Source organism: Pseudomonas palmensis (assembly GCF_049942755.1).
In the GTDB taxonomy this organism is placed as follows: Bacteria; Pseudomonadota; Gammaproteobacteria; order Pseudomonadales; family Pseudomonadaceae; genus Aquipseudomonas; species Aquipseudomonas palmensis.
On sequence record NZ_CP187958.1, the window covers coordinates 640743 to 694950 of the forward strand.

The window sequence follows — 54208 nt, forward strand, 5'->3', positions numbered from 1 at the left end:
GCCAGCTGATCGAAACGGCCGAGGTCGAGCCCAGCCTCAAGCAAGTGGCCGCCCATGTCGGCATGAGCCCGTATCACTTCCACCGGGTGTTCAAGGCCGCGACCGGCCTCACCCCCAAGGCCTACGCCAATGCCAGACGCGCGCACAAGGTACGCCGGCAGCTTGAGCAGCCGGGCTCGATCACCGACGCCCTGTACAAGGCTGGCTACAACTCCAACAGCCGTTTCTACGAAGACAGCAACGCCCGGCTGGGCATGACCCCGGCCGCCTATCGCGCGGGCGGCGCCAATGCCTCGATCCGCTTTGCCATTGCCCAGTGCTCACTCGGCGCGCTGTTGGTGGCCCAAAGCGAGCGCGGGGTGTGCGCCATCCTGCTGGGCGACGACCCCGAGGCGTTGCTGCACGACCTGCAGGACAAGTTTCCCAAAGCCGAACTGATTGGCGCCGACGCCGAATTCGAGCAGTGGGTGGCCAAGGTGGTGGGGTTCATAGAAGCGCCCGCCCTGGGCCTGGACCTGCCACTGGACCTGCGCGGCACGGCCTTCCAGGAGCGGGTGTGGCAGGCGTTGCGCAGCATCCCGGCAGGCAGCACCGCCAGCTACGCCGAGATCGCCCAGCGCATTGGCGCGCCTAGGGCAGTCAGGGCGGTGGCCCAGGCGTGCGCCGCCAACAGCCTGGCGGTGGCAGTGCCCTGTCATCGGGTGGTACGCAGTGATGGCAACCTGTCCGGCTACCGCTGGGGCGTGGAGCGCAAGCAGGCGCTCCTGGCCCGAGAACAACAGCCCAGTGACCTGTGATGATCAGCCCTGGCTGCAGCCATCGCCCATGGCGCGGTATTCGATGGTGTGGCGCTGGCCCTGATGGTCTTCATAGGTCATGGTGGCCGGCACCACTTCGCAGACATTGGGCAGGGTCGAGAGGCTGATCACCCGGGCGATGTCCAGGTTGGTCGAATAGTCATATTGCTCGACCACCGGCTGCGCAGCAGCGGTCTTGACCTCGTCCGCCAAGGCGAACGAAGAGACACCCACCAATACAAGTGCAAGTAAGGTTTTCATGGTATTAGGCCTGCAAAGCAATCAAACGAAGTGTTTGACTTCATCAGCCGAGTTGGCGCGGAGAAGTTGTCATATCAACGAATGGACATAACACGAAGTACCGATCCCGTTACGCTTCTAGTTGCTGGGATGGGTCAAGTTTATAAGGTTGCGAAGGTGGTTGAAGCCCGAAGCCGGACATTCACTGTTACCGCCTCGGTAACAATAACCGCACGGCAAGCCCTCGACAGCCTACCCAAGCCCGTGTAAAAGCCCGTGCCAGAGCCCTTGCTGGAAACCGCCGTGAGTGAAATACGCTACAGCCTGCTAAGCGCTGCCGAGCGCCCTTTGCTGAACAAATTCTATCGCGCCGAAGGTACGGCCATGCGTGCCAGTGCCAAGGGCGAGGCCTGGGTGGCGCGTGCGGGTGAGCTTGTCGCCGCAGTGAACATGAGCGCGGTACCCGAGGGGTTCTGGCTGACCGGCTTGCTGGTGGCACCCGCCTGGCGCGGCCGGCGCATTGCACGACAACTGATCGAGCATGCCTGCGCCGGCAAGCCGGGCACGGTGTGGCTGTTCTGCCACCCGGACCTGCTGGCCTTCTACCAGCCACTGGGGTTCAGCCCTGCCGGCGCACTGCCGCTGCAGCTCAATGAGCGTCTGGCGCGCTATCAGCGCAGCAAATCGTTGATCGCGTTGGCGCGGGATCAGTCGTCGCTGGCCGGGTCCAGCCCCGGGAACAGCACCTCGGTATAACCGAACTTGCTGAAGTCATGAATGCGCGAGGGGTACAGGCGACCGATCAGGTGATCGCATTCGTGCTGCACCACCCGCGCATGAAAACCCTCTGCCGAGCGCTCGATGGGCTGGCCCTGCGGGTCGACCCCGCTGTAGCGAATGTGCCGGTAGCGGCTGACCACGCCGCGCAGGCCGGGCACCGACAGGCAGCCCTCCCAGCCATCCTCGACCTCGGTGCCCACCGGGGTGATCACCGGGTTGAGCAGAATGGTCTGCGGCACGGGCTCGGCATCCGGGTAGCGCTCGCTACGCTCGAAGCCGAAGATCACCAGTTGCAGGTCGACCCCGATCTGCGGCGCCGCCAGCCCCACGCCGCCCACGTGCTGCATGGTGTCGAACATGTCGGCAATCAGCTGCTCCAGCTCGGCAGTGCCGAACAGGCGGGCCGGTACGGGCGGTGCAACACGCAACAGGCGCTCGTCGCCCATCTTCAGGATGTCACGAATCATGCGGGGCTCGGCTCACGGGTTCAGGCGCGGAATCGGACGGGATGGAGTGATCGCGCCCCAGCCCGGAAACATGCTTTTTATCATGTTCCGGCGCATCGTCGTCGGGCATTTCCTTCTCGCCAGGGTCCTTGCCTTCGGCCGACATGTGCTCGATCACCGCGTTCATCTCCGCCCCCAGCAGCAATACTGCGGCAGAAATATAGAAGTACAGCAACAGCACGATGATCGCACCGATGCTGCCGTACATCGCGTTGTAGTCGGCAAACGTCTTGACGTAGTAGCCAAACCCCAGCGACGCGATGATCCACACCACCACCGCCAGTACCGAGCCGGGGGTGATGAAGCGAAACTCCTGCTCCACATCGGGCATCACGTAATAGATCAATGCCACCGCCACCATCATCAGGATGATGATGGCCGGCCAGCGCAGAATGGTCCACAGCGTGACGATGAACTCCTGCATGCCTACCTGCGAGGCGATCCATTCCATCACCTGCGGGCCGAGCACCATCAAGGCGGCGGCGGCCAGCAGCATGCCGGCGATTCCGACGGTATACAGCACCGAGAGCGGGATGCGCTTCCACACCGGGCGCCCTTCCACCACGTCATAGGCGGCGTTCATCGCGCTCATCATCAGGCGCACGCCCGCCGACGCGGTCCACAGGGCGATCACGATACCTACCGAGAGCAGCCCGCCCTTGGATTGCTGCAACTGGTCGATCACCGGGTTGACCTGCTCCAGCGCCTGGGGCGGCAACACCAGTTCCGACTGCAGGCGCAGCCAGGTGAAGAAGTCGGGCAGATGCAGAAACCCGATCAGGGCGATCAGGAACAGCAGGAAGGGGAACAGCGAAAACAGCATCTGGTAGGCCAGGGCCGACGCATAGGTGGACATCTCGTCATCGAGAAACTCGCTTACCGTGCGCACCAGAACACGATGCAACGGCAGGCCGTGCAAGTTGGGGAAAATCATAGCGTCTCCTTTCGCCGCTCCACTGTCATAGGCAGTAATCCAAGCGTTGGGGGGGTGTTTTACCTGACGGTAGTCTAGTAGACCACGTCTGTGAGGTTACGATTGATTGCCACAGACAGCAGAACGGCCACCCGAAGATGGCCGTTATCGGCTACACGCGCAGCCGGTCAGGGCTTTTTCACAGCATCCTTGACCGCATCCTTGGCCTTGCCCACTGCCTGCTGGGTTTCGCCCTTGACTTCCTGGGCCTTGCCCTCGGCGCGCAGTTTATCGTTATCGGTCACCTTGCCCACGCCTTGCTTGATGTTGCCTACCGCTTCGTTGGCCAAGCCTTTTGCTTTGTCCGAAGTGCTGCTCATGGCATTTCTCCTGAAGGGGAACAGATAGCTGTCAGTGTCGACAGTCAGTGGACCCGCCCGCTTCTGCGAGAGTTTCAAATATTTTTGGGCGGTGTGTATTCCCACAATGGATAAACAGCGGGCGAATATCGCACCCAATCGTGCCTGGCCTGCGCCAGGGGCTGTCGGCTTTGCCTAGAATCGGGCACCAGCGCCCTGCAGCCCGGGCGCGATAAAAACAACAGACACAGCGATCACTACCCATGCGTATCTCCCCCTTGCTGACAGCCCTGCTGCTGGCCGTACCTGCCCATGCCCTGCACGCAGCACCTGCCGTACAGCCCGCCGCCCTGACCACCCTGGTGGTCGATCGCTATGCCGACGACGAACAGCCCGGCAGCCTGCGCTGGGCCATCGAGCGCAACAACCAGGCGCCCGGCACCTACCGGATCGAGATCCGCCCGGTCGGCCAGCCGCCCTACGTGATCAAGCCCGCTTCGGCCCTGCCGCCGATTCTCGGCCCGGTCAGCCTCGAAGGTGCGGCCTGGAAGCGCAGCGGCGAGTACATCGCCATCGACGGTTCGGCCTATATCGTCGGCAACGGCACGCGCGCATGCCCTGGCGCCGTGCCCGGACAGTTCGGCACCAATGTGCGCACCACCACCGGCCCGGGGCTGGTGATACGCGATACCCAGGGCGTGGAGATTTCCGGCCTGGATGTGCGTAATTTCTGCATCGGCATCCTGGTCAACCGCGCCAGCCACACCATCATCCAGGACAACCGCATCACCGCCAACAAGGGTGGCGCCGGCATCATGCTGACCGGCGACGACGGCCAGGGCAATTCGACCGCCACCACCACGGTGAACAACAAGGTGCTGCGCAACCAGCTGGTGGACAACGGCGACGGCCTGGAGCTGACCCGCGGCGCGGCGTTCAACCTGGTGGCCGACAACCTGTTTCGCTCCACCCCGGCCAACGCGGAGCCCTCCCAGGGCATCGAGATCCTGTGGGGCAATGACAACACGGTGGTGCGCAACCGCTTCGAGGACTATTCCGACGGCCTGCAGATCAACTGGGGCCAACACCTTTACCGGCAACTCCATCGGCGTGAGCGTCAGCGGTGCGGGCAACATCCTCGATGGCAACCTGATCCACGGCAACCGCATCGGCGTGGCGCTGCGCCCGGAGCCGACCTCCACCAGCAACCGCCTGACCGCCAACCGCATCTGGAACAACAGCCAGGATATCCGGCGCTGCGAAGCGGGCGGTTCGTGCGTGCCCGATCAGCGCACCGGTGCCATCGTGTTTTCGGTGCCGGCGCTGGAGCATGCGATCTATGTGGGTTCGCGCGGCATCGGTGTCGACCCGTCGGGCACCAACCGGGCGATCATCTGCACCGACAAGGCCGCACCGCAGGGTTGCCAGCCGGTACCCAATCACGATCAGGCGGCCCCGCTGCTCAAGGCAGTCAAAGGTGATCGCTTGCTGGGCCAGGTGAGTGGCGAGCCCGACAGCCTGTTGCGGGTGGAGGTGTTCGGCAATGCTGACTCAAAGGCCGGTGAAGCGGAGCAGTATCTGGGCGAAGTGATGGTGGCGACGGATGCCAAGGGTCAGGCGCAGTTCGAGTATGTATTGCCGCAAGCAGATGGGCTGCAGGCGTTCACCGCGACGGTCACCCGGTCCGACGGGGCCACCTCGGAGTTGAGCAAGGCGCTGGCGCGCTGAGGACCGCGGGGCGGCCATTCGTCGGCAGGGATTGTCTGCAAATGGTCGGCCCTGTCAGCAGGCCCCGCTTTAGTTTTCAGCGCAATCCCAGCACAATGGCCGACCTTTCAAGCGTCACCCGTAGGAACCTGCATGAAACTCGACAAACCCACCGCCATCGCCCGTCGCAACCAGGCGCTGGAACGCCCTGTGCTCAACAGCGACAACACCCTGTTTGCCGTGCTCGATACCAAGCGCAGCCTGTGGTGGTTCGATGTGCCGGTGAAGCTGGTGCTGCCCAAGAGCGTGGCCGACTGGGTCAACCTGCTGCTCTACACCCCGGAGACCGACCAGTTGCAGCACCTCAAGGTGCCGGTCAACTTCCTGCGTGCGCACCTGGAGAAGATGGAAGTACGCAAGCCGGGCAAGCGTCGCTCGACCATCAGCCTGGCGCTGAGCGCCGACCGCGACTCGCTGCTGCAGGACTTGCGTCCGGGCGGCGAAAACCTGAGTTTTGCCGCCTTCGTGCAGGTCTGATCAGACCAGTTCGATGCGGTCGGCGTGAATCACGATGCGCCCGTCCTTGTACAGGGCGCCGATCGCTTTCTTGAAGTTGCCCTTGCTCACCCCGAACAGGTCGCTGATCACCTGCGGGTCGCTCTTGTCGCTGACCGGCAGCACGCCGTTGGCGGCCTTGAGCTTGTCGAGGATCTTGTCGTTCAGCGTGCTGGCCAGGGCCTGGCCGACCGGCTGCAGGCTCAGGGCGATCTTGCCGTCGCTGCGCAGCTCCTTGATGTAGCCCTTCTCCTGCTTGCCCGAACGCAAGAACTTGAACACTTCGTTCTTGTGGATCAGGCCCCAGTGCTTGTTGTTGATGATGGCCTTGAACCCCATCGGGGTTTCCTCGACCACCAGCAGGTCGACTTCCTGGCCCACGCTGTAGTTGGCCGGCAGCTTGTCGAGGTAGCGGTCCAGGCGCGCGGTGGCGGTGATGCGCCGGGTGCGCTTGTCGAGGTAAGCATGCACCACGCAGTACTCGCCCGCCTTCATCTGGCGTTTTTCTTCGGAGTACGGCATCAACAGGTCCTTGGGCAGGCCCCAGTCGAGGAAGATGCCGATGCTGTTGATTTCCACCACCTTGAGGCTGGCGAACTCGCCCACCTGCAGTTTGGTCTTCTCGGTAGTGGCGATCAGCTTGTCTTCGCTGTCGAGGTAGACGAAGACGTTGAGCCAGTCCTCGACCTCGGTGGGCGTGTCCTTGGGGATGTAACGGTTGGGCAGCAGGATCTCGCCGTCCGCCCCGCCGTCCAGGTACAGACCGAAATCCGTGTGCTTGACCACTTGCAAAGTGTTGTAACGCCCAACTAAAGCCATTTGCTGAAATCCTCGTTGCGAGGCTGGCATTCTACACGCTACGGGAACCGCCAGGCGCGCCGTTGTTCTATAAACACAAGCACGCCCCTGCAAGGATATGCACCCATGGATGCCTGCCTGTCCACGTTGTTTCGCTGCCTTTCGCTGCTGGTGCTGTCGACGCTGCTGCTGGTCGGCTGCAACCGCATGGACCTCGCCTACCGCAACCTCGATGTACTGGTGCCCTGGTCGCTGAGCGACTACCTGAGCATGAATCGCCAGCAGAAAGGCTGGCTGGACGAACGACTCAAGGCGCACCTGGCATGGCATTGTCGTACACAGCTGCCGGGCTATCTGACATGGCTGGGCGATATTCGACAGATGGTCGCGCACAACGAGGTCACCGACGCGCAGCTAAGGCTGCGCACCGAGCAGGCCAAGCAGGCCATCGCCGAGGTGGCCGACCAGATCATGCCGTCGGCCACGCAGCTGCTGCGCGGCATGGACGACGAACAGGTCAGCGATATGCGCGAGGCGTTTGCCGAAGACATTCGCGAGCGCGAGGCCAAGTACGTGAAGACGCCGCTGGCCAGGCAGATCGAGCAGCGCCAGCAGCGCATGGAAAAACGCCTGACGCCATGGCTGGGCGAACTGAACCCGCAGCAGCGCCTGCGCGTGGCGCAGTGGTCACAGGCGTTGGGCGAACAGAACCGTCAGTGGATCGCCAACCGCGCACACTGGCAGGCGCAGTTCAGCGCGGCGATGGAGCAACGGCGCAGCGAGGCATTCGAACCAAGGCTGGAACAACTGCTCAAGCAGCGCGAAAGCCTGTGGACGCCGGAGTACCGCATGGCCTACCAGCGTACCGAACAGGAGGCGCGCAGCCTGCTGGTGGACCTGATGGCGCAGAGCAGCGAGCAGCAACGTCAGCACCTGCAGGGCAGGCTGGCCAAGGTGCAGCAGGACTTCAGCAAGCTCAAGTGCCTGCAATCCTGAACCGATTCGCCGGCAAGGCCGGCTCCTACAGGCGCGACGCGCTTCCCCTTGGCGCCGGCAAGGCCGGCGAAGCTGCTCAGTTCTCCCGGCACTTGCGCCGGTACGGGAACACATCGATCACCTTCCCCTCCCGTATCGCCGCCTGCAGCCCCTTCCAGTAATCGGCGTCATACAACTCGCCATGCAACTGGCTGAACAGCCGCCGCTGACCGATGTCGGCAAACAGGAACGGCGGGAACTCCTCGGGGAACACGTCCAGCGGCCCGATCGAGTACCACGGCTCGCTGGCCATCTCGTCCTCGGGGAACCGCGGCGGCGGGATATAGCGGAAGTTGGCTTCGGTCAGAAAGCAGATCTCGTCGTAGTCATAGAACACCACCCGCCCATGCCGGGTAACGCCAAAGTTCTTCAGCAGCATGTCGCCGGGGAAGATGTTCGCCGCCGCCAATTGCTTGATCGCCAGCCCGTAGTCCTCCAGCGCCTCGCGCACCTGGGCCTCGTTGGCGTTTTCCAGGTACAGGTTCAGCGGGGTCATGCGCCGCTCGGTCCAGCAGTGGCGGATAAGCACCGTGTCGCCCTCCACCACCACGGTCGACGGCGCCACTTCCAGCAACTCGGCCAGGCACTCGGGCTCGAACTTGCCCAGCGGGAAGCGAAAGTCGGCGAACTCCTGGGTATCGGCCATGCGCCCCACGCGGTCGACGCTCTTTACCAGGCGATACTTCTCGATGACCGTGGCGCGGTCGACACTCTTGGACGGCGAGAAGCGGTCCTTGATGATCTTGAACACGGTGTTGAAGCCCGGCAGGGTGAACACGCTCATGACCATGCCGCGCACGCCGGGGGCCATGATGAAGCGGTCATCGGTACTGGCCAGATGATTGATCAGCGCCCGGTAGAACTCGGACTTGCCGTGCTTGTAGAAACCGATGGAGGTGTACAGCTCGGCGATGTGCTTGCCCGGCAGGATGCGCTTGAGAAAGCCCACGAACTCGGCCGGCACCGGCACATCGACCATGAAGTACGAGCGAGTGAACGAGAAGATGATCGACACATCGGCTTCATCGGTGATCAGCGCATCGATTTCGATGCCGTGGCCTTCGTGGTGCAGCAGCGGAATCACCAGCGGCCACTGTTCATCGTGGGTGAACAGCCGGCCCACCAGGTAGGCCCCCTTGTTGCGATAGAGCACCGAGGAAAACAGCTCCACCTGCAGTTGCGGGTCCTTGCACACCCAATCGGGCAGGTTCTCGCGCAACTGCGCCTCCAGGCGCGCCAGATCACCAGGCAGGTCGGCGAAGGGCACCGCGAAGGCGTAGTCGGCGAAGACCTGCGCGAGCATCTCGCCCAGCCCGCCCTGGGGGCGGTAGGTGCGGGTCTGCGCGGCGCGCTCATAGGCGCGCAGTGCCGGGCGCGTGGTATGGATGAACATGCAGCCGTCGCTGATCAGGTCATGGCTGAACAGGCTGCAGAAAATCGAGTTGTACCAGGTTTCGGAAAGCTCATCGTCCAGCCGCGGGTCGATCAGGCTGATGTAGGCGCTCTTGACCAGCGGCCAGAACGTCGCATCCAGCAGAACCTCGGGCTCGAAAGCGCCGGCCAGCCAGCCGCTGACCTCGCTGACCTTTTCCTCGTAGAGATTGATACGTGCCGCCGAGGCCGTCTGGATCTGCTGCCATTGCGCGAGCTCGAAGCGTTGGCGTGCCCCGTCGGTGATCTGGCGAAAGTGCTCACGGTAGCTGTCGAAGCCATCGAGAATCATCCGGGCGATGGCGGCGGCCGGCCATTGTTGGGGCATGGGTAAGACCTCTGCGGGAATTTCAAAGACCTGAGCTTAGCCAGTCACGCAAGGCTGCGATAGCCTACTTAGGAACCGTTTCGCGCCCTTCGCCGGCAAGGCCGGCTCCTACAGATACCGCCCCCACAGCATGAGCCAGCGGTGCTGGCGAAAGCGCCCGAATTGACACCGCAAGAAAGCGAGAGAGCCCACCCTGGCTTTTACCGTAAACTCCCGCCCCTGCCCCTGTTACCCGGAGAACCCCCGTGAGCCCCATCGCCATCACCCGACTGTTGATTCTCGCTGCCGTGTGGGGGGCCAGTTTTCTGTTCATGCGCATCATTGCGCCGGTGCTGGGCACCCTGCCCACCGCCTTCTTTCGCGTCTCAATCGCCTGCGCCGGGTTGCTGGTGATTCTCGCCCTGCTGCGCGTGCGCTGGGACTTCCAGGGCAAACTCAAGGCCTGCCTGTTTCTGGGCATGATCAACTCGGGAATACCCGCAACGCTCTACTCGGTGGCCGCACAGGTGCTGCCCGCCGGCTACTCGGCGATCTTCAACGCCACCACGCCGCTGATGGGCGTGCTGATCGGCGCGCTGTTCTTTCGCGAGGCCATGACCCTGCCCAAGCTGGGCGGCATATTCCTGGGCCTGTTCGGGGTCGGGATTCTCAGTGGTGCGGGGCCGGTGGCCTTCGACGCCAGGCTCATGCAGGGCGCCCTCTCGTGTCTGGCGGCCACCACCTGCTATGGCTTCTCGGGGTATCTGGCGCGGCGCTGGCTCGACCAGCAGGGCGGCCTGGACAGTCGCCTGTCGGCGCTGGGCAGCATGATGGGCGCCACCTTGCTGTTGCTGCCGCTGTTCAGCTTCAGCGTGATCACCCAGCCACCTGCCAGCTGGGGCGGCTGGCAGGTGTGGTTGTCGCTGCTGGGGCTGGGCCTGTTGTGCACCGCCTTCGCCTACATCCTGTACTTTCGCCTGATCAGCGAAATCGGCCCGGTAAAATCCACCACCGTGACCTTCATGATCCCGGCCTTCGGCGTGCTGTGGGGCGCGTGGCTGCTGGACGAGCCCCTGTCGATGGCGCACCTGTATGGCGGGCTGCTGATTGCCGTGGCCTTGTGGCTGGTGCTCAAGCCGGCCCGCCAGGCCCGTCAGCTGGCCAGCGACTGATCCACCGTGTCAGGCTTGGTCGCGGGCTTGCGGAACACGAACAGCAGGCCCACCACGATCAAGCCCATGCCCAGCAGGCTCAAGGCCGCCAGGCGATTGCCGAAGATCAGGTAGTCCATCACCGCCGTCACCGCCGGCACCAGGTAGAACAGGCTGGTGACATTGACCAGGTTGCCCTTGGCGATCAGCCGGTACAGCAGCAAGGTCGCCAGCAACGACACCACCAGGCCCATCCATAGCACCGAGAACACAAAGCTGGCATTGGGGTTGACCGCCAGCGGCTGGAACGGTGCAAACAGCGCGCACATCAGCAGCCCCGCCAGGTACTGCAAGGGCAGCGTGCCCACCGGGTTGCTGGTGATGCGCTTCTGCATGATCGAGCCGAACGTCATGCTGGCCAGCGCCAGCAGCGCGAACAGCATGCCCGCCAGCGAGATGCCGCCCAGGCCGATGCCCTGGTACACCACCATCACCAGCCCGATCAGCCCCAGGCTCAGGCCGAACAACCGGCTGAACGAACGCTTGCGCTCCATCAGCACCACCGTGAGGATCGGCTGCACGCCCATCACGGTGGCCATGATGCCGGGCGTCACCTTCAGGTCCAGCGCCAGCAGGTAGAAGATCTGGTAGGCACCGAGCAGCACGCAGCCGGTGGCGATGGCTTGCAGCAACGGGCCGCGACCGCGTGGCCAGTGCAGGCGCAGCAACGGGCCGAGCAGCAGCAGGCCGACAAAGGCAATCGCAAAGCGGATCAGCAGAAAGGCAAAGGGCGAGGCCTGCGCCAGGCCGAGCTTGGAGACGATGGCGCCGCTGCTCCAGAGCAGGACGAACAGGCTGGTGGTGGCCGCCGAGGCCACGGATTGTTTCGAGATAACTGACATGAAATGCCACCTGTATTCGGGCAAGTAAGCCGAACGGTCGAGCTGCGCGGTGCAGCCGGCCGTATTCAGTAGGGTTCAGGTGTGGTGGGGGCGCAGCCAGTGGCCGCTCAGCCCAGCACTACAACCACGCCGGGTGGTGCGACAACGCACGCCACGGGGCTACTGACAGGTGGTGGGTAGTGACTGATCATGACCGGCTGCTGGGACCCACGCACGACCACGACCGCGTCGGGCGCGGTAGCGAATACGGTGGCGGGGCGGGAAGCTGGCATGTGCAGGTCTTCGGTGAGGTGAACTGTGGGTGAATATAGCCACACTCGCGACACGGTGCAAGGCCCGCCCCGGCAGGGGCCAACCTTGCACCGAGTGTGGTCAGAACAGCCAGCGGTACAGCAGGTAAGCAACCAGCACCGCCAGCACCGGGCGCAGCACGCGGTAGGCCTTGGGGTTGGCGCGCTTGAAGGTCTTGACCCGGCTGCTGATCACGGTACTGAAGCGTTTGCTCCAGGCATACGCCTGGTTGATGCCGCCCACGCGCTCGTCGTCGGTGTTCTGCGGCGCGGTGGCCCGGCCCAGGAAGGCACTGACCTTGCGGTTGATGCGGGTCATCAGCGGGCTGGTCAGCGGTCGCTCGATATCGCAGAACAGGATCACCCGGGTGGTCTCGGTTTCGTTCTTCACCCAGTGCACGTAGGTTTCATCGAACATCACGTCTTCGCCATCGCGCCAGGCGTACACCTGGCCGTCGACATAGATGCGGCAGTCGTCCGAGTTCGGCGTGGACAGCCCCAGGTGATAGCGCAGCGAGCCGCCGAACGGGTCGCGGTGCGGGTTCAGGTGGCTGCCGCCCGGCAGCAGGGCGAACATCGCGCCCTTGACGTTGGGGATGCTGTTGACCAGCTCGACGGTGCGGGGGCACAGCGCCTCGGCCGATGGCAGCGCCTTGTCGTACCACTTCAGGTAGAAGCGCTTCCAACCCTTCTTGAAGAACGAACCGAAGCCGGCATCGTTGTCTTTTTCGGCGGCGCGGATGTAGCCCTCGTCGAACAGGTGCATGGCCTCCTCGCGGATCACCTGCCAGTTGTCCTTGAGCACGTCCAGCTCGGGGAAGCGACTACGGTCCAGGTAGGGCTTGGAAGGCACCCCGGAAAACAGGTACATAAGGGCGTTATAGGGGGCGAACAGCGCCGAATGGTTGACGAACTGGCGCAACACGGGCAAACGCGCCTTGCCGCGCAGGTGCACGTACAGGGTGCTGCCGAAGAACAGCAGCAGTACACCTGCCTTGGCGACAAAGGAAAAGGTCATGCAACACTCCTTGAATTTCGATCAGGCCATCGCTGCCGGATAATCGGACATGATAAACCGATCCGGCCCCGGTAAAAACAACCGGGGCCGGACATTCAGTGTTGGCAATTGTGCAACAACGCAGTGCGCCGAACATTGAGGCGGATCAGCCTCGGTGGAGCCTGGCGGTGGTTACTGCTGGTTTTCCTGCTCGGTGAACAGGTCGCTGAAGAGCATGCTCGACAGGTAGCGCTCGCCCGAGTCGGGCAGGATCACCACGATGGTCTTGCCCTGCATTTCCGGCTTTTCGGCCAGGCGTACCGCCACGGCCATCGCCGCGCCACAGGAGATACCGCACAGGATGCCTTCCTCCTGCATCAGGCGAAGGGCCATGGCCTTGGACTCCTCGTCGCTGGCCAGCTCGACCTGGTCGACCATCGACAGGTCCAGGTTGTTGGGTACGAAACCTGCGCCGATGCCCTGGATCTTGTGCGGGTTGGGCTTGATTTCCTGGCCGGCCAGGGCCTGGGTGATCACCGGAGACACCAGCGGCTCGACCGCCACCGAAAGAATCGGCTTGCCCTGGGTGTTCTTGATGTAGCGCGACACACCGGTGATGGTGCCGCCGGTGCCCACGCCGGCAACCAGCACGTCGACCCCGCCGTCGGTGTCGTTCCAGATTTCCGGACCGGTGGTCTTCTCGTGAATGGCCGGGTTGGCCGGGTTGTCGAACTGCGCCGGCATGAAGTAGGTGGCCGGGTCGCTGGCTACGATTTCGGCGGCTTTCTCGATCGCGCCCTTCATGCCCTTGGCAGGCTCGGTCAGCACCAGCTCGGCGCCCAGCGCCTTGAGTACCTTGCGCCGCTCGATGCTCATCGAGGCCGGCATGGTCAGCATCAGCTTGTAGCCGCGCGCAGCGGCCACGAAGGCCAGGCCGATACCGGTGTTGCCCGAGGTCGGCTCGACGATGGTCATGCCCGGCTTGAGCCGGCCGCTGCTTTCGGCGTCCCAGATCATGTTCGCGCCGATCCGGCACTTGACCGAATAGCCGGGGTTGCGCCCCTCGATCTTGGCCAGGATGGTCACGCCCCGCGGGGCGATGCGGTTGATCTGCACCAGCGGCGTGTTGCCGATGGAGTGCGCGTTGTCAGCGAAGATACGGCTCATGGCTTGGGTCCTTTTGGCACCGTGCGAAAACTTCAAGGGTATGCCTGCCCCTGCGGTGCGTCCACCCCGAACGAACCGATGCGCCCGTGCGGCGGTCAACCGATCATCCTCAATCACGGAACCCACGCCGATGAAACGCCGCTACCGCTGGCCCCTGTGGGGGCTGCTGGGCATTGCACTGTTGCTGCTGGCCCTGCACCTGACGCTGCCGATCCTGGTACGCAACTACTTGAACGAAAAGCTCGCCGACATGGGCGACTACCGCGGCCAGGTCACCGATGTCGACCTGGCATTGTGGCGGGGTGCCTACAAGATCAACGGTCTGACCATCGTCAAGACCACGGGCAAGGTGCCGGTGCCGTTTCTGGAGGCGCCGCTGATCGACCTGTCGGTGAGCTGGCATTCACTGTGGTACGACCATGCCGTGGTGGCCGAAGTGACCTTCCTGCGCCCGAAACTGAACTTCGTCGATGGCGGCAACACCCAGGCGTCGCAGACCGGTAAGGGCACCGACTGGCGCGCGCAGCTGAGCAAGCTGCTGCCGATCACCCTCAACGAGCTGCGCATAGACGACGGCACCCTGACCTTTCGCAACTTCAATTCCAAACCGCCGGTCAGCCTTGAAGCGACCCAGCTCAACGCCAGCGTCTACAACCTGACCAACGTGGTGGACGTCGAAGGCAAGCGCGACGCCCGCTTCGAGGGCAAGGCCCGGCTGCTGGGCGACGCGCGGGTGGAAAGCACGGCCACCTTCGACCCGCTGAGCAACTTCGAGGACTTCCAGTTCCGCCTGCGCGCCACCGGCATCCAGCTGCGCCAGATGAACGACTTTGCCAGCGCCTACGGCAAGTTCGACTTCAATGCCGGGCACGGCGACGTGGTGATCGAGGCCGAGGCGAACAAGGGCCAGCTCAAGGGCTACATCAAGCCGTTGTTGCGCGATGTCGAAGTGTTCAACTGGCAGCAGGACGTGGACAACAAGGACAAGGGGTTTCTGCGCTCGATCTGGGAAGCCCTGGTGGGCGGTACCGAAACGGTGCTCAAGAACCAGCGCAAGAACCAGTTCGCCACGCGCGTGGAGCTCAGCGGCAGCGTGCATCACAGCGATATCAGCGCGTTCGAGGCGTTTTTGCAGATTCTGCGCAACGGCTTCGTGCAGGCATTCAATGCGCGGTATGAACAGGGGCCGCCGAAAGCTGACTGATCCATCGCGGTACTGGCCCTTTCGCTGGCAAGCCAGCGACGAGGCCAGGCCTGCCACCCCGGTTCCATGACCAATCATCCACAGACTGAATACCCCGTCCGCGTTCACAGCCACGCAAGCCCCGCGTTATAGTCGTCGCATGATAGTCACCGCATGACCATTTTTTGAGGATCGGTACATGAAGTTCGAAGGCACCAGCGCATACGTCGCCACAGATGACCTGAAACTGGCCGTCAACGCGGCGATCACCCTGGAGCGCCCGCTGCTGGTCAAGGGCGAACCCGGCACCGGCAAGACCATGCTCGCCGAGCAACTGGCCGAAGCCTTCGGTGCCAAGCTGATCACCTGGCACATCAAGTCCACCACCAAGGCCCACCAGGGCCTCTACGAGTACGATGCGGTCAGCCGCCTGCGCGACTCGCAGCTGGGCGTGGACAAGGTGCACGACGTGCGCAACTACCTGAAAAAGGGCAAGTTGTGGGAGGCCTTCGAAGCCGAGGAGCGGGTCATCCTGCTGATCGACGAAATCGACAAGGCCGACATCGAGTTCCCCAACGACCTGCTGCAGGAACTCGACAAGATGGAGTTCTACGTCTACGAGATCGACGAGACCATCAAGGCCAAACAGCGTCCGATCATCATCATTACCTCCAACAACGAGAAGGAACTGCCCGACGCCTTCCTGCGTCGCTGCTTCTTCCACTACATCGCCTTCCCCGATCGCGCCACGCTGCAGCAGATCGTCGACGTGCACTACCCCAACATCAAGCAGGACCTGGTCAGCGAGGCGCTGGACGTGTTCTTCGACGTGCGCAAGGTGCCGGGCCTGAAGAAAAAACCCTCCACCTCCGAGCTGGTCGACTGGCTCAAGCTGCTGATGGCCGACAACATCGGCGAAGCGGTATTGCGCGAGCGCGACCCGACCAAGGCCATCCCGCCGCTGGCCGGTGCGCTGGTCAAGAACGAGCAGGACGTGCAGTTGCTGGAGCGCCTGGCGTTCATGAGCCGGCGCGGCAACCGCTGAGCCAACGGGGTCATTGCCATGCTGCTGAACCTGTTCAATGAAATGCGCGCGGCCAAGGTGCCGGTGTCGGTACGCGAGTTACTCGACCTGCTCAATGCCTTGAAGCAGCGGGTGATCTTCGCCGACATGGACGAGTTCTACTATTTGGCGCGCGCCATCCTGGTCAAGGACGAGCGCCACTTCGACAAGTTCGACCGGGCCTTCTCGGCCTACTTCAAGGGCCTTGAAAACCTCGACCACCACCTGGAGGCGCTGATCCCCGAAGACTGGCTGCGCAAGGAATTCGAGCGTTCCCTGACGGATGAAGAGCGTGCGCAGATCCAGTCCCTGGGCGGTCTGGACAAGCTGATCGAAGCGTTCAAGAAACGCCTGGAAGAACAGAAGGAACGCCATGCCGGCGGCAACAAGTGGATCGGTACCGGCGGTACCAGCCCGTTCGGCTCGGGCGGCTTCAACCCCGAGGGCATTCGCGTGGGCGATGCCGGCAAGCGCCAGGGCAAGGCGGTCAAGGTATGGGACCAGCGCGAGTACAAGAACCTTGACGACGGGGTGGAACTGGGTACGCGCAACATCAAGCTGGCCTTGCGCCGGCTGCGCAAGTTCGCCCGTCAGGGCGCGGCCGAAGAGCTGGATATCGACGGCACCATCGACCACACCGCGCGCGATGCCGGGCTGCTCAATATCCAGATGCGTCCGGAGCGGCGCAACAGCGTGAAGTTGCTGCTGCTGTTCGACATCGGCGGTTCGATGGACGCCCACGTGAAGATCTGCGAAGAGCTGTTTTCGGCCTGCAAGACCGAGTTCAAGCACCTGGAGTACTACTACTTCCACAACTTCGTGTACGAGTCGGTGTGGAAGAACAACCTGCGCCGCACCTCCGAGCGCACCTCGACCATGGACCTGCTGCACAAGTACGGCGCCGACTACAAGGTGGTGTTCGTTGGCGATGCGGCCATGGCGCCCTACGAGATCACCCAGCCCGGTGGCAGCGTGGAGCACTGGAACGAGGAAGCCGGGTATGTGTGGATGCGCCGCTTCATGGAGAAGTACAAGAAGCTGATCTGGATAAACCCCTACCCCAAGGACACCTGGGGCTATACCGCTTCGACCAACATCGTGCGCGAGCTGGTCGAGGACCGGATGTTCCCGCTGACCTTGCGCGGGCTGGAGGAAGGGATGCGGTTTCTGTCCAAGTAGCGGTGAGCCCTTCGCCGGCCTTGCCGGCGAAGAGGCCCTGTCAGTCGGCAAACCTCTGCAGATAAACCTGCTGCTCTCGCCATGCCATCTCCTGCACCACGGCCCGCAACCGCACCACACGCCCCGGCAGCAACTGCGCCAGGCCAGCCAGCGCCAGCGGGGTCAGCGCCCCCAGTCGCGGATAGCCGCCAATCGTCTGCCGATCATTGAGCAACACGATCGGCTGCCCATCCGGCGGTACCTGCACCGCGCCCAGCGGTATCCCCTCCGAGATCATCGGCTGCCCCTGATACTGCAACGCCGGGCCCAGCAGGCGCATGCCCATGCGGTCGGCGCGGGTGTCCAGGGTCCAGTCGCGGTTGAAGGCATCGAACAGACTCTGCCCGGCAAACTCGCCGATCTGCGCCCCCATCACCAGGTCCAGCACGGTGCAGGTACCAGGCACGGGTCGAAGCCCTTCGGGCACCTCACGCACACCCGGCGCGTTGCCGGCGTAGCCCAGGCACTCGCCTCGGGCCAATGCCCTGCCCAGTCCCGTCAGCCCGCCCAGCTCCTCGCGCACCACCGTAGCGCAACTGCCCAGCACCTGCGGCGCAGCGAATCCCCCTGGCGCCGCCAGGTAGGCCCGCACACCCTGCAGCGGCTGGGTGAACTGCAGGCGCTGCCCCTTGGCCATCACGAAACTGCGCCACGGCGCCAGCGGCTGGTCGTCGAGCCGTGCGCCCAGGTCAGCACCGGCCAGTGCCAGGCAGCACGCCTGCTCGGCCACCAGCGTCAGCCCGCCCAGGGTGATCTCCACCACCGCCGCCTGCGGTGCATTGCCCAGCAGCCAGTTGGCCCAGCGCATCGATACCCAGTCCAGACCACCGCCCTGGGTCACGCCCAGGTGGCGCACGCCAAAGCGCCCGGCATCCTGCAACAGGCACAGCGGCGTGCTGGCCTCGATCAGCAAGCGGCTCACGGCGACACCTGCAGGGGCGTGTCGTCGCCGCCGAGTGCAAGGAATTCGGCATGCTCCACCGCCACGAAGCGCACCCGGTCGCCCGGCTGCAGCAGGCTGTAGCCCTCGCGCTGGCGATCGAACAGGCGGCTGGGGGTACGCCCGATCAGGTTCCAGCCCCCGGGCGACACCGCCGGGTAGGCCGCCGTCTGGCGCTCGGCGATGCCCACACTGCCGGCTGCCACGCGCTTGCGCGGGGTGGCCAGGCGCGGCGCGGCCAGCGCCTCCTCGACCAGCCCCATGAACGCGAAACCCGGGGCGAAGCCCAGGGCGAACACCTGGTACTCGCGCGCGCTGTGGCGGCGGATCACCCCCGCCACGGAGTCGCCGCTGCGCTGCGCCAGCAAGGCCAGCTCGGGCCCGACGCTGGGGTCGTACCACACCGGAATGTCGTGGCGCTGCCCTGCCCCGCCCTCGTCGGGGCGAAGACCTTCGAGCGCCTGCGCGATACGCTCGCGGGCCTGGGTGGGCGACAGGTCGAAATGCACCATCACGGTGGTGTACGACGGCACCAGATCGATCAGCTGCGCCGCAAAGGCTGCACGCAGACGCTGAGTGGCAGCGAGCATCCAGGGCATGTTGGACTCGTCGATCGCATCGAACAGGCGCACCATCAGGCAATCGACAGCAACCACCTCGACGCGCCACTTCATGGCGCCGCCTGCGCATCGAGAGCCTGACGAATCTGCCGCACCGCAGCCACCGAGCTGGCATTGTCGCCATGCACACACAGCGTATGGGCCTGCAGGCGCAGTGCGCTGCCATCACTGGCAACCAGCGGTTCGCCCCGTGCCAGGCGCAGGGCCTGCTCGACGATCAGGGCCGGGTCGTGGTGCACGGCACCGGGCAGGCGCCGCGACAGCAGGCGTCCGGCGGGGTCGTAGGCACGGTCGGCAAAGGCCTCGAACCACAACGTGACGCCATATTCGTCACCCAGTGCCTGGGCCGCGCGATTGTCGGCCGTGGCCATCAGCATCAGCGGCAGGCTGCGGTCGTAGGCGGCCACCGCCTCGATCACCGCACGCAGCTTGCCCGGCTCGGCCATCATGTCGTTGTACAGCGCGCCGTGGGGTTTGACGTAGGCCACCTGGGTCTTCTGGGTACGGCAGATACCGTCCAGCGCGCCGATCTGGTAATGCAGCAGGTCGCGAATCTCTTCATTGCTGCAGGCCATCGAGCGGCGCCCGAAACCGGCCAGGTCCTGGTACGCCGGGTGCGCCCCCACCAGCACGCCCCCGGCCACGGCCAGCGCCACGGTGGCGCGCATGATGCCCGGGTCGCCAGCATGAAAACCGCAGGCGATGTTGGCGCAATCGATAAAGGGCATCACTTCGGCATCCAGCCCCATGCTCCAGCTGCCGAAACTTTCACCCATGTCGCAATTGAGTAGCAGGCGGCTCACGCGCGTTGCTCCTGTGTCGGGTGGGGGGGCGGCCCGGAGGCCGTCTAGCGCCAGCTCGGCTCCACCGGCTTGCGCCGACCGCCGAGGATCGCCCAGCCGATCAGCATCAGCAGGCTCTCGATCACCAGTGCCAGCAGCATGGCGCTGGCCAGGCCCCAGGCCATCGCCTCGGGCGCCAGCAGGATCTGGTAGCTGTAGCCCTTGAGGGTTTCCTCGCGCAAGGCCGGGTCGGCCGCCACCAGTACGTGCCAGGTGCGTACCAGCCACGGGCGCTGCAGGGTCTGCCACTCTTCTTCGAGCAGGCGATTGCGCGCCACCAGGCTGTCGATGCTGTCGGCATCGCTGTTGAACACCGGGTCGTCGCTGGCACGGTAGTGACGTACCAGCGCCTGCAGGTCGCCATTGAAAAAGCGCTGCGCGGTCTGATTGAAGCCCTTGAGGCCCTCGCGCGATTCGAGCAGGTGCGCCTCGACCCGCTGGGTGTAATCGTTGATCAGCCCGGGGATCTGCACACCGACCAGCAGGCCGAAGGTAAACAACAGCAAACGCAGGTAACTTCTGAACATGAAGGCTGATCCTTAGCTGGCCTGACCCTGGGCAATGCATTCACCGCGCCGCCACAGGCCCCACTGGCCAGGCTCGTAGCGGTGCCAGATCTCGTCCTCGGTCAAGGCCTCGGTGGCAATGACGGTGACCACGTCGTTGGGCGTGGTCTCGGCCTGGAAGTCGACGATCATGTCCACGTCCTTGAGCCGCGCCGGGCCGAACGGTGCGCGCCGGGTGATGTGTACCAGCTTGGTCGAACAGAAGCAGAACAGCCAGTCGCCATCGCTGAGCAGGCAGTTGAACACGCCCTTGCCACGGAACTCGGCGCAGGCCTGCACCAGCACCGGGATCAGCTCTTCGACCTCGACCGGTTCGGGGAATGCCTCGCGGATGCGGTTGAGCAGGTCGCAGAAGGCGGCCTCGCTGTCGGTATCGCCCACCGGGCGGTAGAAGGTGCGTTGCCCCTGGAAGTCGCCCAGCTGGCCGTTGTGTGCGAAGCACCAGTTGCGCCCCCACAGTTCGCGCACGAACGGGTGGGTGTTGGACAGGCACACCTTGCCCACGTTGGCCTGGCGAATGTGGCCGATGACCACCTCGCTCTTGATCGGATAACGCTGCACCAGGTTGGCGACTTCCGACTCGCAGCTGGCCGCCGGGTCCTGGAACAGGCGCAGGCCACGGCCTTCATAGAAGCCGATGCCCCAGCCGTCACGGTGCGGCCCGGTACGTCCGCCACGCTGCATCAGCCCGGTGAAGCTGAACACGATATCGGTAGGGACATTGGCGCTCATGCCCAGTAATTCACACATGCAGGGGTCGCTCCAGGGCGGATCTTACAAACGCGGTTCGAGGCGCTCGCGGCTGCCGCCGGCGGGTGCTTCAGGGGGTTCGCTGCGGTAGCGGTCACGGCTGTCGGCGGCGAACGGCTGGTCGTCCAGCGGCTCGTCGGCATCGCGCCTGGCGGCGGCTTCGGCAGCGGCGCGGCGGGCCTTGGCACGGCGCTCCAGCGGCCAGCGCAGCAGCACGAACACGCCATACAGGATGAACGCGATCATGCCGTACATGGCCAGGTCGGACGCGGCGCGCAGCACGTTGTTGCCGACCTTGAAGGCCAGGTCCAGGGCAGTGATGGCAATGGCCGGGGCGAACTTCTCCTTCACCGGGTCGATGATGGTCGGGGTCAGCAGCAGCACTGCCATGATCACCCGCAGCGGCTCGCGCAACCAGCGCCACATCCACGCGGTCAGGCGAAAGCCCACCAGCAGGCAACCCAGGGCGGCCAGGGCATAGAGTCCCCAGGCGAGCAGATAATCGTTCTCGGTCATGGCGTCCGTGGCAAGCTAGGCAAATAGATGCTTATGATAACGACTTTTCAGCGCGCAGGCGCGCCCCAGCAAAGAGAACCCCGCATGTCCGCAGCTGCCAACGCCCCCCAAGCCCCGATCGCCCGCCAGGATGCCGGCACCGATCCCTATGCCTGGTTGCAGGCCCGGAACACTCCCGAGGTGCTGGCCTACCTGAACGCGGAAAACGCCTATCAGGAGGCGCAACTGGCCGACCAGGCCGGGTTGCGCGAGCAGCTGTTCGAAGAGATCCGTGGCCGCATTCTCGAAACCGACCTGTCGCTGGCCTCGCCCTGGGGCCCCTACCTTTACTACACCCGCACCACCGCCGGCGACGAGTACCCGCGTCATTACCGCTGCCCACGCCCGGCCGACGATTCGCCGACGGTCGATGAAAGCCGCGAAGAGCTGCTGCTGGACCCCAACCTGCTGGCCGCCGGCGGCTTCCTCAGCCTGGGCGCCTTCAACATCAGCCCCGACCACCAGCGCCTGGCCTACAGCCTGGATACCAGCGGCGACGAGGTCTACACCCTGTACGTCAAGGACCTGGCCAGCGGCGCGGTCGAACAGCTGCCGTTCGAAGACTGCGACGGCAGCATGACCTGGGCCAACGACAGCCAGACGCTGTTCTTCGCCGAACTGGACGACACCCACCGCCCGCACCGGCTGATGCGTCATCGCCTGGGCACCCAAGGGGCGGTGCAGGTGTTCGAGGAGGCCGACGGTCGCTTCTTCCTGCACTGCTACCGCGCCAGCTCCGAGCGCCAGCTGATCCTGCTGCTCAACAGCAAGACCACCAGCGAGGCCTGGGTACTGGATGCGCACACCCCGGAACAGGCGTTCACCTGCCTGGCACCACGGGTCGAAGGCCATGAGTACTACCCTGACCATGGCCAGTTGAACGGCCACTGGCACTGGTTCATCCGCAGCAACCAGCAAGGCATCAATTTCGCCCTGTTCCACGGCCCGGCCGACACCCTGCCAACCCACGAGCAGTGGCAGGTACTGGTGCCGCACCGCGACACCGTGATGCTCGAGGGGCTGACCCTGAACGCCAGCGCCCTGACCCTGAGCCTGCGCGAGGGCGGCCTGCCGATCATCGAGGTGCGCCCCCACGGCCTGCCCGCCTACCGCGTCGAGCTGCCGGATGCAGCCTACAGCCTGTACGTGCAGGACAGCCTGGAGTTCGACAGCCCACGCATCCGCCTGCGCTACGAGGCGCTGAACCGCCCTGCGCAGGTACGCCAGCTGACGCTTGCCGATGGTCAGCAGCAGGTGCTCAAGCAGACCCCGGTGCTCGGCCCGTTCGACCCCGACGCCTACGTCAGCCAGCGCCTGTGGGCCACCGCCGGCGACGGCACGCAGGTACCGATCAGCCTGGTTCAGCGCCGTGAGGACCTCGGCAAGCCGGTGCCGCTGTACCTGTACGGCTACGGTGCCTACGGCGAAAGCCTGGACCCGTGGTTTTCCCATGCGCGCCTGAGCCTGCTGGAGCGCGGCGTGGCCTTCGCCATTGCCCACGTGCGCGGCGGCGGCGAACTGGGCGAGGCCTGGTACCGGGCCGGCAAGCAGGAGCACAAGCCCAACACCTTCAGCGACTTCATCGCCTGCGCCGAACACCTGATCGCCACCGGCGTGACCGATGCCGAGCACCTGGCGATCAGTGGCGGCAGTGCCGGCGGGCTGCTGATCGGCGCGGTGCTCAACCAGCGTCCCGAGCTGTTCAAGGCGGCGATTGCCGAGGTGCCGTTCGTCGACGTGCTCAACACCATGCTCGACCCCGATCTGCCGCTGACCGTCACCGAGTATGACGAGTGGGGCAACCCGCAGGAGCCCGAGGTGCACGCGCGCATCAAGGCGTATGCGCCCTACGAGAACGTGAAGGCCCAGGCCTACCCTGCCCTGCTGGTGGTGGCCGGTTACAACGACAGCCGCGTGCAGTACTGGGAGGCGGCCAAGTGGGTGGCCAAGCTGCGCGTGCACAAGACCGATGACAACCTGCTGCTGCTCAAGACCGAGCTGGGCGCCGGGCATGGCGGCATGAGCGGGCGCTACCAGGGGCTCAAGGACGTGGCACTGGAGTACGCGTTCGTATTTAAAGTGCTGGGCCTGGTGTAATTCAGGATTTCTGTTGTCTGAATCAGCAATTCGCCGGCAAGGCCGGCTCCTGCAAGCTATGCACTGGACATTGCAGGAGCCGGCCTCGACGGCGAAAACCAGACACCACAAACCTCCAAGAAAAAGACCAACCGCGATGCCCGACCCGACCTCCCTGAACAACGAAATTCGCGACATGCTCATGGACTGCGGCCTGTTCGACCAACTGCTGCCGCCTGACTTTCAGACCGCTGCCGGCTACTTCAGCATCAGCACCATCGCCCAGGGCGAGGAAATCTTCCACGAAGGCGATGCCGGCACCTTCATGTGCATCATCCACTCGGGCCAGGTATCGGTACGCAAGACCGACCCCGACGAGCATCAGGTGGAGATCGCCACCCTGCGCAAGGGCCGCGCCTTTGGCGAGATGGCCGTGCTGGACGGCGAACGCCGATCGGCCAGCTGCGTGGCCGCCAGCGACTGTCAACTGCTCAACCTGGGCAAGGACTCACTGGAAAAAATGCTCAACGAAACGCCCAAGGTGGCCGCCAAGATCATCCGCGCCCTGGCCGTGGCACTGTCGCGTCGCCTGCGCATGCTCGACGGCCAGCGTCTCTCGCAGCAGGTCTAGCCCTCGCGCGGTTTGTCCTTGCCGGCATCCGGCGCAAGCCCTGGCAGCGGCTGGTCCTTCGGCGGGCTGGGCAAGGGAATCGGCGGCAACAGCGGCGCACCCGACGAGCCCTGCCCTGCACGGGGGATGGTCGACGGGGCCACCTGCGGGTAAGGGGTGGGCGTGGGCGTACCCGGTGCACCCGGTACCGGTGCGAGGGTGCGTGGCTGCAGGTCCGCAGCCTGGGCCTGGCCGAGCCAGGCAATCAACAGCAGGGCAATGCTCGCATGGCGCATGGGGCGGGCTCCTGGAGAGTGCTGCCTACAGGCTACGCGCAAGCGCTGCGGTTTGCCTGTCCGAAATGCCCGTCATGGCGCTAAACTTCACGGCATAACCGTAACAAGCCCGAGAAAGGTACAACCATGAGTTCGGCAACCTCTTCCGCCGCCGCCACCGCGCGGCTGGACCGCATCCTCGCCGATGCCAAGCGCGACAAGGAAATGGGCTACCGCGACAAGGCCCTGCGCATGTACCCCCACGTGTGCGGCCGCTGCGCCCGCGAATTCGCCGGCAAGCGCCTGAGCGAACTGACCGTGCACCACCGCGACCACAACCACGACAACAACCCCCAGGACGGTTCGAACTGGGAACTGCTGTGCCTGTACTGCCACGACAACGAGCACTCGCGCTACACCGACCAGCAGTACTTCAGCGAAGGCTCCACCGCCAGCCCAAGCATCGCCAAGGCCACCCATAACCCGTTCGCCGGGCTGGCCGGGCTGCTCAAGAAAGACTGACCCTGCGCCCCACCCGTGCCGGCAAGCCCGTATAATCGCGTCTTTTTTCTCAAGGGCCCCGGCACGTGGCGAACAAACGGTACAGCTGCATTGGTCTGTTCAACCCCAAATCAGCGGAGAACGTCGGTTCGGTGATGCGTGCGGCGGGTTGCTATGGCGTGAACTCGGTGTTCTACACCGGCAAGCGCTACGAGCGCGCCCGCGACTTCGTCACCGACACCAAGCGGGTGCACTATGACATCCCGCTGATCGGCATCGACGACCTGCAGAAGATCATCCCGCTGGGCTGCACACCGGTTGCCGTCGAACTGGTCGAGGGCGCCCGCCCGCTGCCCGAATACACTCACCCCGACCGCGCGATCTACATCTTCGGCCCTGAAGACGGCTCGCTGGATGCCGACGTGCGCGCCTGGTGCGAAGAGACCATCTACATCCCGACCAATGGCTGCATGAACCTCGCTGCCACCGTCAACGTGGTGCTCTACGACCGCATGGCCAAGGGCCTGAACACCCGCTCCGGGCCCAAATTCAAGTAATCCGCGGGAACGTCCTGGCGGCCCTGGCGGTCTGCTGACTATCCATGCCCCCACAGGAGTACGACCATGTCCCAGAACAAGACCCTGACCCTGGCCACACCGTTTCAGAGCAAGACCGAACACAACGTGCAAGGCTGGGAGCGCGCTGGCTCCCTGGCCACGGGTGTGGTGATGGTCGGCAAGGGACTGCGTCGCGGCGGTTTCTTCGGCCTGATCCAGATCGCCATCGGCGGCGTGGCGCTGGCCCGGGGCATCACCGGACACAGTTCGGCCAAGAGCCTGATCGAGCGCGGGCGCCGCGACCTGGATCAGATCCGCAGCAAGATCGAACGCACCGGTGAAGAGCTCAGCGTGCTGAAGGCCAATGCGCAAGCGGCCACCCACAGCGCCACGGTCACCGGCAACGACTCGCTCAAAAGCCCCAAGGCCTAACGCAACAGCTTGGTGTCCAGCACCTCGGAGCCACGTCCCAGCACGTTTTCACTGAGCTGGATGAACTCCGCGGTGCTGACGCTGTTGAGGCGCATCAGGCCCTGGGTCACGTCGTCCAGCGAACGCTGGTTATGCGTGTGCAGGCGGATCTCGCGGTCCAGCGCCTGCAGCAGCAACACCGCACGGGCCACCCCCGCATCGGTGATCTGCTCGCCGCGCAGCGTGGTGACCTTTTCACCTTGCCTGGCCAGCCGGGCCTGAACCGCCTGGTAGCGGTCCTCGGTGATGCCGCCGGCACGGCGCAGCAGTTCGATGCCGTAGTACTCGGCCAGCCCCTCGCCAATCCAGTCACTGCGCTCCTGGTCGTTGACCTGGGCGAACACCCGCACCAGTTCGCGCAACAACGGGCTGCTGCCGTTCTCGTTGACCAACGGGCGATTGCTGTTGAGGTAGATCGAGTGGTAGCCGGCCCGGGTGCCGCGCCACAACTGGTCGCGGGCGCCCACCAGCAGCAGCTTGGGCGGGTTGCGCGGAAACACGCTCTGCAGCTGTGGCCACACGAAGGTCAGCAGGGTCAGGGTGTCCATGCGCCGCAGGCCCTGGCCCTGGGGCCCGGCGACGGTGACCTCGGTCTCGCCCAGACGGGTGCGCCGGCTGCCCAGGTTGCCGGCGAGCATCCAGCCGGTAGGTCGGTCGAACAACCGCGAAGGGTTGTCGATGCGGAAACGCTGCTTGCCAATCCGCGGCCAGGGCGTTTCGACACTCTTCCAGTCGCCCGGCAACTCGAACACCAGGCGCGCGATCAGCTCGGTGCCGTCCTGCTGGTCGAGGCGCGCGGCAGGCACCAGGTCATCGCCCCGGAACAAGGCCCATTGCGCAGTGATGCGGCTGTCGTAGCCGGCGTTCTTCAGGGCATGGTTAAGCTGTACCCGGTAGCTCAGGCTGGACACTCCCGCCTCCGGCTGCCACAGGCCACGGCGCGCTCCGGCCTGCAACTGCCAGGCGCCATCGGCCTTGAAATCGCTGTAGACGGCTTCCTTGCCCAGGTCGAAATCCAGGCTGCGCACCGCTGCGCCGTCGGCCAGGGTCAGGCGCACCTCGGCCTGCCCGCTCTGGGGCAACAGGCGCACGTGGTAATCCAGGTCGACCTTCTTCGCCCAGGCGCCATGGCTCGCCAGCAACAGCGCAGCCCCCAGCAAACAGCGACGTATCTCCATTCACATCCCCTTGCGCCGCAGCCTCAGCCGGCGCGGAAAATCAGATAGTCTTCCCAATCGTCTTCGGCCACGCTGTCTTCACTGAGCATGCGGCCAGACCACGAAATCCGTTGCTTGTGCACCTGCTCGCGATCGCCACTGACCAGGTGATGCCAGCTGGGCAGGTCCTTGCCCTCGCTGACCAACCGATAGCCACAGGTGGGCGGCAGCCACTTGAACTGGTCGGCCTTGCCCGGGGTGAGCTGGATGCAGTCGGGTACCGAGGCAAAGCGGTTGGGGTAATCGCTGCACTGGCAGGTCTTGAGGTCGAGCAGCTTGCAGGCAATGCTGGTGTAGTAGACGCTGTTGTCGTCTTCGTCCTCGAGCTTTTGCAGGCAGCACAGGCCGCACCCATCGCACAGCGACTCCCACTCCTGGCGATCGAGCTGATCGAGGGGCTTGCTGATCCAGAAGGGTTGGGTGGCAGGCATGGTGCGTTTTGTCCTGTTTCAATTCAAGTGCGCGCGCGTGGCGGCGCCAGTCTAGGGCGTGTGGCCGGGCTTTGCCAGACCGCTTGTCAGGGCTGGCGCCACGCAGTAGTTTGACAGGCTGTGTGTTTTCCCACCCCGTCAGGAACCCCTCCATGAGTGCCAACCCTCGCGTTGCCGACTATGCCATTGCCGAGCAGTTCATCCAGCGCTGGTCGCCCCGGGCGTTTACCGCCGAACCGATTGCCGAAGACACCCTGCTGAGCTTCTTCGAAGCGGCGCGCTGGGCCCCCTCGGCCTACAACTCGCAACCGTGGCGCTTTCTGTTCGCGCGCCGTGACACGCCGAACTGGGAGCGCTTCCTGGGCCTGCTCAACGAATTCAACCGCAGCTGGGCCCAGCACGCCTCGGCGCTGGTGCTGGTGATTTCCAAGACCACCTTTACCGCCCCTGGCGCCAGCGAAGAAACCCCGGCGCTGTGGCACACCTTCGACACCGGCTCGGCCTGGGGCCACCTGGCGTTGCAGGCCAGCATCAGTGGCTGGCATACCCACGGCATGGCCGGGTTCGACCAAGTGCTGGCGCGCAAGGAGCTGAAGATTCCGGACGGCTATGAACTGCATGCGATGGTCGCCATCGGCAAGCTGGGCGACAAGGCCAGCCTGGCCGAGTACCTGCAGGCCCGTGAAGTGCCAAGCCCGCGCAAGCCGTTGAGCGAGCTGGCGGCCGAGGGTGATTTCAGCCTGTAGGGCTGAAGTTCGCGGCTCCCCTTTCGCCGGCAAGGCCGGCTCCTGCAGGCATCTCCTGTAGGCGCCGGCCTTGCCAACGAAGGCTGCGACGCGGTTTCAGTCAGTAGCCCCGCTCGAAATCCACCTCGCCACGCAACGCCTGCCCCGTCTCGTATGCCCGCAGATTCTCCACGAACAAACGCACCATCGCCGTCGGCGAGGTCGGCGCCGAGCTGTGCCCGGTCAGCAGCAGGCCCCAGGCGGTCCAGAACGGATGACGCTGCGGCAGCGGCTCCTGGCGGCATACATCGATCACCGCGCCCGCCAGGTGCCCCAGCTTCAGCGCCTCGACCAGATCGGCATCGACCACCGACACCCCACGCCCGGCATTGATGAACAGCGCCTGGGGGTTGAACCTGGCGAACAGCGCGGCGTTGTACAGGTCGTGGGTGGCAGGCGTGTCGGGCAGCAGGTTGACCACATAATCCACCTCGCCCACCAACCGCCCCAGCTCATCCAGGCCGGCCACCTCGACAAACGGCGCCTGTACGCGGGCCTGGCTGGCCACGCCATACAAGGTGACACCGAAGGGCAGCAGGAACTCGGCAACCTGCTGGCCGATGTCACCGGTGCCCACGATCAGCACGCGCCGCCCTTCCAGGCTGCGCCCCAGGCGCCCGTCCCACTTGCGTTCCACCTGGCTGAGCACGCGCGCGAGCACCTCGCGCTCATGGCCGAGCATGTAGGTGAGCACGTACTCGGCCATCACCTGGCCAAAGATGCCCACCGCCCGCGTCAGGCGATAGCCACGCGGCAAGCCGTCGACCAGCAGCGGGGTGATGCCGGCCCAGGTCGACTGCACCCAGGCAGGGCCGTGGCCCTGACGCAGCAGGGTGGCCAGCAGATCGGGCTGGCCGAGCCACACCGGGCATTCTGCTGCCAGCTTCGACAGTTCGGCAGAGTCGCCGCTGGTCACTACCTCGAGGTCCGGTGCCATCTCGCGCAGCAGGCGAGCGTAAAGGGCATGATCCTGTTCAACGATCAGAACGCGCATGTTTTGGATAACCTTGGCATAAACCACGGCGCTGGCCCGCTCACTGCGCGGGCCGCGCCATGCAAGACAGAAAAAAGCTCAGACCGGGTCGTTGCGCCGCAACAGCTCTTCGGGAAGATGCTCGATGTACTCGTCTTCAAGTGGCGGCATCTGCAGGTGGTAGCCCTGCTTCTCCAGATTGGCCAGCACCTGGGTGATGTCTTCGCGGGCCAGTTGGCGTTCGGGGGTCAACACCAGGTCGAAGGCATGCACCGGCTTGCCAAAGGCCGGCAGCAGCCCCTCGGGCACGCGCTCCAGGCCATCGGCCTTGAGCACGTAGAGGTACATTTCATTCTTGCGCGGGCTCTTGTAGATCGAGCAGATACGTTTCATGGCTGGTCTCCGGTGCCGGCCAGGCAATCGAGCAGCGCCTGGCCCATCCGCTCGCGGCGCCAGCCGCGCAACGAATCAGGCAGTTGATAGGGCCCGTTGGGGTAGCCGCTCTTGAGCAGCGCCTCGAGGGTTTTCTTGCGCAGCATCAGTTCGGGCGCGATGCCCAGGCGCTCGCCTTCGGCCTGGCCGATGGCACGCAGCTGCTTGAGCAGCGCCGAAGCCTCGATCGGCAAGGGCTCGGGCAGGGCCGGCGGCCACTCGCTGGGCGGCACGCTGGCGGCCTTCTTTATCAGCTCGAGCAGGAACTCGCCATCCTGGCGAATGGTGCGCGGGTGCATGTCTTCGATCTTGGCCAGGGCCGACAGATTGTCGGGCTGGGTACGGGCCAGAGGCCACAGCGATTGCTCGCGCAGCACCCGGTTGCGCGGCAGGTTGCGCGCACGCGCCTCGCGTTCGCGCCAGGCGCACAGCTCGCGCAGTACCGCCAGTTGCGCACGCGACAGCTTCCAGGCCAGCTTGGCATCACGGTACAGCTCGTAGGGGTCGGTTTCGCGGCGCAGTTGGGCCACCAGCTCGGCGCCGTCTTCCAGCACCCAGGCATTCTTGTCTTCGGACAACTGCGGGCGCAGGCGCTCGTAGACTTCGGCCAGGTGCACGGCATCTTCGGCGGCGTAGCTGACCTGGGTTTCCGACAGCGGGCGCTGCAGCCAGTCCGAACGGGTCTCGCCCTTGGGCAGCTCGATGCCGAGTACTTCCTGCACCAGTCGCGAGTAGCCCATGGAGAACCCGAGATTCAGGTAGCCGGCGGCCAGTTGGGTGTCGAACAGCGGCGCCGGCAGGCTGCCGGTCAGGCGCATCAGCACCTCGAGATCTTCGCTGCAGGCATGCAGCACCTTGGTCACGGCGCTGTCTTCGAGCAGCTCGGCCAGCGGCTGCCAGTCGCCGATCAGCAACGGATCGATCAGAAAGGCACGCTGCCCGTCGCCGACCTGGATCAAACCGGCGATGGGGTAAAACGTGTCAACCCGCATGAATTCGGTATCAAGCGCTACATAAGGCAACTGCCGCCACTGTCGGCAGTGCTCGGCCAGGCTGCGGTCGTCGCAAATCCAGTGAATATCGATGGCCACAAGGCTCTCCCACGAACAATGGCGCGCAGTATATACGGCGCAGGCCACCGCCGGGAAACCGCTCGACCGCCGTTCCCTCGCCAGCCTGCGCACGCGGTCAGTGTGTAGCGACCACCGGACGGCAACTGGCGAACATGTCCAGTTGCGGGTCGTACACCGAGGTGTGCACCCGCAGCAGGCCGAGCATCGAATGGAACAGGTTGTCCTGGCTCAGCGGCTGGTTGCGCGAGCGCTGCAGGCAGTCGGTATCGACGGCGTAGTCCTTGCGATAGCCATCGGAAAACCACGCCAGCATCGGTATGTGCTTCTGCTGCTCGGGAGCGAGCATGTAGGGCGTGCCGTGCAGGAACAGGTTGTACTCACCCAGCGACTCGCCATGGTCGGACAGGTACAGCATGGCGGTGTCGACCTTGTCCTGGCGACTGCGCAAGACGTCGATCAGCGTGGCCAGCACGTGGTCGGTGTACACCAGGGTGTTGTCGTAGCCATTGATGATGCTCTGGCGGTCGCACTTGTCCAGGGCATTGCTGCGGCACACCGGGGTGAAACGCTCGTAGGCCTTGGGGTAGCGCTTGAAGTACTCCGGCCCGTGGCTGCCCATCTGGTGCAGTACCAGCACGGTGTCCTGCTGCAGGTTGTCGAGCATCGCCTCCAGCCCCTTCAACAGGATTTCGTCGTGGCATTCGCTGTCGGCGCACAGGGCCGGGTCCTTGAGGTTGCTGACATCCTCGAACGCCACGCGATCGCAGGTGCCCTTGCAGCCGGACTGGTTGTCGCGCCAGTGCACTGCGATGCCGGCACGCTGCAGCACGTCGAGCAGGCCCTCCTGGTTCCTGGCCTTGCTGGCGTCATACTGCTTGCGGGTGAAGGTGGAGAACATGCAGGGTACCGACACCGCCGTTTCGGTGCCGCACGAATGCACGTCGCTGAAGGCCACCAGCCCCGCCTCCTTGCTCAGCTGAGGCGTGGTATCGCGGTCGTAACCGAGCAGGCCGAAGTTCTGAGCGCGGGCGCTCTCGCCCACCACCAGCACGGTCAACGACTTGCGGGCCTGGGGCGTTACCGCCAGCGGGCGCACGGCATCTTCGCCAATGCGGCGCAACGGTACATGCGCGCTGCCTAGCTGCTCGCTGACATAGGCTACTGCGGCGCCGACATAGTTGCTGGGCACGACCATCAGGTGCAGTTCATGGTGATTGCGAAACAACGAGGAAAGCCCCTGGTAATTGAGCAATGCCACCGCGCCCAGTACTGTTGCGCTGGCCGTACCGACCACCAACTTGCTCAACAACTCGCGGGGGAAGGTGCGATAAAGAATCGGGGTTTTATATAAAAGAATACTCGGCACTACGCCCAGTAACAGGATATAGCCGGCCAACGTGAACGAGAGCAGATCACGCACTTCGGTGGCATTGGTTTCCATTGTATTGCGCAACATGCCCACATCGATCAGCACGCCGTAGCGGTTCATGAAGTAGGTCACCCCCGCGCTGACAAGGAACAACCCCGCCAGCACCGGCTTGAACACGGGCCGGAAGGCCACCAGCGTCAGCACCAGGTTGAACGCGCAGAACACCAGCACGGCAAACGCCAGGCGCAGCACCAGGCCCGGGGCATCCCCCGGCACGATACTGAAAACATGCTGCCACAGCACCGCGTTGAAACCGATCAACAGATACAGGCTGGCAATCAACGTTACCCATTCGGCACGCAGGGGCTTTAACTTGAACATGGCGCTTCGCTTCTTGAAAGTCCGGGACGATGTCATTGCAACATCAATTAAAAACAAGGCGGACTGTAGGCAGGGTGCCATCAATTTTTCGTGAAAAAGACGCCAACAAATAATTGCACTTTATTGAACGAAGGGCAGAACACTTCTTGTTCAGCCTTTATTCAGGAACAGGGCCTTGTCGCCCTGCCCCCGAACAGCGGTCAGGCGGGCAACAGCACCTTGGCGTAGCTGTCGCGGTCCATGTCGACAAGCTCGACGCTCAACTGAAGCTCGCGACCGCTCACCTCGACCACCGCATCCTTGAGCACCTCGAGCAGGCTGCCCGAGAGCTGCTTCTTGACCTCCGGGGAGCGGCCGCTGAGCAGCGACAGCCGCACACAGACAAATGCCCGCTCGACCGGGGCCACGCCCACACGAAAATGTTCGAAGGCGCGCGCGCGACTCTTGATATCCAGTTCCTGGGCGAACTGACCACTGCCGACAAGCGCGTGATTCAGGCGCAGCAGAACCTTGTCGACTTCAAGCTCGCGCAGGTTGGCGCTGTATTCCAGGTGCAGATGGGGCATGACTCGGGCGTCCGTCGGGGGAAATGATTCGACAGACTACCCCATCTGCGGGGGGCGGCAAACGCGTCTATCCTGAAGGTTCATGCCCACCAACCTATCAACAGAGGTGAAGAGATGCCGGTCAAACACGATTTGCTTGCAGACCTGAATCTGACCAGGGAAGCCTTCGACGAAAAAAAGAAAACCGACCCGCGGCTCAGTACGTTGCACGAGAAGTACAACGCGATCGACGCCCAAGTGGTCGAGGCAGAAAGCGGCAGCGCCACGGACGATCAGGTGACGGAACTGCGCAAGAAACGGCTGCTGACCAAGGATGAGATCGTCGACCATCTCAAAGCCTAGGCGTTGTACCGCTTGCCATGCTGGATAAATCTTAGTTGACCACAACAGTTAATATCATTTTGATATCAACTTTTTGCCAGGTAATTGGCAAGCCAAAAAAAACCCCGACACTTGGCGTGTCGGGGTTTCTTGATCAGGCCGCAATGGCCTGATCACGCCAAACTTACTGCTGCTGCGGCAGTTTGTCGATTGGACCGCAGCCACCAATAACCTTGGAGATGGAAACCGAAGGGTGGAACAGGTAATCGTACGAGCAGTTCTTTGGCTGGTTGTACACTTGGCCAGTGCAACCGGACAGCAGGGCAACACCCGAAACAACAGCGATTGCGACCGATGCCTTGATAAACTTTTTCATTCTAAATCCCTTAAATTACGATTCGCCGTCTTACTGATGGCGCGGCGATTGTAAGGAGGCCAGCACAATAAATCAAAAGATTTGTTACACCTTTCAAAGTCTTATGGAACGTTCGTGCTAGTTGCCCGGGCAGGGCCTGCGAATCGACTTCGACGGTCATTCTGATTTTCGGCTCAGATTCTCGAGCTTCACACCGGCGACACTTCGCCTGCTGCCGAGGCTTCGGCGGGCATGGCAAGGCGCAGTGCGCGCCTGATGTCTGCATTGATATCGTCGGTGTCTTCCAGCCCCACAGAGATCCGGACCAACCCGCGAGGTACGCCCATTCGCTCCAGGTCGGTGCCGCCTGCTCGGGCAAAACTACCGTAGTGATAACACAGGGATTCAATGTTCCCGAAGGTGGTACCTGTTCGTATCAATTGCAGTTGACTAACAAAGATTGTGCCCGCTTCCTGCGAAGGCAACACAATGGCAATAAGACCTGTATGCAATGACGGGTCAATGCCGTTGGCCTGTGCGCTCCTGGTCGACCATACGGCACGCCATTGCAACGTGGGAAACTCCTGATTCAACATGGCAATGACAGCAAGTGCATTGTCGGCATGCTTTTTCAATCTGAGCGCAAGTGTTCTCAAACCACGCACCGTAAGCCAGGCCGAAAACGGGTCGAGGATCAGCCCGGCACTTTCCCTGTGAGACTTCAATGCCTTGAACAGATCCGGGTCATTGGTACTTACCATCCCGCCCATTACATCACCGTGCCCATTGATATGCTTGGTGGTGGAATACAAGGTCACTGCCGCCCCCAGCGACAACGGCTTCTGGCAAAGTGGCGTTAGAAAGGTATTGTCGACAACCAGAAGAACGGCGTTCTTCATGCAAAGTTTCGCCAGTTCCGCAATATTGATGTCCAGAAAAGCCGGGTTGGTGGGTGCCTCGATAAAGATCATTCTGGTGTCGGGCCGCAGGGCCGCCTGAAACGCCGCCGTTTCGTACGCTTCAATGACCGACAGCGTCATGCCACGCTGACGTGTTTCATGCTCAAGCTGTTCGATCACTTCATAGAACAGGCCGCGGGGCACGATGACGTGGTCACCTGCGCCCAGCAGCGCACGAAAGACCAGCAGGCAGGCGGTCATTCCGCTGTTGACTGCCAGACTGTAGGCGCAGTGTTCGATGGCACGAAACTTCGCCTCCAGGACGGAAACGGTGGGGTTGGCGTAGCGCTGGTAGGCAAAGTTTTCCCCCTCTGCATTGCCGAGCATGTCCCTCCCCGCTTCAACGGAGTCCAACAGTGCCGCGGAATTGCAGATCAGTGCGGGCACTGGAAACTGATCCAGGCCCGACTCATGTTGCCCCAGGTGGATCGCGCGGGTAGCAGCGCCGAGTGGCGAAGACAGCAGATAATCACGGCGCTGCCGTTCACGCGGGCTCACGTTTTTGGTTGGGCTCATGAATGGCCTGATTCCGAAAGAGAGGGCTGATCCAGCCCGTTGATGATGACCTGCCCCTGGCGACCTGAGGGTGGTGCCGTTTACTCGTACTTGTAGCAAGGCACCACTTTTCCACCCAGCGAGACGATGGAGAACCTTTCCATTTTCGGCATGACGGCACAGGCCAGGCTCACTTGGGCCGCGCTGCAATGCAGCTCCTTTACCCAGATGGGATGATCCGCCTTGAAGCACTCGTGCTTCAGGTGCAGCAAATGTTGATCCAGTGGCATTCTGTCCGGGTCGCGTGGCATGGGGGCAGATGTCATCCTGGCGCGCTGCGTCGAATCAAACGCCAGGCGCAGGCACCGCAGCAGCCGTGGGTGCCGTGCCAGGTTGTTCCTTGAACCTGTCCATTCCCGGGTGACCTCTTCCAGGCCTTCGGCGACTTTGTATTGCTGCACCAGCTCCTTGATGGCGCGTGCTGCGGCGTGGCTCGGGTACAGCGAACAGCCACCGCCAACCACATGCACATCGGCGATTGTCTTGTCTGGGCAATAGGCAATGAAAACGGGATAGGGTATCTGGCTGGTGGCGTCGAACACTTCGATCGAGGCCCCGATGGCACCTTGCGCATCGCGCAAGGTTTGCAGCAATGCTTGCGGCATCGAGGCGTGAGCGATCTTTCTTATGGGTGTTTTGCACTCGTAAAAGAAGTGCTGTGCAATAAAGCGGCCGATACCGTGGCGCTCTATGACTTCGCTCGCGGCATGTATCGCCGCCTCGGCGAACCCGTAGCCTGCTGCCACACCCGTACCACAGGAATATCGGCGCGCAGCGCCATAGTCGGTATCATCGCCAGCGATGGCTTCATTGGCATACTGATGATTGATCAGGAATGACGGGTAGTGCAGATCAGCGCCGCCTGATGCTTCATGCGCCGCAAAGTGGATGACAGCCATCTGTGCAGTCTTCGAATGACGAAGCATCTGCACCGGCAGTACGTCCTGCAGGGCCGGTTGGGAAACAACCGAATCAAAACACTGCAAGGCGCTATGGGAGCGTAGTTGAAGTGGCCCCATGCTATGTTCATACGCTTCATACTTGGCGCCGATGCGCGCCTCTGCTTCATACCCTTTTCCGCAGCCGACAGACTCCATGTCACGGCTGTCAAAGGGGAATTCAAGCGTTGCCACAGTGCTGGACAGCGGGCTACCGTAACGGTTCAGGGTTACCTGTATTCCTTCGTTGATAAAGTGCTGATCTATCACACTTTCTGCATCTTGCAATGACAACGTTCGTTCGGGAGCAATCATGTTCATCGGCTGGAATTTCCATATACGCTGAAAGAAAAATGAGGCGCAGCAAGCGCCTCATTCATTTTCATCACTCAGCCAGTACAGCAGCTTCTTCTGGCGTGAACTCTTCTTCCAGCTTGACGCTATCCACTTCGTCTTCAGCAGGTTGGTCGACCTTGAACTCGTTGATATACATGCAGCAGTACTTACCCATGGAAATATCCTTTTCATGATGGATTCATGTGCGCACTTGTTTTCAGGTGCAGGTCGAGAGTAATACCGGCCACTTTCACTGCCCATAGGAAAAGTCCTGACTCCAGGCGTGAATACGTGGTTTATGGGGTGTTACTTGAGTGCCAGAATGCGCCGAAACAGGGAACAGTGTTTCCTACGCACAATTGCTGTGCGCACGCGAAAAGCAAAAAGCCCCTGAAACCGTAGGTTTCAGGGGCTCTTGCATGTATGGCGGAGAGATAGGGATTTGAACCCTAGGTACTGTTGCCAGTACAACGGATTTCGAATCCGTCCCGTTCGGCCACTCCGGCATCTCTCCAGTGGCGCGCATGATACCAGCAGTTTTCCCAAACGCAAAGCTTCTTGTGAAAAAAATTCGCGTGGTATCAGGCGCTTGCGTCAGTCACGCGCTTACAGCGGCACGCCCAGACGCTTGGCAACTTCTTCGTAGGCTTCGATCACGTCGCCCAGACCCTGACGGAAGCGGTCCTTGTCCATCTTCTTGCGGGTTTCCTTGTCCCACAGGCGGCAACCATCCGGGCTGAACTCGTCACCCAGCACGATCTCGCCATGGAACACGCCGAACTCGAGCTTGAAGTCCACCAGCAGCAGACCAGCGTCGTCGAACAGCTTGCTCAGCACTTCGTTGACCTTCAACGACAGCGCCTTCATTTTCACCAGCTGCTCGGCGGTGCCCCAGCCGAACGCAACCACGTGGGATTCATTGATGAACGGGTCGCCCTTCTCGTCGTTCTTGAGGAACAGCTCGAACGTCGACGGCTCCAGCTTGATGCCCTCCTCCACGCCCAGGCGCTTGACCAGGCTGCCGGCTGCGTAGTTGCGCACCACGCACTCGACCGGAATCATGTCGAGCTTCTTGACCAGGCATTCGTTGTCGCCCAGCAGCTTGTCGAACTGGGTTGGAATGCCGGCTTCTTCAAGCTTCTGCATGATGAAGGCGTTGAACTTGTTGTTCACCATACCCTTGCGGTCGAGCTGTTCGATACGCTTGCCGTCGAACGCCGAGGTGTCGTTGCGAAACAGCAGGATCAAGCGGTCGGCGTCGTCGGTCTTGTACACCGACTTGGCTTTGCCGCGGTAGAGTTCTTCACGTTTTTCCATGATGGGCTCCGCTTGCTAAATTGAAATGGGCTAGGCGATTTCGCGCCAGTCGAGCCCGTAATCCTGATTCGCCACTTGCAGCCAGTCCGGGTCACACCCGAGGGCGTCGACGAAACATTGCCGGGCCAGCTGTGGCAGGTTGTTCTTGCTGCTGAGGTGGGCCAGCACCAGGTGCTGCAGGTTCTGCCAGCCCAACTCCGACACCAGGCGCGCGGCCTGGTGGTTGTTCAAATGTCCGTAGTCGCCACCCACGCGCTGCTTGAGGAACATCGGGTAATGCCCGCGGCCCAGCATGTCGCGACAATGGTTGGCTTCGATCAGCAAGGCGTCCAGGCCCTGATAGCTGTCGAGCAGGGCCGCGTCGTACGAGCCCAGGTCGGTCAGCACGCCAAACCGGCGGCGGCCATCGCTGAACACATACTGCAAGGGCTCCAGCGCATCGTGGCTGACGCCAACGGCGGCAATGCTCAATGCACCCAGCTGCAGGGTATCGCCAGCTGCCAGGAAGCCGCTGGGCTCCACGGGCTTGCGCATCCCGCGCAAGGTGCCACGACTGAGGTACACCGGCACATTGTAGCGCCGCGCCAGCAAACCCACCCCATGCACGTGGTCGGCATGCTCGTGGGTCACCAGCACCGCGCTCAACTGCGCCGCCGACACGCCGAGCAGCGCCAGACGCCGCTCGGTTTCGCGCAGGGAGAACCCGCAATCGACCAGTACGCAGGTACTGCCACTGACAATCAGCGTGCCATTTCCCTGGCTGCCACTTCCGAGTACGGCGAAGCGCACTTAACCCAGGTTGTCCTGGATGACGCTCAGCACGCGACGGGCCACATCGGCCGGGGCCACGGTGTTGATGTTCTTCTCGACCGTCACCTGCACGCTGTCACCCACCTTGCTCAGGCGTACCTGATAGCGCTCGGCGCGGGCTTCACGCTCTTCCTTGCTCGGCGCGCTGCCGAACAGGCGGCTGAAGAAACCAGGCTCCTGGTCCTTGGCCTCGGCTTTTTCGGCAAGGTTGATGTAGTACAGGCCCAGGCTGCGGTTGATGTCCTCAACCCGCCATTCGCCCTGTTCCAGGGCACGGCCGACGCTGGACCAGGCGCGATCGAGGTCGGCGCCCAGGTTCAGTACCGGGTTGCCGCTACCGTCTTCGCTCAGGCTGACACGGCTCGGGGTATCGAAGTCACGGGCCGCCAGCAGCGATACCGAACCGCCCTTCTCGGCGCTGCGGGTCATGCTGGCAAGCATTTCGTCGACCAGTGCAGCGTCCACACCGGTGTTCTCGGCGCGTGCCGGGAAGTCCTGTTCGGTGGCGCTGCCGGCAGCACGCTCGACGGTCACCACATAGACTTCACTGGTATTGCGCTGTACGCCCGGCTCGATGCGAACCCGGGCACGGATTTCATTGTTGCTGCTGCCTGCAACACCGCCCAGGCGCTGGGCCATGGACGCCGACAACTCGTCGAAACGCTGCCAGGTGGTGCTGAACTCACCGGTCTGCGGGCGCTCTTCGGCGATGCGGAAGCCGTTGTCCTCGAAGAACTGGTGGGCCACCGGCCACACCTCGGCCGGGGCGCGCTGGGCCAGGACCCAACGCGAAGCGCCGCTCTTCTGCAGGCTGAAATCGCTGATGTCGGCACCTGCCGCCAACGGCTGTGGACGCGGCACTTCGAACTCGCCCTTGACGTTGTCGTCGGCGACGTTGCGCGGAATCGGCAGCAGCGGGTCAAGACGCTTGACGTTGCTGACATCCGGCGGCAGCTGCATCGGCGGCTTTTGAGTGGCCTCCAGATAATCGCTGCCCCGGTCACGGAAGTAACCCTCTTCGCCCCAGAGCCAGCCACAACCACTGGTGCTGGAGATGATCAAGGCAAGGGCGGAAAGACCAGCCAATCGCTTCATGCGGTGTACGTCCTCAATTAAAACTTCAGGCCGCACTGGCGCATGGCCTGGCGTACCGTATCGTGACAGGATTCGCTCAGCCAGGTCAGCGGCAGGCGGATGCCCTTGTGCATCAGCCCCATTTCGACCAAAGCCCACTTCACCGGAATCGGGTTGGCTTCGACGAACAGGTCCTTGTGCAGGGGCATCAGTTTTTCGTTGATGGCGCGGGCCTCGTCGGCCTTGCCTTCGAGTGCGGCGTTGCACAGGTCGGCCATTTCGCGCGGGGCGACGTTGGCGGTCACCGAGATGTTGCCTTTACCGCCCAGCAGGATCAGTTCGACGGCGGTCGGATCATCGCCGGACAGCACGATGAAATCCTTGCTCACGCCATCCAGGATCGCCTTGGCACGCTTGAGGTCGCCGGTGGCTTCCTTGATGCCGATGATGTTCGGCACGCTCGAGAGACGGATCACGGTCTCGGCCTGCATGTCACAGGCGGTACGGCCGGGCACGTTGTAGAGGATCTGCGGGATGTCGACGGCTTCGGCAATGTGCTTGAAGTGCTGGTACAGGCCTTCCTGGGTCGGCTTGTTGTAGTAAGGCACCACCAGCAGGCAGGCGTCGGCACCGGCGTCCTTGGCATTGCGGGTCAGGTGCACCGCTTCGCTGGTGGAGTTGGCACCCGTACCGGCGATCACCGGAATACGGCCGTTGACCTGCTTGACCACGGCCTTGATGACTTCGATGTGCTCATTGACATCCAGGGTCGCCGATTCGCCGGTGGTACCGACCGCAACGATGGCGTGGGTGCCGTTTTCCAGGTGGAAGTCCACGAGTTTGCTGAGGCTGTCCCAGTCAAGACGCCCTTGTGCATCCATGGGTGTGACCAATGCCACCATACTGCCCGCAATCATGAAGCTGCTCCTGCCGGAAAAAGAGAGCGGTAATGGTACTGGCGCCACAGGGCTTGCACAAGCGAAGCAGGCGGCAGGAGCATTCCCCTCGGCGACCATTTTCGCTACCCTTCTCTCTTTGATCGGTACACAGCGGCCCGCCGGGCTGCCGACAACGCGCCCCGACAGTGCCCGAGCCCTCGATCCTGAGCCACGGAACCACGCCGACAAGCCTATTTGCCCCGTCACGTACCGACCGCTCATCGCTTTAGGAATGCTGCATGTCCACCCCCACCGTTCGCGAACAATTCCTTGTCATCAGTGCCCTGGGCGCCAACCCCATGGAACTGACCAACATTCTGTGCCGGGCCAGCAACGACAATCGCTGCTCGGTCGTCACCTCGCGCCTGACCCGCCACGGCGAGTGCAGCGCACTGGTGCTGCAGGTCACCGGTAGCTGGGACGCCCTGGCGCGTTTCGAAGCGGCGCTGCCGACCCTGGCCAAGAAGCACACCTTCACCGTGAATGTGGTGCGTAGCGCCGAACTCGAAGTGCGCCCGCTGTCGCTGCCCTACGTCGCCTATGTCAGTGCCGCGTACCGCCCCGACATCATCAACGAGCTGTGCCAGTTCTTCATCGACCACAACGTCGAGCTGGAGAACCTGACCTGCGACACCTATCAGGCACCACAGACCGGCGGCACCATGCTCAACGCCACGTTCACCGTGACCCTGCCGGCCGGCACCCAGATCAGCTGGCTGCGTGACCAGTTCCTGGACTTCTCCGACGCCCTGAACCTGGATGCGCTGATCGAACCGTGGCGCCCACAGAACCCCATGTAAGGAAACCCGCAATGGCCGTAGCACTCGACCAACCCGTCGCCGATTTCGAGGCGCAAGCCACCGGCGCCAAGACCGTCAGCCTGAGCGGCCTGAAGGGTCGCCAAGTGGTGATCTACTTCTACCCCAAGGACAGCACCCCGGGCTGCACCACCGAAGGCCAGGGCTTTCGCGACCAGTACGCGGCGTTCCAGGCGGCCAACACCGAGGTGTTCGGCGTATCGCGTGACGGGCTCAAGTCCCACGAGAACTTCAAGGCCAAGCAGGGCTTCCCGTTCGAGCTGATCAGCGACAAGGACGAAGCCCTGTGTCAGCTGTTCGACGTGATCAAGCTCAAGAAGCTGTACGGCAAGGAATACATGGGGGTGGACCGCAGCACCTTCCTGATCGACAGCGAGGGTGTGCTGCGCAAGGAATGGCGCGGCGTGAAGGTGCCCGGGCATGTGGAAGCGGTGCTGGCGCAGGCGCAAGCATTGAACAAGGGCTGAAGCGCTTCGCCGGCGAAGCGTGCGCCGCGGCTAGAGCAGCGGCGCCACCACCGGCTCACGCCGCGGCCAGGCGTCGAGCACCGCCTTGAACAGCGTCGCCAGCGGGATCGCGAAGAAGATCCCCCAGAAGCCCCACAATCCGCCAAACAGCAGTACTGCGCAGATGATCGCCACCGGGTGCAGGCTGACCGCTTCGGAGAACAGCAGCGGCACCAGCACGTTGCCGTCCAGCGCCTGGATGATCGCGTACACCGCCATCAGGTAGATGAACTGGTCGCCCCAGCCCCACTGGAACAGGGCAATCAGGGTCACCGGTACGGTTACCACCACCGCCCCCACATACGGCACCACCACCGACAACCCCACCAGCAGCGCAAGCAGCGCCGCATAGTTCAGGCCCAGCGCGATGAACGCGATGTAGGTGGCCACGCCGCAGATCAGGATCTCGATGCCCTTGCCGCGAATGTAGTTGGCGATCTGGCGGTTCATCTCCTCGGCCACGCGGGTCATCAGGGCCCGCTCGCGCGGCAGGTAGCCGCTGACCCAGCGCGCGATCTGCTCGCGGTCCTTGAGAAAGAAGAACACCAGGATCGGCACCAGCACCAGGTAGATCATGATGTTGACCAGCAACGGCAGGCTCGACAGCGAGAAGGTCAGCGCCCATTGACCGAACTTGCCGATCTCGCCGCGCATCGCCTCGATGGCCTGCAGCACCTGCTCATCCGAGACCAGATGCGGGTAGCGCTCCGGCAGCAGCAACAGCAGCGACTGCCACTTGCCAAGCATGCCCGGCAGTTCGTTGAACAGGGTGATCAACTGGTGCCAGAGCAACGGCACCAGCACCAGCAGGAACACCGCCAGCGCGCTCAGGAACAGCAGGAACACCAGCCCCACCGCCACCTTGCTGGGCACCCGCAGGCGCTCCAGCGCATTGACCAGGCCCTGCATCAGGAACGCCAGCACCATGCCCGCCAGCACCGGCGCCAGCATGCCGCCCAGGGTCAGTATCGCGGTGAACCCCAGAAACAGCAGGACCGCCAGCACCACCGCTTCTTCATCCGAGAAATAGCGGTGCAGCCAGCCACGAAGCACTTTGAACATCGGTGATCCTTAAAGAGAAAGGTTCAGGCTTTCTTGAGCCAGTAGGTGTAGACCCCGGCGTCGGCCTGCTCATGCAGCAGCGTATGACCGGCCAGGCGGGCAAAAGTGCGGAAGTCGCGCTGCGAGCCGGCATCGGTGGCCACCACCTTGAGTACTGCACCACTGCCCAGGCGGTTGAGCTCCATCTTGGCCTTGAGCAACGGCAAGGGGCAATTCAGGCCGCTGGCATCCAGTTCGGCGTCGCAGGGTACGGCATCGGTCATCGGGCTTCTCCAGGCAGGTGCATGCCCACGGCAGGTAGCGGCATGCACAGACCTCGTAGGATACCGCCACTGGTCGTCAACGTGTGAGCCGGCTACAGTAAGGTTCTTTGTCGACCCGAGCTTCGTGCATGAATTTTCTGCGCCCTACCCTGCTGACGCTGGCTTGCCTGCTGGCTCTACCGAGCCATGCCGACGACCTGCCGTCACTCGGCGACGCCAGCTCGGCCATCGTTTCCCCGCAACAGGAACACCAACTGGGCCGCGCCTGGTTGAGCCTGCTGCGCGGCAACGTGCGCCAGTTGTCGGACCCCCAGCTCAAGGACTACGTCGAAACCAGCGTCTACCGCCTTGCCGAAACCAGCCAGCTGCAGGACCGGCGCCTGGAGTTCATCCTGATCGACAGCAAGGAACTCAACGCCTTCGCCGCCCCCGGCGGGATCGTGGGGGTCAACGGCGGCCTGTTCCTGAACGCCCAGACCGAGGGCGAGTACGCCTCGGTGCTGGCCCACGAACTGGCGCACTTGTCGCAACGCCACTTCGCCCGCGGCGTGGAAGCCCAGCAACGCATGCAACTGCCGATGATGGGCGCCCTGCTGGTGGGCATCATTGCCGCCGCGGCCGGGGCTGGCGATGCCGGCATCGCCGCGATTGCCGGCACCCAGGCCGCCGCCATCCAGGAACAACGGCGCTTCTCGCGCCAGAACGAACAGGAAGCCGACCGCATCGGCATCCTCAACCTGGAAAAGGCCGGCTACGATCCGCGCAACATGCCGACCATGTTCGAACGGCTGATGCGCCAGTACCAGTACAGCGCCAAGCCACCGGAGTTTCTGCTGACTCACCCGGTTACCGAGTCGCGGGTCGCCGACACCCGCAACCGTGCCGAACAGGCCCCCAAGGGCGGTGTGGACGACAGCCTGCGCTACCAGTTGATTCGTGCACGCCTGCAACTGACCTACGAAGGCACGCCGGGCCTGGGTGCCAAGCGCTTCCGCGCCCTGCTGGACGAGAACCCCAACCTGGATGCGGCGCGTTACGGCCTGGCACTGGCGCAGATCAAGGGCGGCCAGCTCAACGAGGCCCGCGAGAGCCTCAAGCCCTTGCTCGCCAAGGCACCCAACGACATCACCTACAACCTTGCGCAGATCGACCTGGACGTCACCAACAACCGCCTGGCCGATGCCCAGCAACGGGTGGAGAAGATGCGAGCCCTGTACCCGGGCAACTACCCGCTGCAGCAGTCACGCATCGACCTGCTGCTCAAGCAGAACCGCCCGGCCGAGGCAGAGAAGGCGCTGGATGCGCTGCTCAAGAATCGGCCGCAAGACCCGGATGTCTGGTATGAGGTGGCGGAGGTTCGCGGCCTGTCGGGCAACACAATCGGCCTGCACCAGGCTCGCGCCGAGTACTTTGCCCTGGTGGGCGACTTCGACCAGGCCTTGCAGCAGCTCGACTACGCCAAGCAGCGGGCGGGCAACAACTTTGTGCTGTCGTCGAAGATCGATGCCCGTCAGCGCGAGCTGATGGAACAGCAGCGGATGGTCAAGGACATGATGCGCTGACACGCATCAAGGTAGCGCGCACACCATATCGCGGGTCAGCCCCGCCCCCTTGTGGGAGCGGGCTCGACCCGCGATGCTGCTTTCAGGCGTTGCCGGAGAGCTTGAGCCGCGCCGCCTGGGTGAAGTCCAGCATGCGCTTGAGTGGCTTGAGTGCCTGCGGGATAAGCGCCGGCTCGACGAAGATCTCGTTGCTGCCCTCGCGCAGGCACTGCAAGGTGCGCTCAAGCGTGTTCATCGCCATCCACGGGCAGTGCGCGCAACTGCGGCACGCCGCGCCGTTGCCGGCAGTGGGCGCCTCGACGAAGATCTTGTCCGGGCACAGCTGCTGCATCTTGTAGAAAATGCCGCGGTCGGTGGCCACGATGAAGGTCTTGTTCGGCATGCGCTGCGCAGCCGCAATCAGCTGGCTGGTGGAACCCACCGCATCGGCCAGGTCGATCACCGCCTCTGGCGACTCGGGGTGCACCAGGATCGCCGCGTCCGGGTACAGCGCCTTCATGTCCAGCAACTGACGCGACTTGAACTCCTCGTGAACGATGCAGGCACCGTCCCACAGCAGCATGTCGGCGCCGGTGTTCTTCTGGATGTAACGGCCCAGGTGCTGGTCAGGCCCCCAGATGATGGTCTCGCCGTTGTCCATCAGGCTTTCGACGATCTCCAGCGCACAGCTGGAGGTCACCACCCAGTCGGCCCGCGCCTTGACCGCCGCCGACGTGTTGGCATACACCACCACGGTGCGCTCGGGGTGCTTGTCGCAGAACGCCGAAAAGTCCTCCACCGGGCAACCCAGGTCGAGCGAGCAGGTGGCCTCCAGGGTCGGCATCAGCACGCGCTTTTCGGGGTTGAGGATCTTCGCCGTCTCACCCATGAAGCGTACACCGGCCACCACCACGGTCTTGGCCGGATGCTGGTTGCCGAAACGGGCCATCTCCAGCGAGTCGGACACGCAACCGCCGGTCTCCTCGGCCAGGGCCTGGATCACCGGATCACAGTAGAAGTGGGCCACCAGCACGGCGTCCTGAGCCTTGAGCTCGGCGGCGATGGCGGCACGGTAGTCAGCCTCTTGCTCGGGCGTCAGCGGCTTGGGCTGCTTGGCGTCGAGGTGGGCCTGGACCAGAAGGCGTTCGGAAATCTGGGTCATGTTCGCAAGACCTGCAGGCGCTAGTGCGCGTAAGTCGAGTGTATCACCGAGCCCTGGCAAATCGGATAACGGTTCAGCCTGTACGACAGAACCAAAGACCCTCTGCGGCCTCGGGTTTTATGGGTTGCCGAAGGCTACAGTTAATCGAATGAATTCTAAAGGGTTTTTTGCCAAACCAGGCTGGCGGGGCAAGCCCGCCAGCCCAGCGGTCAGTTGCCTGCCGGTTGCAGGCCGCCGAGGCTGGACATCACCAGCGCGGCGAACTCTTCAACGGTCATCTTCTGCCCGTTGAAGGCCACCTGGCCATCGGCATAGTGCAGGTTGGCAATGATGTCATTGCCCTTGAGCGTGGCCAGCTTGGAATACAAGGCCATCTGCCCGACCATCTCGCCGGCCATTGCGGCCTGCTTGACCTGCGCCTCGTCCTGCCCTTCCAGGCTGGCCTGCAAGGCTGCCAGGTCACCGATCATCGGCTTGGACAGCGACAAGCTGCTCTGCAGTTTCTCGATCATCTGGCGCACCAGCTGATCGGAAGGCAGGTCGGCCGACGTCGGCTTGGCCAGGTCCAGGGTGAGGTTGAAGCGACTTTCACCGTTGGCGGTCTTGAAGGAAAGGTCCTCCACGGCCACCTGAGGCTTGCCCGCCAGCAACTGCATCATCTGCACCTGCATCAGCGCCTGCTCTTCGGCATTCAGCTCCAGCTCGGGCGGTTGGCCGGCAGCGGCCGTCTCCTGCAACTGGGGCATGTGCTTCTCATAGATCGCCATGATCGCCTGCAGCGCAGGGATATCGAAGCGGTTGACCGCCACCACCAGTTGCCCGCCGCCCACGGCCTTGCCGTCATAGGTGATGGCGTCGACCTTGTAGGCGGCCCTGGCATCGACCTTGTCGCCGTTGACCTTGTAGGTGTTGCGTTGCTCCACACCCTTGACGGTCAGCGGTACCTGGCGTTCGCCAAAGGTGAAGGCGCTGTCGTCCAGGGTCACGTCGGCCTGGCCTTCATAGAAGTCGTAGGGCGTCAGGGTGAGGTCTGCAACCAGTTTCAGGCCCTTGAGGTCGAACTTGAGCGGCGGCGTCTCGCTATCGACCATCGACACCTGCAAGGTGCCCATGCTGCCGTCGAGCTTGAGGCGCTTGCCTTCGAAGTCACCGCTCATGCCCAGGTCGAAGCCGGAGAACTTCACCGACGAACCGTCCTTGGCGATGTCCAGCGGCATCAGCCTCAACGTGCCGTCATACGACTGGTCATAGCCCAGGCTGAACTCGCCCTGCACCGGCGAGACATCACCGCTGGCCGCATACCACTCGGCTGTGGTGGCATCCTTCTCGATCGAGGTGCTGGATGCCGCCATCACCGGCATCAGCTTGAATGCCTTGACCCGCTGCCAGGGAAACGGCCCGTGCTCGATGCGATCGACCAGGGTCAGTTCCAGGTTGCTCGGCTCATCGCCCAGCTCCAGGTTCTGCACGGTGAACCTGTAACGCGCGACACTGCTGAACAGGTGTTGCTCCAGCGATACCAGCTCAAGCCGCGCCGTGGCACCCAGGCCCTTGAACGACTTTTGCATCTGCAGATTGGACTGTGCGGTAGCGTGCTCCAGCACGCCAGGCAACTGCTTGCCCGTATACCACGCCCCGGCCGTGCATACGGCCGCTACGGCGACGGCAAGCCCGCACACCACTCCCAGTGTTTTCTTCATGAATTGATCCGTTTGCTATCCATATTGAGGTGAAGCGATGTTACTCGTTGACGTCCATGAACTCCCGCGCCCAGACGATGTAGTCGCCGGGTACGGTGTAGGTATGGGTGAGTTCGGTGGCACTGAGGTCCGAGGCGCTGCTGGTGATGCGGCGCTGCTCGCGCAGGCAGTCGTAGGTGGCCTTGATCGCGGCGAAGTAGGCGCCATGGCCATCCACGGCGATACGCACGCCCAGCTCGGCCAAGCGCGTGTCGTCGTGCAGCTGCGGGTTGCCGTAGGTCACCAGCATCAGCGGCACGCTGACGTGGCGGGCAATCTCTTCGAGGTGATCGAAATCGCGGATGCCGACCATGCACACGCCGTCCGCGCCAGCATTCTGGTACGCGACCACGCGGGCAATGACTTCTTCGACCGGGATCAGCGCGGCATTGGTGCGCGCGATGATCGACAGCTCCTGGTCGACGCGAGCCTCCAGGGCAGCGCGGATCTTGCCCACGCCTTCGTCGATGCTGATCAGATCGGTGGACTTGCGCCCGAACTGGGCAGGCAGCAGGGTGTCTTCGATGGTCAGCGCAGCCACGCCGGCGCGCTCGAGCTCGGTGACGGTGCGCATCACGTTCAGCGCGTTGCCGTAGCCGTGGTCGGCGTCGGCGATCACCGGCAGCTGTGCGACACGCCCGATGCGCGTGGCCTGCTCGGCAAATTCACTCAAGGTGATCAGGGCAAAGTCCGGAGCCGCCAGCACCTGTAACGAAGCCACCGAGCCGCCCAGGATGCCGACTTCGAAGCCGAGGTCGGCGGCGATTCGCGCAGACATCGGGTCGAACACGGAAGCCGTGTGATAGCAGACCGGGGAGGCCAGGAGTTTACGAAAGGCACGGCGCAAATCTTGGTGGGAGGCTCTAGGCATGATCATTCCAGTTTCTTCATCTTCATTCTGGAGGAGAACATACCATTCCTGCCCGACACTCCGACAGTCGCCAGACCCGAACCCAAACAAAAATAAGCGAACAGAAAACGAAAACGCCCCCCCCTCCAGAAGCCCTGCACGCGCTGACACCCCTCATTCTGAGGGAGAGACCAGTCGCGGCTTGCAGGGCTGTCGAGAGTGACCGCCCAAGGGCAATCTCAGACCGAGGCCACGATGAAGGTGCGCTTGAACGGGAACAGCGTGCGCCCGTCGTCCTCACGCGGGTAGTGCGCTTCCAGAAGCCTGAGGTACTTGCGCAGAAAGGCCTCACGGTCCTCGTCATCCAGGGAGCTGAGCACCGGGCGCAGTGCCGAAACCTTGACCCAGTCGAACACCGGCGACTGGCCTTCGACCACCTGCAGATGCTCGGTTTCCCAGATATCCAGCTTGCTGGTAAGCGGCGCCAGCAACCGGTAGTAGCAGTCCAGGGACAGGACATTGCGCGCCGACATGAACTTGCGCAGCTCCAGCGTGCCGATCACCCGGCCCGCAGGCCCGCATTCGCTCAGGGCCCTGAGCATCAGGTGGTACCAGGGTGCATCCCGCCAGTTGGGCATGTGCAGCGCCAGGTAGCCGCCGGCGTGCAGATTGCCGAGCAGCCGCGGCAGCAGGTTTTCGTGGTCCTCCATGAAATGCAGCACGGCAGCGGCGAACAGCAGGCTTGCCGGCTGCTTGGGCTCCCACTGGCCTATGTCGCTGTTCAGCCATTGGGCATTGACCGGCAGGGCTCGGGCCTCGGCGAGCATTTCCGCCGAGCTGTCGACGCCGAACAACTGTGCCTCCGGCCAGCGTTCGGCCAGCAGCCGGGTGGCGATTCCGGTACCACAGCCCAAATCATAGATGGACGCTGGTGCCTGCAACGGCAGGTGATCGAGCAGCTCGATCACCGGACGCTCCCTCAAACGCGAAAACTGCTGATAGCCTTGCGGGTCCCAGGTCGTACTCCCGCGCAGACCCTGTTGCTGTTTTACAAGCATTGCCACGTTCCTCTCGCTCCATGCGATCAATATTGCCGTCCAAGATTGTTCAACACCCTCAACACCAGCGCGATACCACGTCGCGTTTGCGGCTCGCGCAGCAGTTGCACCAGGCCCAGCAGGCTTGGTGGCTGGGTATCGCTGCTCTGCGCCTGCGCCATGCGCAGCGCGTTGCCCACGGTCCAGGTCAAGGCTGTCACGTCCTCGAACCCATGGGCCAGCTTGTCCACCATCGCGGTGTCGAGCAGGTCGACCAGGTCGGACCCCAGCGACAGCAAGTCGATGATGTTGTCCATGCGACCACTGACCAGCAGCGGTTCGAGTTTTTTCATCAGGGCGTCAACGCCCGGGTGAGCAAGGTGTTCCACGGTAGGTTCGAAGGTTTCCATATCGACGTACTCCTGCACCGCTCGACTCAGATCATTCCACGGGCAACCGCCCAGTAGAGACCCCGGTTGAATCCATTGCGCAACAGGCCGCCCAGCTTGGTCGGCGGGGTGGGCACCACATCCTGCTGGTAGTTGTAGGTCAGTGGCATGCCGGCGTTGAGGCCCATCTGCGCAACGGCCTGGACCTTCCCGTCGTAGACGGCGCAGGGGGTGCCCAGGCGGATCTCGCCGGCGATGTTGTTGGCCACCACCGGTGCCTGGTTATGGCAGGCACCGCCCGCCTTGCTGATGGGCAGGTCCATGGTGTCGCCGATCACGTAGACGTTCTCCAGGCCGTAGACCTGCAGGGTCTCGTGGTTGGTCGGCAGCCAGCCCTCGTTGTTGGGGGCCTGGGACGCACCGCTCTGTATCACCGCGTCCACTGCACGAATGGGTGGGGTCGCCATCAGGATGTCGAACGGCTGCGCCTGGCCTTCGGCCGAATAGGCAATACGTTGATCCGGGTCCACGCGGTCCAGGGTGAAGCCACGCTGAAACCTGATGTTCTTCTGTTCAAAAAGGGTGGGCAACAGTTCTCCGGTTGGCCGCTGCATGAACAGACAGTTTCTGAGCAATTGCGCAGTGGTCGGATAGGTATAAACAATTTCAATGTTATTGCGAACACCGCGACGGCGCAGCAAGTCATCCAGCATCAAGGTAGTTTCCACCGGCGCAATACCGCACTGATGCGGAACATTGGGCGTCTGTGGGAAAGAAACGGATATGAAGATGCGCCCTTTTTCAATCGTCATCAGACGTTGCGCCAATTGTCGCGCCGCCTTGTATTGATAGAAATGATCCCCCGCCTCCTGCAGCCCCTCGATGCGCTCGGGAGCGGGTACGCAGCCCGTCGCGATCACCAGAAAGTCATAGCCCACGCGCCTTCCAGAGCGGGTGTGCAGGGTTTGCCCGGTGAAGTCGAAGCGGGTCACCTCCTCCACCTGGAAGTCGATTTCAGGCCGCAACAGCGAACGCTCGGGCCGTTTCAGGTCTTCCTGGAAATAGCTGTTGAAGGCAACGTACATGAAGGCAGGTTTGTAATAATGATCCGGCGAATTCGACAGCAGTTTGACCGTGACCTGATGTTTGAGTATTTCCGGGTATAGTTGTCTGACCAATTGATTGGCGAGCATCGTGCCGCCTACACCTCCCCCCACGACGACAATAGTTTTAGACATAGCCCCACTCCCTGGCTGGTTTTGAATCCATGCCAAGTACCATAGCAATTATAAAAAAATGCCATATACAGAATCGCTATAGCAAAACAGACATTAATTGCTGTTTCAAAAAACATTACCCTTCCACCGGTGAAACTCTGCCCACTCAGCATTATTTCTTGGCACAGGCAGACTCTCCTCTGCCGCTGACTGGTTTGTGTGAAATTTTATTAACGTTTCAATTTTCACGCCTGATTGCTGTTGACTTCGCTCCCCCTCCTGAGTAAATTGCGCGGGCCGGAAATCCGGCCTTTTTTCAACTCACCAAAGAAGCCAATGGACATAGTATCTAGACGCTGTCTGGTCATTGCCGCTGCGCAACGCCAGGCACTTAACCCTGAAAATGACGGGACTCGACTCCGCGGTCGGGTAAGCTGCGCTAGGGCTTGATGCTCCAACGTGGCTTGCCTCCCCGGTTCGTCCGGTCGCGAGGCACACGTTATGTACTTCACTTCTTCTGCAATACCGGGCGTACGCGCCTTCACTTCAGCCCTGCGGGCCAGGCTTCTGCGCGCGCCCAGGCTGCCCGTGCGTGCGCCAAGCCTCCCCTGCGACTCCCCTGCCAGCAGCGCCTTGCGGGCCCGTTGGCGCGCCTGCTCCACAAGCGGCCAACGCCAGCAGCGCTGGAGCCTGGACGACAGTCAGGACCCACCGAGTCGGGGCGCCGCCCTGTTTCTGCAGCACGCCTGATCCAGGTTTGCATGCATTCGGGGTGCGTACTTCCCCTTGAATAAACGGCAACTTTGCGCTTATTAAAAAACGAATTTCCTAGTTGGAAAATTCGCCGGCAATTTATTGCCTTCGCATTAATAAAAATCTGTGGAGCACATTATGGAAGAGGCCAGTAGTCGGTTCGCTGCCTGTGCACGTTCATTCAACAGGCAGCGAACGTCACCGCTAAAGATCCCACTCTTCGAATCGATCGCCTGCCCGCGACTCGACATACTTTCACTCGCCTATGATTAGTTGAGTTGTCGGTGTGTCGTGCCGCGAGCAGGCGGCAGGAGCACAGACCATGACTGTAAAAAACCCAACACCCCGCCACACCCACCCCACCCGTGACAGCAACAAGCTGTCGATGCGCGCCGCGCGCGAGGCCCAGAACGGCCTGGCCGTTACCCTGGCCAACGTCAACTCCAGCCCCGCCGGGCTCACCGAAGAAGAAGCCCAGGGCCGCCTGCAACGGGACGGCCACAACGAAGTCGCCCATGACCGTCCGCCCCATGCACTGGTGCAGTTGCTGCACGCTTTCAACAACCCCTTCATCTATGTGCTGATGACCTTGACGGGTATCAGTTTCTTCACCGACTTCTGGCTGCCGCTGCAGGCCGGCGAAGAAACCGACCTGACCGGCGTGATCATCGTGCTGGTGATGGTGTTGGCGAGCGGCGTTATGCGTTTCTGGCAGGAACACCGATCGGCCAAGGCCGCCGAAGCCCTGAAGGCGATGGTGCGCACCACCGCAGCCGTGCTGCGGCGCGAGCAGCTAGGGGCCCAGGCGCGGGTTCGAGAACTACCCATGCGCGAACTGGTGGTGGGCGACATCATCCAGCTGTCTGCCGGCGACATGATCCCCGCAGACATTCGCCTGATCGAGTCCCGCGACCTGTTCATCAGCCAGGCGGTACTGACCGGCGAAGCCTTGCCAGTGGAAAAGTACGACACCCTGGGTGCGGTGCAGGAAAAATCCGCCAAGGCCCAGGCCGCCGACCAACAGGACCTGCTGGACCTTCCCAACATCTGCTTCATGGGCACCAACGTGGTCAGCGGGACCGCCACGGCCGTGGTGGTCGCCACCGGGGCTCGTACCTATTTCGGCTCACTGGCCCGCTCCATCGTCGGCTCCCGCGCGCAGACCGCCTTCGACCGCGGGGTCAACAGCGTGAGCTGGCTGCTGATCCGCTTCATGCTGGTGATGGTGCCCATCGTGCTGCTGATCAACGGCTTCACCAAGGGGGACTGGGCCGAAGCCTTCATGTTCGCCCTGGCGGTAGCGGTTGGCCTGACCCCGGAAATGCTGCCGATGATCGTCAGCGCCAACCTGGCCAAGGGCGCGGCCGCCATGGCCAGGCGCAAGGTAGTGGTCAAGCGCCTGAACGCGATCCAGAACTTCGGCGCCATGGACGTACTGTGCACCGACAAGACCGGCACCCTGACCCAGGACCGCATCATCCTCGAACACCATGTCGATATCGGCGGCAACCGCTGCGACGAGGTGCTGCAACTGGCCTGGCTCAACAGCCACCACCAGAGCGGCATGAAAAACCTCATGGACCGCGCCGTGGTCAGTTTCGCCGAGGACAATCCGCAGTTCACCCCTCCGGCAGCCTGGCGCAAGGTCGACGAACTGCCCTTCGACTTCGTACGTCGGCGTCTGTCGGTGATACTGGCCGATGCCAGTGGTGGTCACCTGCTGGTGTGCAAGGGCGCCGTGGAAGAGATGCTGGAGACCGCCAGCCGGGTCCGCCAGCAGGGCACTGCCGTAAGCCTGGATGCCGAGCGCCGTTCGGCCCTGCTCAAACTCGCCGAGGCCTATAACCGCGACGGCTTTCGCGTGCTACTGGTGGGTACC

60 protein-coding genes and 1 tRNA gene (2 of these 61 only partly in view) are annotated in these 54208 nt (G+C 63.1%); 21 read left to right on the forward strand and 40 right to left on the reverse strand.

From position 1 onward, the window contains the following. Positions 1-797 carry the 3' portion of a bifunctional DNA-binding transcriptional regulator/O6-methylguanine-DNA methyltransferase Ada gene (gene ada / locus ACPRTJ_RS02880; protein WP_043864172.1) on the forward strand. Its footprint begins 274 nt before the window's first position, so the window shows 797 of its 1071 coding nt (coding positions 275-1071); the start codon falls outside the window, past its left edge; it ends in the stop codon at positions 795-797. Between the two features lie 3 nt (positions 798-800). Here the strand turns inward: ada and ACPRTJ_RS02885 are convergent, their stop codons facing one another. After that, positions 801-1058 (reverse strand): DUF2790 domain-containing protein, encoded by a 258-nt coding sequence (locus ACPRTJ_RS02885; protein WP_043864173.1) that lies wholly within the window; start codon positions 1056-1058, stop codon positions 801-803. A 282-nt stretch (positions 1059-1340) separates the two neighbouring features. Between ACPRTJ_RS02885 and ACPRTJ_RS02890 the strand changes: the two genes are divergently transcribed. Beyond that, positions 1341-1793, forward strand: coding sequence for a GNAT family N-acetyltransferase (locus ACPRTJ_RS02890; protein WP_043864174.1), 453 nt, complete (start codon positions 1341-1343; stop codon positions 1791-1793). On the opposite strand, the gene def is transcribed toward ACPRTJ_RS02890, so the two are convergent. From def to ACPRTJ_RS02905, 3 genes are all read right to left on the reverse strand, one after another. After that, a complete protein-coding gene (gene def, locus ACPRTJ_RS02895; RefSeq protein WP_043864175.1) occupies positions 1745-2284 on the reverse strand; it encodes a peptide deformylase in 540 nt (179 codons plus the stop codon). The genes ACPRTJ_RS02890 and def overlap by 49 nt on opposite strands. Then, on the reverse strand, positions 2274-3257 hold the full coding sequence (locus ACPRTJ_RS02900) for a YihY/virulence factor BrkB family protein (RefSeq protein ID WP_043864176.1): 984 nt from the start codon (positions 3255-3257) through the stop codon (positions 2274-2276). Before ACPRTJ_RS02900 ends, def begins: the two co-directional genes overlap by 11 nt. A gap of 167 nt (positions 3258-3424) precedes the next feature. Next, complete coding sequence (locus ACPRTJ_RS02905; protein ID WP_043864177.1) at positions 3425-3616, reverse strand: CsbD family protein; 192 nt, start codon at positions 3614-3616, stop codon at positions 3425-3427. Between the two features lie 242 nt (positions 3617-3858). Here ACPRTJ_RS02905 and ACPRTJ_RS02910 point away from each other — a divergent pair, with 242 nt between their 5' ends. The 3 genes from ACPRTJ_RS02910 to ACPRTJ_RS02920 all read left to right on the forward strand — a co-directional run bounded on the left by ACPRTJ_RS02910 (position 3859) and on the right by ACPRTJ_RS02920 (position 5839). After that, positions 3859-5076, forward strand: coding sequence for a right-handed parallel beta-helix repeat-containing protein (locus ACPRTJ_RS02910; RefSeq protein ID WP_426428005.1), 1218 nt, complete (start codon positions 3859-3861; stop codon positions 5074-5076). Between the two features lie 4 nt (positions 5077-5080). Continuing rightward, entirely contained in the window at positions 5081-5323 is a 243-nt protein-coding gene (locus tag ACPRTJ_RS02915) for a hypothetical protein (RefSeq protein ID WP_426428007.1), read from the forward strand. A gap of 132 nt (positions 5324-5455) precedes the next feature. Beyond that, positions 5456-5839 (forward strand): hypothetical protein, encoded by a 384-nt coding sequence (locus tag ACPRTJ_RS02920; RefSeq protein WP_043864179.1) that lies wholly within the window; start codon positions 5456-5458, stop codon positions 5837-5839. Here the strand turns inward: ACPRTJ_RS02920 and ACPRTJ_RS02925 are convergent, their stop codons facing one another. Further along, positions 5840-6676, reverse strand: a complete 837-nt coding sequence (locus ACPRTJ_RS02925) for a CvfB family protein (RefSeq protein ID WP_043864180.1) — start codon at positions 6674-6676, stop codon at positions 5840-5842. Between the two features lie 105 nt (positions 6677-6781). Between ACPRTJ_RS02925 and ACPRTJ_RS02930 the strand changes: the two genes are divergently transcribed. Further along, positions 6782-7651 (forward strand): DUF6279 family lipoprotein, encoded by an 870-nt coding sequence (locus ACPRTJ_RS02930; protein WP_088514499.1) that lies wholly within the window; start codon positions 6782-6784, stop codon positions 7649-7651. Between the two features lie 76 nt (positions 7652-7727). Here the strand turns inward: ACPRTJ_RS02930 and aceK are convergent, their stop codons facing one another. Beyond that, positions 7728-9449 carry a bifunctional isocitrate dehydrogenase kinase/phosphatase gene (gene aceK / locus ACPRTJ_RS02935; protein WP_426428009.1) on the reverse strand — a complete coding sequence of 574 codons (1722 nt, stop codon included), beginning with the start codon at positions 9447-9449 and terminating at the stop codon, positions 7728-7730. Positions 9450-9694: 245 nt separating this feature from the next. Here aceK and ACPRTJ_RS02940 point away from each other — a divergent pair, with 245 nt between their 5' ends. Then, positions 9695-10600, forward strand: coding sequence for a DMT family transporter (locus tag ACPRTJ_RS02940; RefSeq protein ID WP_426428010.1), 906 nt, complete (start codon positions 9695-9697; stop codon positions 10598-10600). Here ACPRTJ_RS02940 and ACPRTJ_RS02945 read toward each other — a convergent pair. From ACPRTJ_RS02945 to cysK, 3 genes are all read right to left on the reverse strand, one after another. Next, complete coding sequence (locus tag ACPRTJ_RS02945; RefSeq protein ID WP_054914957.1) at positions 10582-11481, reverse strand: DMT family transporter; 900 nt, start codon at positions 11479-11481, stop codon at positions 10582-10584. The genes ACPRTJ_RS02940 and ACPRTJ_RS02945 overlap by 19 nt on opposite strands. Positions 11482-11853: 372 nt before the next feature. After that, a complete protein-coding gene (locus ACPRTJ_RS02950; protein WP_043864185.1) occupies positions 11854-12789 on the reverse strand; it encodes an aspartyl/asparaginyl beta-hydroxylase domain-containing protein in 936 nt (311 codons plus the stop codon). A 171-nt stretch (positions 12790-12960) separates the two neighbouring features. Further along, positions 12961-13935, reverse strand: a complete 975-nt coding sequence (gene cysK, locus ACPRTJ_RS02955) for a cysteine synthase A (RefSeq protein ID WP_043864186.1) — start codon at positions 13933-13935, stop codon at positions 12961-12963. 130 nt (positions 13936-14065) lie between these two features. Here cysK and ACPRTJ_RS02960 point away from each other — a divergent pair, with 130 nt between their 5' ends. From ACPRTJ_RS02960 to ACPRTJ_RS02970, 3 genes are all read left to right on the forward strand, one after another. Continuing rightward, positions 14066-15139, forward strand: coding sequence for a DUF748 domain-containing protein (locus tag ACPRTJ_RS02960; protein ID WP_258662354.1), 1074 nt, complete (start codon positions 14066-14068; stop codon positions 15137-15139). 178 nt (positions 15140-15317) lie between these two features. Then, a complete protein-coding gene (locus ACPRTJ_RS02965) occupies positions 15318-16163 on the forward strand; it encodes an AAA family ATPase (protein ID WP_043864188.1) in 846 nt (281 codons plus the stop codon). A gap of 18 nt (positions 16164-16181) precedes the next feature. Next, positions 16182-17360: a vWA domain-containing protein gene (locus ACPRTJ_RS02970; RefSeq protein WP_043864189.1), complete on the forward strand. Its 1179-nt coding sequence runs from the start codon at positions 16182-16184 to the stop codon at positions 17358-17360. 40 nt (positions 17361-17400) lie between these two features. Here ACPRTJ_RS02970 and ACPRTJ_RS02975 read toward each other — a convergent pair whose 3' ends face one another. The 6 genes from ACPRTJ_RS02975 to ACPRTJ_RS03000 all read right to left on the reverse strand — a co-directional run bounded on the left by ACPRTJ_RS02975 (position 17401) and on the right by ACPRTJ_RS03000 (position 21633). Continuing rightward, positions 17401-18321: a biotin-dependent carboxyltransferase family protein gene (locus tag ACPRTJ_RS02975; RefSeq protein WP_043864190.1), complete on the reverse strand. Its 921-nt coding sequence runs from the start codon at positions 18319-18321 to the stop codon at positions 17401-17403. Then, on the reverse strand, positions 18318-19013 hold the full coding sequence (gene pxpB / locus ACPRTJ_RS02980) for a 5-oxoprolinase subunit PxpB (protein ID WP_196932132.1): 696 nt from the start codon (positions 19011-19013) through the stop codon (positions 18318-18320). The genes ACPRTJ_RS02975 and pxpB overlap by 4 nt, the downstream gene beginning before the upstream one ends. Beyond that, entirely contained in the window at positions 19010-19735 is a 726-nt protein-coding gene (locus tag ACPRTJ_RS02985; protein WP_213085899.1) for a 5-oxoprolinase subunit PxpA, read from the reverse strand. Before ACPRTJ_RS02985 ends, pxpB begins: the two co-directional genes overlap by 4 nt. A 71-nt stretch (positions 19736-19806) precedes the next feature. Then, positions 19807-20328 (reverse strand): DUF2937 family protein, encoded by a 522-nt coding sequence (locus ACPRTJ_RS02990; RefSeq protein WP_054914961.1) that lies wholly within the window; start codon positions 20326-20328, stop codon positions 19807-19809. A gap of 12 nt (positions 20329-20340) precedes the next feature. Beyond that, a complete protein-coding gene (locus ACPRTJ_RS02995) occupies positions 20341-21117 on the reverse strand; it encodes a class II glutamine amidotransferase (protein WP_043864194.1) in 777 nt (258 codons plus the stop codon). A 24-nt stretch (positions 21118-21141) separates the two neighbouring features. After that, positions 21142-21633: a hypothetical protein gene (locus ACPRTJ_RS03000; protein WP_043864195.1), complete on the reverse strand. Its 492-nt coding sequence runs from the start codon at positions 21631-21633 to the stop codon at positions 21142-21144. Between the two features lie 84 nt (positions 21634-21717). Between ACPRTJ_RS03000 and ACPRTJ_RS03005 the strand changes: the two genes are divergently transcribed. Continuing rightward, positions 21718-23769 carry a S9 family peptidase gene (locus ACPRTJ_RS03005; protein ID WP_426428015.1) on the forward strand — a complete coding sequence of 684 codons (2052 nt, stop codon included), beginning with the start codon at positions 21718-21720 and terminating at the stop codon, positions 23767-23769. Positions 23770-23905: 136 nt separating this feature from the next. Then, entirely contained in the window at positions 23906-24379 is a 474-nt protein-coding gene (locus tag ACPRTJ_RS03010) for a cyclic nucleotide-binding domain-containing protein (protein ID WP_088514493.1), read from the forward strand. Here ACPRTJ_RS03010 and ACPRTJ_RS03015 read toward each other — a convergent pair. Continuing rightward, positions 24376-24654 (reverse strand): hypothetical protein, encoded by a 279-nt coding sequence (locus ACPRTJ_RS03015; protein ID WP_043864198.1) that lies wholly within the window; start codon positions 24652-24654, stop codon positions 24376-24378. The genes ACPRTJ_RS03010 and ACPRTJ_RS03015 overlap by 4 nt on opposite strands. Before the next feature lie 126 nt (positions 24655-24780). Between ACPRTJ_RS03015 and ACPRTJ_RS03020 the strand changes: the two genes are divergently transcribed. From ACPRTJ_RS03020 to ACPRTJ_RS03030, 3 genes are all read left to right on the forward strand, one after another. After that, the gene (locus tag ACPRTJ_RS03020; RefSeq protein ID WP_043864199.1) at positions 24781-25155 is read left to right on the forward strand and encodes a YajD family HNH nuclease; all 375 of its coding nucleotides are present in this window, start codon (positions 24781-24783) and stop codon (positions 25153-25155) included. Between the two features lie 65 nt (positions 25156-25220). Beyond that, the gene (locus ACPRTJ_RS03025) at positions 25221-25691 is read left to right on the forward strand and encodes an RNA methyltransferase (RefSeq protein ID WP_043864200.1); all 471 of its coding nucleotides are present in this window, start codon (positions 25221-25223) and stop codon (positions 25689-25691) included. Between the two features lie 66 nt (positions 25692-25757). After that, a complete protein-coding gene (locus ACPRTJ_RS03030; protein WP_043864201.1) occupies positions 25758-26123 on the forward strand; it encodes a YgaP family membrane protein in 366 nt (121 codons plus the stop codon). On the opposite strand, the gene ACPRTJ_RS03035 is transcribed toward ACPRTJ_RS03030, so the two are convergent. Then, positions 26120-27340: a hypothetical protein gene (locus tag ACPRTJ_RS03035; RefSeq protein WP_426428017.1), complete on the reverse strand. Its 1221-nt coding sequence runs from the start codon at positions 27338-27340 to the stop codon at positions 26120-26122. The two genes, ACPRTJ_RS03030 and ACPRTJ_RS03035, sit on opposite strands and share 4 nt — an antisense overlap. Before the next feature lie 23 nt (positions 27341-27363). Beyond that, entirely contained in the window at positions 27364-27810 is a 447-nt protein-coding gene (locus tag ACPRTJ_RS03040) for a YcgN family cysteine cluster protein (RefSeq protein WP_043864203.1), read from the reverse strand. 152 nt (positions 27811-27962) lie between these two features. Here ACPRTJ_RS03040 and ACPRTJ_RS03045 point away from each other — a divergent pair, with 152 nt between their 5' ends. Beyond that, entirely contained in the window at positions 27963-28556 is a 594-nt protein-coding gene (locus ACPRTJ_RS03045) for a nitroreductase family protein (protein WP_058541521.1), read from the forward strand. Between the two features lie 100 nt (positions 28557-28656). On the opposite strand, the gene ACPRTJ_RS03050 is transcribed toward ACPRTJ_RS03045, so the two are convergent. From ACPRTJ_RS03050 to ACPRTJ_RS03070, 5 genes are all read right to left on the reverse strand, one after another. Beyond that, the gene (locus ACPRTJ_RS03050) at positions 28657-29589 is read right to left on the reverse strand and encodes a D-2-hydroxyacid dehydrogenase (RefSeq protein ID WP_426428019.1); all 933 of its coding nucleotides are present in this window, start codon (positions 29587-29589) and stop codon (positions 28657-28659) included. Between the two features lie 78 nt (positions 29590-29667). Continuing rightward, positions 29668-29961 carry a YcgL domain-containing protein gene (locus ACPRTJ_RS03055; protein ID WP_043864206.1) on the reverse strand — a complete coding sequence of 98 codons (294 nt, stop codon included), beginning with the start codon at positions 29959-29961 and terminating at the stop codon, positions 29668-29670. Next, positions 29958-31091, reverse strand: a complete 1134-nt coding sequence (rnd, locus tag ACPRTJ_RS03060; RefSeq protein ID WP_043864207.1) for a ribonuclease D — start codon at positions 31089-31091, stop codon at positions 29958-29960. The genes ACPRTJ_RS03055 and rnd overlap by 4 nt, the downstream gene beginning before the upstream one ends. Positions 31092-31188: 97 nt before the next feature. Then, a complete protein-coding gene (locus tag ACPRTJ_RS03065) occupies positions 31189-32823 on the reverse strand; it encodes a phosphoethanolamine transferase (protein ID WP_313327886.1) in 1635 nt (544 codons plus the stop codon). A gap of 200 nt (positions 32824-33023) precedes the next feature. Further along, complete coding sequence (locus tag ACPRTJ_RS03070; protein WP_058541519.1) at positions 33024-33389, reverse strand: 5-carboxymethyl-2-hydroxymuconate Delta-isomerase; 366 nt, start codon at positions 33387-33389, stop codon at positions 33024-33026. Positions 33390-33503: 114 nt separating this feature from the next. On the opposite strand from ACPRTJ_RS03070, the gene ACPRTJ_RS03075 reads away from it, so the two are divergent. Then, positions 33504-33731: a YdcH family protein gene (locus ACPRTJ_RS03075; protein ID WP_043864210.1), complete on the forward strand. Its 228-nt coding sequence runs from the start codon at positions 33504-33506 to the stop codon at positions 33729-33731. Between the two features lie 163 nt (positions 33732-33894). Here ACPRTJ_RS03075 and ACPRTJ_RS03080 read toward each other — a convergent pair whose 3' ends face one another. From ACPRTJ_RS03080 to dapA, 9 genes are all read right to left on the reverse strand, one after another. Continuing rightward, positions 33895-34086 (reverse strand): YhfL family protein, encoded by a 192-nt coding sequence (locus tag ACPRTJ_RS03080; protein WP_043864211.1) that lies wholly within the window; start codon positions 34084-34086, stop codon positions 33895-33897. A 188-nt stretch (positions 34087-34274) separates the two neighbouring features. Next, entirely contained in the window at positions 34275-35540 is a 1266-nt protein-coding gene (locus ACPRTJ_RS03085) for a trans-sulfuration enzyme family protein (protein WP_426428023.1), read from the reverse strand. A gap of 80 nt (positions 35541-35620) precedes the next feature. Next, a complete protein-coding gene (locus tag ACPRTJ_RS03090) occupies positions 35621-36838 on the reverse strand; it encodes a YcaO-like family protein (protein ID WP_054914966.1) in 1218 nt (405 codons plus the stop codon). 64 nt (positions 36839-36902) lie between these two features. Then, complete coding sequence (locus ACPRTJ_RS03095) at positions 36903-37028, reverse strand: hypothetical protein (RefSeq protein WP_254996984.1); 126 nt, start codon at positions 37026-37028, stop codon at positions 36903-36905. A 249-nt stretch (positions 37029-37277) separates the two neighbouring features. Next, positions 37278-37367: transfer RNA gene (locus ACPRTJ_RS03100), tRNA-Ser, on the reverse strand. 92 nt (positions 37368-37459) lie between these two features. Next, positions 37460-38170: a phosphoribosylaminoimidazolesuccinocarboxamide synthase gene (purC, locus tag ACPRTJ_RS03105; RefSeq protein ID WP_010223163.1), complete on the reverse strand. Its 711-nt coding sequence runs from the start codon at positions 38168-38170 to the stop codon at positions 37460-37462. Positions 38171-38200: 30 nt separating this feature from the next. Beyond that, positions 38201-38959: an MBL fold metallo-hydrolase gene (locus ACPRTJ_RS03110; RefSeq protein ID WP_043864220.1), complete on the reverse strand. Its 759-nt coding sequence runs from the start codon at positions 38957-38959 to the stop codon at positions 38201-38203. Beyond that, complete coding sequence (gene bamC / locus ACPRTJ_RS03115; protein ID WP_213607179.1) at positions 38960-40075, reverse strand: outer membrane protein assembly factor BamC; 1116 nt, start codon at positions 40073-40075, stop codon at positions 38960-38962. It lies immediately after the preceding gene. Between the two features lie 17 nt (positions 40076-40092). After that, the gene (gene dapA, locus ACPRTJ_RS03120; protein ID WP_043864222.1) at positions 40093-40971 is read right to left on the reverse strand and encodes a 4-hydroxy-tetrahydrodipicolinate synthase; all 879 of its coding nucleotides are present in this window, start codon (positions 40969-40971) and stop codon (positions 40093-40095) included. A gap of 260 nt (positions 40972-41231) precedes the next feature. Between dapA and ACPRTJ_RS03125 the strand changes: the two genes are divergently transcribed. Both ACPRTJ_RS03125 and ACPRTJ_RS03130 read left to right on the forward strand, forming a co-directional pair. After that, a complete protein-coding gene (locus tag ACPRTJ_RS03125) occupies positions 41232-41792 on the forward strand; it encodes a glycine cleavage system protein R (protein ID WP_043864223.1) in 561 nt (186 codons plus the stop codon). 11 nt (positions 41793-41803) lie between these two features. After that, positions 41804-42277 (forward strand): peroxiredoxin, encoded by a 474-nt coding sequence (locus tag ACPRTJ_RS03130; protein WP_043864224.1) that lies wholly within the window; start codon positions 41804-41806, stop codon positions 42275-42277. Positions 42278-42307: 30 nt separating this feature from the next. Here the strand turns inward: ACPRTJ_RS03130 and ACPRTJ_RS03135 are convergent, their stop codons facing one another. Then, entirely contained in the window at positions 42308-43378 is a 1071-nt protein-coding gene (locus ACPRTJ_RS03135; RefSeq protein WP_043864225.1) for an AI-2E family transporter, read from the reverse strand. A gap of 23 nt (positions 43379-43401) precedes the next feature. Then, on the reverse strand, positions 43402-43641 hold the full coding sequence (locus ACPRTJ_RS03140; protein ID WP_043864226.1) for a sulfurtransferase TusA family protein: 240 nt from the start codon (positions 43639-43641) through the stop codon (positions 43402-43404). A 128-nt stretch (positions 43642-43769) separates the two neighbouring features. On the opposite strand from ACPRTJ_RS03140, the gene ACPRTJ_RS03145 reads away from it, so the two are divergent. Beyond that, positions 43770-45203 carry a M48 family metalloprotease gene (locus ACPRTJ_RS03145; protein WP_043864227.1) on the forward strand — a complete coding sequence of 478 codons (1434 nt, stop codon included), beginning with the start codon at positions 43770-43772 and terminating at the stop codon, positions 45201-45203. Between the two features lie 82 nt (positions 45204-45285). Here the strand turns inward: ACPRTJ_RS03145 and nadA are convergent, their stop codons facing one another. From nadA to ACPRTJ_RS03175, 6 genes are all read right to left on the reverse strand, one after another. Next, a complete protein-coding gene (gene nadA, locus ACPRTJ_RS03150) occupies positions 45286-46344 on the reverse strand; it encodes a quinolinate synthase NadA (RefSeq protein ID WP_213607178.1) in 1059 nt (352 codons plus the stop codon). Positions 46345-46553: 209 nt separating this feature from the next. Beyond that, positions 46554-48044, reverse strand: coding sequence for a YdgA family protein (locus tag ACPRTJ_RS03155; RefSeq protein ID WP_426428028.1), 1491 nt, complete (start codon positions 48042-48044; stop codon positions 46554-46556). A 40-nt stretch (positions 48045-48084) separates the two neighbouring features. Next, positions 48085-48954 (reverse strand): isocitrate lyase/PEP mutase family protein, encoded by an 870-nt coding sequence (locus tag ACPRTJ_RS03160; RefSeq protein WP_043864299.1) that lies wholly within the window; start codon positions 48952-48954, stop codon positions 48085-48087. Between the two features lie 218 nt (positions 48955-49172). Further along, entirely contained in the window at positions 49173-49991 is an 819-nt protein-coding gene (locus ACPRTJ_RS03165) for a methyltransferase domain-containing protein (protein WP_043864230.1), read from the reverse strand. A 26-nt stretch (positions 49992-50017) separates the two neighbouring features. Then, positions 50018-50380, reverse strand: coding sequence for a DUF1641 domain-containing protein (locus ACPRTJ_RS03170; protein ID WP_078480035.1), 363 nt, complete (start codon positions 50378-50380; stop codon positions 50018-50020). Positions 50381-50406: 26 nt separating this feature from the next. Next, the gene (locus ACPRTJ_RS03175; protein WP_058541512.1) at positions 50407-51597 is read right to left on the reverse strand and encodes an NAD(P)/FAD-dependent oxidoreductase; all 1191 of its coding nucleotides are present in this window, start codon (positions 51595-51597) and stop codon (positions 50407-50409) included. Between the two features lie 1054 nt (positions 51598-52651). On the opposite strand from ACPRTJ_RS03175, the gene mgtA reads away from it, so the two are divergent. Further along, a protein-coding gene (gene mgtA, locus ACPRTJ_RS03180; protein WP_426428031.1) for a magnesium-translocating P-type ATPase crosses the window boundary here: on the forward strand, positions 52652-54208 show its 5' portion. Its footprint extends 1155 nt past the window's final position; the window shows 1557 of its 2712 coding nt (coding positions 1-1557); the start codon lies at positions 52652-52654; its stop codon lies beyond the right edge, outside the window.

Bases quoted from the DNA above. Each gene is read 5' to 3' on its own strand.
- ACPRTJ_RS02885 (WP_043864173.1), bottom strand. From the start codon at position 1,058: ATGAAAACCTTACTTGCACTTGTATTGGTGGGTGTCTCTTCGTTCGCC.
- def (WP_043864175.1), bottom strand. From the start codon at position 2,284: ATGATTCGTGACATCCTGAAGATGGGCGACGAGCGCCTGTTGCGTGTT.
- ACPRTJ_RS02900 (WP_043864176.1), bottom strand. From the start codon at position 3,257: ATGATTTTCCCCAACTTGCACGGCCTGCCGTTGCATCGTGTTCTGGTG.
- ACPRTJ_RS02905 (WP_043864177.1), bottom strand. From the start codon at position 3,616: ATGAGCAGCACTTCGGACAAAGCAAAAGGCTTGGCCAACGAAGCGGTA.
- ACPRTJ_RS02910 (WP_426428005.1), top strand. From the start codon at position 3,859: ATGCGTATCTCCCCCTTGCTGACAGCCCTGCTGCTGGCCGTACCTGCC.
- ACPRTJ_RS02920 (WP_043864179.1), top strand. From the start codon at position 5,456: ATGAAACTCGACAAACCCACCGCCATCGCCCGTCGCAACCAGGCGCTG.
- ACPRTJ_RS02925 (WP_043864180.1), bottom strand. From the start codon at position 6,676: ATGGCTTTAGTTGGGCGTTACAACACTTTGCAAGTGGTCAAGCACACG.
- ACPRTJ_RS02930 (WP_088514499.1), top strand. From the start codon at position 6,782: ATGGATGCCTGCCTGTCCACGTTGTTTCGCTGCCTTTCGCTGCTGGTG.
- aceK (WP_426428009.1), bottom strand. From the start codon at position 9,449: ATGCCCCAACAATGGCCGGCCGCCGCCATCGCCCGGATGATTCTCGAT.
- ACPRTJ_RS02945 (WP_054914957.1), bottom strand. From the start codon at position 11,481: ATGTCAGTTATCTCGAAACAATCCGTGGCCTCGGCGGCCACCACCAGC.
- ACPRTJ_RS02950 (WP_043864185.1), bottom strand. From the start codon at position 12,789: ATGACCTTTTCCTTTGTCGCCAAGGCAGGTGTACTGCTGCTGTTCTTC.
- cysK (WP_043864186.1), bottom strand. From the start codon at position 13,935: ATGAGCCGTATCTTCGCTGACAACGCGCACTCCATCGGCAACACGCCG.
- ACPRTJ_RS02960 (WP_258662354.1), top strand. From the start codon at position 14,066: ATGAAACGCCGCTACCGCTGGCCCCTGTGGGGGCTGCTGGGCATTGCA.
- ACPRTJ_RS02965 (WP_043864188.1), top strand. From the start codon at position 15,318: ATGAAGTTCGAAGGCACCAGCGCATACGTCGCCACAGATGACCTGAAA.
- ACPRTJ_RS02970 (WP_043864189.1), top strand. From the start codon at position 16,182: ATGCTGCTGAACCTGTTCAATGAAATGCGCGCGGCCAAGGTGCCGGTG.
- pxpB (WP_196932132.1), bottom strand. From the start codon at position 19,013: ATGAAGTGGCGCGTCGAGGTGGTTGCTGTCGATTGCCTGATGGTGCGC.
- ACPRTJ_RS02985 (WP_213085899.1), bottom strand. From the start codon at position 19,735: ATGGGTGAAAGTTTCGGCAGCTGGAGCATGGGGCTGGATGCCGAAGTG.
- ACPRTJ_RS02990 (WP_054914961.1), bottom strand. From the start codon at position 20,328: ATGTTCAGAAGTTACCTGCGTTTGCTGTTGTTTACCTTCGGCCTGCTG.
- ACPRTJ_RS02995 (WP_043864194.1), bottom strand. From the start codon at position 21,117: ATGTGTGAATTACTGGGCATGAGCGCCAATGTCCCTACCGATATCGTG.
- ACPRTJ_RS03000 (WP_043864195.1), bottom strand. From the start codon at position 21,633: ATGACCGAGAACGATTATCTGCTCGCCTGGGGACTCTATGCCCTGGCC.
- ACPRTJ_RS03005 (WP_426428015.1), top strand. From the start codon at position 21,718: ATGTCCGCAGCTGCCAACGCCCCCCAAGCCCCGATCGCCCGCCAGGAT.
- ACPRTJ_RS03010 (WP_088514493.1), top strand. From the start codon at position 23,906: ATGCCCGACCCGACCTCCCTGAACAACGAAATTCGCGACATGCTCATG.
- ACPRTJ_RS03015 (WP_043864198.1), bottom strand. From the start codon at position 24,654: ATGCGCCATGCGAGCATTGCCCTGCTGTTGATTGCCTGGCTCGGCCAG.
- ACPRTJ_RS03020 (WP_043864199.1), top strand. From the start codon at position 24,781: ATGAGTTCGGCAACCTCTTCCGCCGCCGCCACCGCGCGGCTGGACCGC.
- ACPRTJ_RS03030 (WP_043864201.1), top strand. From the start codon at position 25,758: ATGTCCCAGAACAAGACCCTGACCCTGGCCACACCGTTTCAGAGCAAG.
- ACPRTJ_RS03035 (WP_426428017.1), bottom strand. From the start codon at position 27,340: ATGGAGATACGTCGCTGTTTGCTGGGGGCTGCGCTGTTGCTGGCGAGC.
- ACPRTJ_RS03040 (WP_043864203.1), bottom strand. From the start codon at position 27,810: ATGCCTGCCACCCAACCCTTCTGGATCAGCAAGCCCCTCGATCAGCTC.
- ACPRTJ_RS03045 (WP_058541521.1), top strand. From the start codon at position 27,963: ATGAGTGCCAACCCTCGCGTTGCCGACTATGCCATTGCCGAGCAGTTC.
- ACPRTJ_RS03050 (WP_426428019.1), bottom strand. From the start codon at position 29,589: ATGCGCGTTCTGATCGTTGAACAGGATCATGCCCTTTACGCTCGCCTG.
- ACPRTJ_RS03055 (WP_043864206.1), bottom strand. From the start codon at position 29,961: ATGAAACGTATCTGCTCGATCTACAAGAGCCCGCGCAAGAATGAAATG.
- ACPRTJ_RS03065 (WP_313327886.1), bottom strand. From the start codon at position 32,823: ATGTTCAAGTTAAAGCCCCTGCGTGCCGAATGGGTAACGTTGATTGCC.
- ACPRTJ_RS03070 (WP_058541519.1), bottom strand. From the start codon at position 33,389: ATGCCCCATCTGCACCTGGAATACAGCGCCAACCTGCGCGAGCTTGAA.
- ACPRTJ_RS03075 (WP_043864210.1), top strand. From the start codon at position 33,504: ATGCCGGTCAAACACGATTTGCTTGCAGACCTGAATCTGACCAGGGAA.
- ACPRTJ_RS03080 (WP_043864211.1), bottom strand. From the start codon at position 34,086: ATGAAAAAGTTTATCAAGGCATCGGTCGCAATCGCTGTTGTTTCGGGT.
- ACPRTJ_RS03085 (WP_426428023.1), bottom strand. From the start codon at position 35,540: ATGAGCCCAACCAAAAACGTGAGCCCGCGTGAACGGCAGCGCCGTGAT.
- ACPRTJ_RS03090 (WP_054914966.1), bottom strand. From the start codon at position 36,838: ATGAACATGATTGCTCCCGAACGAACGTTGTCATTGCAAGATGCAGAA.
- ACPRTJ_RS03095 (WP_254996984.1), bottom strand. From the start codon at position 37,028: ATGGGTAAGTACTGCTGCATGTATATCAACGAGTTCAAGGTCGACCAA.
- purC (WP_010223163.1), bottom strand. From the start codon at position 38,170: ATGGAAAAACGTGAAGAACTCTACCGCGGCAAAGCCAAGTCGGTGTAC.
- bamC (WP_213607179.1), bottom strand. From the start codon at position 40,075: ATGAAGCGATTGGCTGGTCTTTCCGCCCTTGCCTTGATCATCTCCAGC.
- dapA (WP_043864222.1), bottom strand. From the start codon at position 40,971: ATGATTGCGGGCAGTATGGTGGCATTGGTCACACCCATGGATGCACAA.
- ACPRTJ_RS03125 (WP_043864223.1), top strand. From the start codon at position 41,232: ATGTCCACCCCCACCGTTCGCGAACAATTCCTTGTCATCAGTGCCCTG.
- ACPRTJ_RS03130 (WP_043864224.1), top strand. From the start codon at position 41,804: ATGGCCGTAGCACTCGACCAACCCGTCGCCGATTTCGAGGCGCAAGCC.
- ACPRTJ_RS03135 (WP_043864225.1), bottom strand. From the start codon at position 43,378: ATGTTCAAAGTGCTTCGTGGCTGGCTGCACCGCTATTTCTCGGATGAA.
- ACPRTJ_RS03140 (WP_043864226.1), bottom strand. From the start codon at position 43,641: ATGACCGATGCCGTACCCTGCGACGCCGAACTGGATGCCAGCGGCCTG.
- ACPRTJ_RS03145 (WP_043864227.1), top strand. From the start codon at position 43,770: ATGAATTTTCTGCGCCCTACCCTGCTGACGCTGGCTTGCCTGCTGGCT.
- nadA (WP_213607178.1), bottom strand. From the start codon at position 46,344: ATGACCCAGATTTCCGAACGCCTTCTGGTCCAGGCCCACCTCGACGCC.
- ACPRTJ_RS03155 (WP_426428028.1), bottom strand. From the start codon at position 48,044: ATGAAGAAAACACTGGGAGTGGTGTGCGGGCTTGCCGTCGCCGTAGCG.
- ACPRTJ_RS03160 (WP_043864299.1), bottom strand. From the start codon at position 48,954: ATGCCTAGAGCCTCCCACCAAGATTTGCGCCGTGCCTTTCGTAAACTC.
- ACPRTJ_RS03165 (WP_043864230.1), bottom strand. From the start codon at position 49,991: ATGCTTGTAAAACAGCAACAGGGTCTGCGCGGGAGTACGACCTGGGAC.
- ACPRTJ_RS03170 (WP_078480035.1), bottom strand. From the start codon at position 50,380: ATGGAAACCTTCGAACCTACCGTGGAACACCTTGCTCACCCGGGCGTT.
- ACPRTJ_RS03175 (WP_058541512.1), bottom strand. From the start codon at position 51,597: ATGTCTAAAACTATTGTCGTCGTGGGGGGAGGTGTAGGCGGCACGATG.